Below are 57,671 nucleotides of genomic sequence, written 5' to 3'. Positions count from 1 at the left end.
TCGCGGGGATGACGGCCAAGAGACGTGCATGGTGTGTTCCAACGCATCGTGTCCCGAACTCTGGGCCTATCTCGACAAGGTCCCCATAAACTCACAACGGCTGACGGATGGCGGAGGCGGATGGGAATCGAACCCACCGTTCGCTTTCGGCGAACCACTGGTTTTGAAGACCAGGAGGGCCACCAGACCCTTATCGCCTCCAATCCTGAGATGGCGCGCCCGGTCCGGACGCGCCATTACCCGGATGGGCCGGGTGGTCGGCCCGGACGCGGCGGTCGCCGATGCGCCGGGTGACGCCGAGCCTGTCCAGATGTTCCAGCAGCGGAACGCTGAACTTGCGCGAGATGCCGAGCCGGCGGCCGAGCTCGCTCACCGTCAGGCCCACCGGGTCTTCCATCAGCGCGTCGGCCACCCGCCCGGCCGCGTCGGCGACGGTGTCGCGGTGGAAGACCACTTCGCGCTTCTGCACGCGGTCGAGGGCGCGCACCAGCACCCCGTTGCGCACCAGATAATGCAGCGCCTTGTGTCGGCCCGCATCGCGCCCCGCGACCTCAGCCACGTCCGGCGGCGACAGCCCGCCCTGCCGGAAGGCGGATTCCACCGCGTCAAGCACGGCGCGGTCGGCGGCGGACAGCAGGGCGGCGGCGTCCAGGCCGCGCCGGCGCAGCAGCCCACCGTCGCGCACCAGCGCCCCCTCCTCCACGAGGCGCGTCAGCAACGCGGCGGGCAGTTCGGCGGGCAGCCGGTCGGCCGGGACGCCGCGCTCGGTGGGCCGCTCGCGCTGCACGCGCTCCACCGCCGCCAGCGCGGCCTCCCGCAGGTCGCGGTAGACCGGGCCGGCGAGCAGCGTCCCGTCGGGCAGCCGCTCCGCGCCCCAGGCGCCGGGGTCCAGCCGGTCGGGCAGCAAGCCGAGCAGCCGGGCCAAATCCTCGATCCGCACGCCACGGCCGCCCGCTGCGGACAGACGCTCCGCCACCGCCTCCGCCGCGCGCCCCTCGGCCAGCGCCAGGATGGTGCGCGCCACGGCCGGGTCGAAGCGCCGCCGCCGCGCCGCCGCCGGATCGACGATGCGCCCACCTCCCACCGTCCGGGCGGGGGAGCCGAGGCGCAGGATGAAGGGCTCGCCCGCCGGCACGCTGACCGCTTCGGCGCAATGGAGCTGTGCCGGCGCGGCCTGTCCCGGCTCCAGCGCGTCGCGGTCGAGCAGGCGGACGCGCACGGCGGTGTCCGTGGTGCCGAACAGGAGCTGCGCCGCCTGCCCCGTGCGCAGCGGCCTGGGCGCGTCGCCCAGCAGCTCCAGCCGCACGTCCAGCCAGCGGGACGGCGCCAGCAGGCCGGGCGTCGCCAGCGCGCAGCCACGCGGCAGGTCGGCCAGCTCCACGCCGCGCAGGTTCACCGCGACCCGGCTCCCCGCGGCGGCCTCCGCGACCGGCGTGCCGTGAGCGTGGAGGCCGCGCACCTGGGCGGCCGTTCCGCCCGGCCACAGTTCCACTGCATCGCCGACGCGGATCGCGCCGCGCCGCAGCGTGCCCGTGACCACCGGGCCGAAGCCGGGCACCGCGAAGGCCCGGTCCACCGGCAGGTGGAAGACGCCCGCATCCGGGCGCTCCGCATCCTCGTCGAGCAATTTGGCCAGCGCGCCGGCCAGCGCGTCGAGCCCCTGCCCGGCGGCCGTCGAGGTGAAGACGACCGGAGCGTCCGCCAGCCCGGTTCCGGCCAGCAGGGCGCGCACCTCCGCCGCCGTGCGCCGGGCCTCGTCCGCCGTGACCAGATCGCATTTGCTGACCGCCACCACCCCGCGCCTCACGCCGATCAGCCGCGCGATGTCCAGATGCTCGACGGTCTGCGGCTTGACGCCTTCGTTGGAGGCGACCACCAGCAGCACGGCGTCGATCCCGGTGGCGCCGGCAATCATGGTGCGCACGAAGCGCTCGTGACCGGGCATGTCGACGAAGGCCAGCGTGCCGCGCTCCGCCGTCGCGTGCGCGAAGCCCAGGGCGATGGAGATGCCGCGCCGCTTCTCCTCCGCCAGCCGGTCGGTGTCGACGCCGGTGAGCGCGCCGACCAGCGCGGTCTTGCCGTGGTCCACATGGCCGACGACGCCGATGACCACCGTCCTCATGCCGGCCCTCCCCGGTCCAGCGCGGCGCGGCAGGCGGCGGCGATCTCCGGCACCTCGTCGTCCGTCACCGTGCGCAGGTCGAACAGCAGCCGCCCGTCCTTGATCCGCCCGACGACGGCGGGCCGGTGCCGCCGCAGGCGCCGCGCCAGTTCCTCGATGCCGGGTGAGACACAGCGCAGGGCAACGATCCGCGTCGGGATTGCCGCCGCCGGCAGCGCGCCGCCGCCGGCGAAGCCGGTTCCGGCCAGCACCGTGACCTCCACTCCCGGCAACTCGGCCATATCGGCGGCCAGGGCGGCCCGCAGCCGCTCCGCCCGCCGGTCCAGCGCCTCCACCGGAGCGCCCAGCATGGCGAGCACCGGAACCCCAGCCGCCGCCCGTTCCGGCGCGCGGTAGAGCTTCAGCGTCGCCTCCAGCGCCGCCAGCGTCAGCTTGTCCACCCGCAGGGCGCGCAGCAGCGGGTGCGCCTTCAGCCGCGCCACCACCTCTTTCCGGCCGAGGATCAGGCCGGCCTGCGGACCGCCCAGCAGCTTGTCGCCGCTGCACGTCACGAGGTCCATGCCGGCGGCGAGGCTTTCCTGCACGGTCGGCTCATGCGGCAGGCCGATGGGGCGCAGGTCGAGGAGGCTGCCGCTGCCCAGGTCCTCGACCGCGAGCACGCCCCTGGCGCGGGCCAGCGCCGCCAGTTCGGCCCGCTCCGGCGCGGCGGTGAAGCCCTGGATGCGGTAGTTGCTGGGGTGCACCTTGAGCAGCACGCGGGTGTCCGGCCCGATCGCCCTCTCGTAGTCGCCGACCCGCGTCTTGTTGGTGGTGCCGACCTCGACCAGACGCGCGCCGCTCTGGGCGATGACGTCGGGGACGCGGAAGGAGCCGCCGATCTCCACCAGTTCGCCGCGCGACACCACCGCCTCGCCCGGCACCGCCAGCGCCGCCAGGGCCAGCAGCACGGCGGCGGCGTTGTTGTTGACCACCAGCGCGGCCTCCGCCCCGGTCAGCTCGCACAGCAGACCGGAGACGCCCTGGTAACGCGAGCCGCGATTCCCCGCGTCGAGGTCGTATTCGAGATTCATGTAGCCGGAGGCCGCTTCCACCACCGCTGCCACCGCCTGCGGCGCCAGCGGCGCCCGTCCGAGATTCGTGTGCAGGACGATGCCGGTGGCGTTGATGACCCGGCGCAGGCGTGGGACGGCGTCCTCGTCCAGCCGTTCGCCAGCCGCGGCGAGGATGCCGGCCGCGCTGATGGCCGGGGCATCGCCGCGGCCCTCGCGCAGCCGCGCCCGCAGCTCCGCCAGATAAAGGCGGATCGCGCGCAGGACCGGGGGGCGGCCGTGCACGGCGATCAGCGCCGCGGCTTCGGCGCTGCCCATCAGCCGTTCGACTTGCGGCAAGGCCCGCAGGATCGCCGCCTGAGGGTGAGCCACCCCATGCACCTCCGGTTTCCTGTTCCATCCGATGGTCCGATGCCTTGCTAACACGCGAAGGCCCGGCTGGAGCCGCTTTCTTGGGATTACCCCGGTGGAGTTGGGAACCCGGCCCCCGCCGGCCGTGCAGGAAGGCCACCTACCGGCTTCGGGAGCAGTATGAACACGTAATGAGGGATAATTCTGAGAATCACGTCCTCTTCGGTAGATACATACGAATTCAATTATCGCTTTGGTTGATTTAGAACGCCGATGCGGGCACCATGCCCCTCCGACCGCGACGTTGGAGTGGACACAGGCTCATGAAACCGGCACCTGCCCCCATCGCGTTCCCTGCCTGGGGGCGCTGGACGATGCTGATCGCTGCGCTGGTTGCCGCCGTCGTCGTTCCCTTTCTCCTGTTCGCCGACCAGATGGATGCCCTGGCCGCCTCGGTCGCCGAGGGGGCCTTCGGCTGGGGCGGTGCGGCGGTCCTCGGCGGCCTTTTGGCGGGCGACATCCTGTTGCCGGTGCCGTCGAGCATGGTGAGCACCGCCTGCGGCGTGCTGTTCGGCTTTCCGGTCGGCATGGCCGTGTCCACGGCCGGGCTGACCGGCGGCTGTCTGATCGGCTATGGGATGGGACGCTTCCTCAGCGGCGAGCGTCTCGCCCGGCTGGTCAGCCCCGCCGGTGCCGCGCGCGTGTCCGCCGTCATGGACCGTCATGGGGTGTGGGCCCTGGTGATGCTGCGCGGGGTGCCGGTCCTGGCCGAGATCTCGGTGGTGATGGCCGGCATGCTCCGCCTGCCGCTGAACCGCTTCGTCGTTGCCACCCTGCTGTCGAACCTCGGGCTGTCGGCGGCCTACGCGGCGGCCGGCGCCTGGGCCTGGGACGGCGGCATGACCGCGCTTGCCCCCTTCATCGCCGCCATCGGCCTGCCGGCCGCAGCCCGCTTCGTGACCGCCGGGGTGGCCGCGCGATGACCGGGTGCGGCGCGGTCCCGCATCTCACCTACTGCACCAACGTGCATCCGGGCGAAGGCTGGCCGGACATCGCCGCGCAGATCCGCCGGCATGTCCCGGCGGTCAAGGCGCTGGTGGCGCCGGACGAGCGGTTCGGCATCGGGCTGCGCATGTCGGCGGACGCCGCCGCGGTGCTGCGCCCCGGCAGCGTCGAGTTCCACGACTTCCGCGCCTTCCTCGCCGCGCACGGCCTGTATGTCTTCACCATCAACGGCTTTCCCCAGGGCACCTTCCACGGCACGCGGGTCAAGGACACGGTGTACCGCCCGGACTGGCGGGAGCCCGAACGCCTCACCTACGCCGACGCGCTGGCCCGGCTGCTGGTCGCGCTGATGGAGGGCGAGCCCGCCGGCGTCGAGGGCAGCGTCAGCACGGTGCCCGGCGCTTACAAGGCTCATCTGGCCGGGGCGGCGGACCGGGCGCTCATCGCCGACAACCTGCTGCGGCACGCGGTGACGCTCGACCGGCTGGCGCGCGACCGGGGCCGCGTCGTCGCCCTGGCGCTGGAGCCGGAGCCGGGATGCCTGCTGGAAACCACGGCGGAGACGGTGGCCTTCTTCGAGGAGCATCTGTTCTCGGGGGCGGCGGTGGCGCGGTTCGCCGGGCTGGCCGGGCTGGGACGGGGCGAGGCGGAAGCGGCCCTGCGCCGGCATCTCGGCGTCTGCCTGGACACCTGCCACGCCGCCGTGATGTTCGAAAGCGCCGAGGGCGCGGTGGATTGCCTCCTCGCCGCCGGGATCCGCATCGCCAAGATCCAGCTCAGCTCCGGTCTGGTCCTGCCCTCCGCGACCGCCGAGGGGCGCGCCGCCCTCGCCCCCTTCGCCGAGGATGTCTACCTGCATCAGGTCGCGGCGCGCCAGGATGACGGTGAGCCGGTGACCTTCCCCGACCTGCCCGACGCCTTGGCCAGCGCGGGGGCGAGCCCGCAGGACGAAGCGGAGTGGCGCGTCCACTTCCACGTCCCGGTGTGGGCCGACCGCTGCGGTCCCTTCGCCACGACGCAGGACTTCCTGGCCGCGATTCTGGAGCGGCAGCGCCGCCAGCCGCTGTCCGCCCATCTGGAAGTCGAAACCTACACCTGGGACGTGCTGCCGCCGGCCGTGCGTCCCGGCACCCTCACCGACAGTCTTGCCCGCGAGTTGACATGGGTTCTGCAACATCTGCGATGACCGGGATCGGCATCGCGCTCCGCCTTGGGCGCGTGTCGAACCTGCCGACAGTCTGGAGCAACACGCTGGCCGGCGCCGTGCTGGCCGGGGCGGGGTTAAACGCCGGCGCGCGGCTGGGGCCGGCGATGCTGGCCTTCTCCCTGTTGGCCTTCTCGCTTTTTTACGTCGGCGGCATGTACCTGAACGATGCCTTCGACCGCGCCATCGACGCGCGGGAGCGTCCCAATCGCCCCATCCCCGCCGGGCTGGTCAGCGCCCGCACCGTGTTCGCCGCCGGCTTCGGCATGCTGGGGGCCGGGGTGCTGCTGCTGGCGCTGAACGGCGTCGCCGCCCTGGTCGCCGGCTTGGCTTTGGCGGCGGTCATCGTCGCCTACGACCGCAACCACAAGGGCAACCCACTGAGCCCGGTGGTCATGGCCGCGTGCCGGGCGCTGGTCTATGCCGGCGCCGCCGTCGCCCTGACCGGCGCCCTCACCCCCGCCTTGGCCGGGGGAGCGGCGGTGCTGCTCTGCTACGTCATCGGGCTGACCTACGTGGCGAAGAAGGAGCAGGTCAACGACCTGGGCGCCGTCTGGCCGCTGGCGGCCCTGGCCGTGCCGTTCCTGTACGCCCCGGTCGCGCTGGCGATCACCCCGCTGTCGGCGGCCCTGTTCGCCGCGCTGCTGGCCTGGGTACTGCACGCCCTGTCGCTGGTGCTGATCCCGGAGCGGCGCGACGTGAAGCGCGCGGTGGGCGCCTTCATCGCCGGAATCGCCCTGCTGGACGCGCTGCTGATCGCCGGCCACGGCCAGCCGGCGCTGGCGGGGGCGGCCGTCGTCGCCTTCGTCCTGACGCACCTGTTCCAACGCCATGTGCCGGGGACGTGAAAGGCTGTGATTTTATTGGCAAGGGATTTTCCCCGTCATCCCCGCGAAGGCGGGGATCCAGGAAACTCCGCACATAAGCGCTTGAAGCGGCTGGATCCCCGCCTTCGCGGGGATGACGGTCGAGAGACGTGCATCCTGTGTTCCAACGCGTTGCGTTCCGAACCTCGAACCTCTCTCAGCACGGTCCCTATAAACTCTGAGCACGCCATGCAACCGACTGAACTGCTGACCGCGCTCGTCGAGCAGCACACCCCGCCGGCGGCCCACGGCTGGCTGGCAACCGCCCGCGCGGCGGCGTGCGATCCGGCGCGGCTGCCCGCCGTCTTCACCGCCGCCCACCGGCGCCTCGCCGGGTCCCCGGTGCAGCCGTCCCCCGCGCAAGTCCAGGCGCTGGCGGCGGCCGGCTACCCCTCGGCGCCGGGCGCCCGGCCCGCCGCGCTGGGGCGCGCGCTGCTCCTGCTCGACGCGACGGGTGCGCTGCCGGCGGAGGAGCATGCGCCGCTGGTCACGCGCCTGTTCCGCAGCGGCGACACCGGCGAGCGCACCGCCCTGCTGCGCGCCCTGCCCCTGCTGCCGGATCCCGCGCGCTTCGCCGACCTCGCCGCCGAGGCCTGCCGCAGCAGCGTGCAGGACGTGTTCGAGGCGGTGGCCGTCGCCAACCCCTTCGCCGCCGCCCACCTGCCTGCCGACGCCTTCAACCGGATGGTGCTGAAGGCCGTCTTTCTGGGGGTGCCGCTGGCCGGTGTCGTCGCGCTGGACACGCGCCTGACCCCCGATCTGGCGCGCATGGCCGGCGCCTTCCGCAGCGAGCGGCAGGCGGCCGGGCGGCCGGTGCCGGCCGACCTTGACCTCCTTCACCCGACATCCGGAGCCCTGACGCCATGAAGCTGTTCGACCCGCACATCCACATGTCGGCCCGCACCACCGACGACTATGCGGCGATGCGTCGGGCGGGCATCGTCGCGGTGGTCGAGCCGGCCTTCTGGCTGGGGCAGCCGCGCATCCACGCCGGCAGCTTCGAGGATTACTTCCTGTCGCTGGTCGGCTGGGAGCGGTTCCGCGCCAGCCAGTTCGGCATCCGCCATTTCTGCACCATCGGCCTGAACCCCAAGGAGGCCAACACCCCGGAACTCGTGGACGGCGTCCTCGTCCTGGTGGACCGCTATCTGGAGAAGGAGGGCGTCGTCGCCGTGGGCGAGATCGGCTACGACGACATGAGCCCGGCGGAGGACGACGTGCTGGCCCGGCAGATCGCCCTGGCCGTCGATCACGACCTGCCGGTGCTGATCCACACCCCGCACCGCGACAAGAAGGCAGGGACGCTGCGCACCATCGCGCTGGTCCGGGAATCGGGCATCGCGCCGGAGCGGGTGCTGATCGACCACAACAACGAGGAAACCGTCGCCCTGGCGTTGGACGCGGGCTGCTGGGCCGGCCACACCATCTACCCCGGCAGCAAGATGGACGAGCCGCGCATGGTCGCCATCGTCCAGCGCTTCGGGGCGGAGCGGATCATGGTCAACAGCTCGGCCGACTGGGGCATCAGCGACCCGCTGAAGGTGCCCAAGACCGTGCAGGCCATGCGCGACGCCGGCATCGCCGGGGACACCATCGAAACCATCGTCTGGCGCAACCCGCTGGCCTTCTACGCCCAGAGCGGCCGCCTCGACCCGGCGGAGGTGGAACAGGTGCTGCCCGTGGACCAGCGCCTGCTGTTCGAGGGCAACACCGTGCTACGCGGCCAAAAGCCCACGGTAGAACTGGAAGCCGTGAAGGGCTGAGATGCGCCGCACACTGGTTCTCAACGTCGTCGGGCTGACCCCGGCGCTGCTGGCGCACGCGCCCAACCTGCGGCGGCTGGCGCAGCGGGGCGGGATGCGGGCGCTGTCCACCATCCTGCCGGCGGTGACCTGCAGCGTGCAGGCGACGCTGCTGACCGGCCGGCCGCCGGCCGAACACGGCATCGTCGGCAACGGCTGGTACGACCGCAGCCTTGCCGAAGTGATGTTCTGGAAGCAGAGCAACGCCCTGGTCGACGGCCCCAAGCTGTGGGACGAGGCGCGCCGCCGCGACCCCGGCTTCACCGTCGCCAAGCTGTTCTGGTGGTACAACATGCACGCCGCCGTGGACTGGGCGGTGACGCCTCGCCCGATCTACTGCGCCGACGGACGCAAGCTGCCGGACATCCACACCCACCCCGGCGAGCTGCGCGACGAGCTGACGGCGGCGCTGGGGCCGTTCCCGCTGTTCAAGTTCTGGGGACCGGCGGCGGACCTGACGTCCAGCCGCTGGATCGCCGACTGCGCGCGGCACACCCTGCGCACGCGCAAGCCGACGCTGACGCTGGTCTATCTGCCCCACCTCGACTACCCGCTGCAAAAGCTGGGTCCCGACGACCCGGCCATCCCGGCGGAGGTCGCCGCCATCGACGCCATCACCGGGGAGCTGATCGAGGAGGCGGAGCGCGAAGGCCTGGGCGTCGTTGTGCTGTCCGAATACGGCATCACCCGCGTCGACGGCGCCGTGGCGATCAACCGCGCCCTGCGGCAGGCGGGCTGGCTGCGCTGGCGCGAGGAGCTGGGACAGGAAAAGCTGGATCCTGGCGCCTCCGACGCCTTCGCCGTCGTGGACCACCAGATCGCGCACGTCCATGTCCGCCGGCCGGAGCTGCTGCCGAAAGTGAAAGCTCTACTGGAAGGGCTGGACGGCGTCGAAACGGTGCTGGATGCCGAGGGCAAGCGGGCCGCCGGCCTCGACCACCCGCGCGCCGGCGATCTGGTGGCGGTCAGCCGGGCGGACCGCTGGTTCAGCTATTACTGGTGGCTGGACGACGCCAAGGCGCCCGACTACGCCCGCACCGTGGACATTCACCGCAAGCCCGGCTACGACCCGGTGGAACTGTTCCTCGACCCGGCGCTGCGCGCGCCGAAGGCGGCGATCGCCTGGAGGCTGCTGAAGAAGGCGGCGGGGTTCCGCACGCTGATGGACGTGATCCCGCTGGACGCGTCGCTGGTCCGCGGCTCGCACGGGCGCCTCACGGACCGCGCCGAGGACGGGCCGCTGCTCATCACCTCCGACCCCGACCTGCTGCCGGAGGGCGATGCCCTGCCGGCGACGCAGGTCAAGGATCTGCTGCTGGCCCACATCTTCGCCGGCCAGCCGGGAGGAGCCTGACCGGCGACGGTCAGGCTCCCCTCCCCCGCTCCGCTCAGGGCTGGATGGGCTGGGGCGGATACTGGCGGCGGACCAGCGATCCCCACATCTCCAGCACCTTGCGCTTGCCGCGCGACAGGTCGCGGGTGATGGGCATGTAGATGGTGCTGGCCTGCTGGTACGGCTGCTGGACCAGCACCAGAAGCTGCCCGATCGCCGCCTCGACGCGGGCGCGCTCGCCCAGCGGCATGTAGTTGAGCATGATCGGGAACAGCATGTCGTAAACCCCGAGGATCTCGTTGTAGACATACTGCCACGCCTTGGCGGAATCGTAGCTTTCGTTCCACAGCTTGGCGAACTCGGCCGGCTTGTAGTCGTCGAACGGCATCACCCGGATGTCGACAAAGTGGCTGGTCTGGTAGTTCTCCTGTTCCGGGGCCTCGGTGCTGTAGCCGTTTTGGTTCGGCTGCGGATAGGGAGACGGCAGCGGCTCGCCGGGCTCCAGCGGACGGAAGAAGCAGGTGGCGAAGCCCTGGTGGTTGGCCTGGACCTGCAGCGTGGCGATGCCGGTGTCGTCGGTTTCGACGATGCAGGCCTGGGCGCACTGGCCGGGGTTGGTGGACTTCACCACGGTCACCTCGCCGTTGAGGAACCGGAGCGGCGCGTCGGTGTCGTCGGGGCCGACCAGATTGCTGTCCCAGTTCACGTAGCTGTACTGCACCACCATGACGCGGACGCCCTTTTCCACCGGCTTGCCCCGGCGGTAGACCGCGATGCGGATGGCCTCCTCGCAACCCTGGTCGATGTAGGTGTTGCGGTCGTCGGAGTCGGCGCTCAGCGTCCTTTCCGCCAGGATGTCGGTGTCCTGCTGGCGGACCACCAGCTGTCCCTGCTGGAGCAGTTCGGCGAACTTCGGGTCGAACGGCAGGTCGACGATACCGGCCGACGCCTCGTAGGCGGCCTTGTCGTAGCCGGGCGCGTCGGCGGTGGCGGCGTAGTTGATGGTGCCGATGGACGTGAAGGCCCCGTCCTTCACGACGCCGACGGTGAGCGGGCCGAAATCGTATTTGTCCTTGTTCAGGGTCGCTTCCGGAGTGGCGTCGGACAGGTCGATGGACAGCAGGTTCCGGCTGTAATCCTCCTGGGCGACCGCCGGCCCGAGCAGGGCGGTAATCGACGACGAGGACGACGACGCCTGGACGGCCAGGCCGCGCTCGACCCGCCGGATCCCGGCCGGCACTGTGGCAGCCAGGGCGGGAGCGGAGGCCGCGGTCGACAGCGGGGTGGCGGGCTTCACCGGAACCAGGTAGCGGCCGGTGGGGGCCGTCGCCAGTTCGCCGTCGTTCCACACGCCGATGGAGCCCACCACCGCGCTGTAGGCGGGGTTGGCGAACAGCGGGATCTGGTTGGCGAGCGCCTGCCGGTACCATTCCCCCAGCTGTTCGTAATAGGCTTTCGCTTCCGGGGAGTCCGGCGCCGCGTCAAGCGCCAGGCGGGGCTGCGGCGTGAAGTCGTTGAAGATGCCGTTCTGGTTGTACAGGGTGAAGTACGAGCAGAACCGCAGCATCAGGCCCTTGGCGCCCGGCGCGTCCATCGCCTCTGCCAGCGAGGCGAGCAGCGGCGAATTGCCGGTGTTGGTGATGGTCAGCGCCTCGCGCGGGATGCCGGTCTGCCAGATCACGCTGGCCACGCCGGCGCTGCGCAGGAGGACGTTGCGGTTGCCGTTGAACCAGCGGGAGTGCATCCGGTACCGGCAATCGCCGTTGATGGCGATGTCACCCTTGCCGACCGTCAGGCGCTTGAAGAAGATCTGCGACGTCCAGAAGGCGATGGGGTTGTTGTCGACCAGACGCGCCTCGCTCGGCGCGTCGCCAAAGACGTCGCCTTCGATCTGGATGGGGGCGTTGAGCAGCGGATCGGTGCTCGCCGCCGGCTGGCCGTTGGGGAGAACGCCGCCGGTGACCAGAGTCACCTTGTCGTTGTAGTCGACGAAGGACGTCGCGTGGCTGCCGAAATGATTCCACTCGCCGGGAACGTAAAAGGCGGGATTGGAAGTCTCCCTGTATTTGACGCGGGTCGCCCAGTCGCGGAAGGTGGTGCGGTAGTTCTCGGGCGTGATCGGCGGGTTCTGGGCTTCCAGAATGCTGTAATCCAGGGCCGCCGCGCCAGCGGCGTAGGTGTTGATGTAGTCGTTGTTGTTGCCGGTGGCCGGATCCCAGGAGATGTGGCCGCGCATGTAGATGCGGGGGAACGACAGGACGCTCATGGTCGGTTCCTCGTGATGAAGGGCGTCGGATCAGTTGGGAACGCGGGAGGCGCGCTTGAGCGACCACGCGTAGTCGAACTGCGTGTATCCGTTCAGGCTCTGAAGAATGGAATCCCCCACGGGATAGGTGATTCCGCCGGTTCCGGCCTGCAGAGCGTAGTTGAAATAGCCGTTCTGCGTGGAATAAGCCGACGTCGCGTGGCAGCTGATGCAGGATGAGGCGTGCTGGAAGGCCGATTCGATCTGCGAATTGGCGAGCACCAGCGGCGGACCGTTGAAGGTGGTCTGGGTGCCGTCGAGCTGGTAATTCGCCAGGACCGAGCCCGCCAGCTTCTGCTGGTATTCCTTGTTCAGCGCCTGCACGTTGTCCGGAATCGGCACGGTCAGCGACGTCTGGGTGTAGGCCGGGTTGTTGACGTTTTCGAAGGTCATCCACACCCACTCCGGCAGGGCCTTGCTCATGACGTGCATGCCGGTCATCGCGCCCCAGCCCACGTCGTAGGTGCCGGTCCGGTTGCCGTCGGCGTCGATGATTTCATAATAGGTGTTGGCGATGACGTATTTCGCCGCCAGTTCGTCGCGCAGCGCCTTGTCCTTGCCGATGAAGATCCACGAGGTCTTCACCTCGAAAGCCGGCGCGGGGAAGGCCGCGTTGACGCCCTTGGCCGCGAAGGCCTGCTGGCCGTTCACGTTGTACAGCGTGTTGTCGATGATGTAGTCCAGCGCGTACTGGCTCATCAGGATCTGATAGCGCGTGTACTTGTTCCACTTGTCCTTCAGCGGCAAGCCGTCGGCCTGGACCATGGAATCGAGGTTGTTGAACGGCTGGTTCATGTCCATGCCGATCGCCTGGGCCTGCTCCGTCACCGACGCGGGCGGCGGCGGGACCGGCTGGCCCCAGGCCGGCGGCTTCGCGCCGTTGGGCAGATAGACCGTGCTGGTCTGGCGCAGGTTTTCCCAGGGCAGCACTCCGTTGGGCGCCGTCGGCGTGTTCAGCGCCACGAAGACGTCCCAGGCGAACCGGTTGGCGTCGGACGCCACCTGTTTGCTCGCCTGGTCGCTGTTTTCCAGAATGGCGAAGGGATTGTCGGACGCCGCCAGCGTCGCCGTGGAAAACGCCAAGCCGACCGCGCAAAGCGGTCCGGCCAGCCACCAGCCTCTTCTCATGATTTCCCCCACGAAATGAATACATATGGATAGGGGAAGATATTACCACATTTTCTCTTTAAGATATATGTTTTGGTCGTGTCGATATAAGAAATTTACAAACACACGCAAATATATGCGTTTGCATTAAAAGTATTCATGGAATCATCGGCACGCCGATCACGCCGGCAGCACTGGACGGCGCCAACGGACGAATCTCGCCTGAACAATGATTCTTTGCTTTCAGCGGAAGCGGCCGCGCAAACTCACCCTTACTGTACTTGCAGGGTCAATCGCTTCCCTTTTCCGTCATGCCCGGCCTTGAGCCGGGCATCCACGGCGGTCCCGGCTCGAACCCACACCGGCGTGAACGGCCGGGCCTATCCCGTCCATGACGGGGAAAAGGTTGCGGGGCCGTATCAGACCGGCGCCTCGCCCAGGCGCCCGAGCCGTGCGTTGGCTTCGGCCACGCGCCGCTCCAGGTCTTCGTTGGCTTCCTGAAGCTTTTCGAACAGCACGGCGTTGCTGAAGCTGGAGGACAGGCTTTCCAGGAAAAGCCGCAAAATGTCGTGATCGCTTTCCGACAGTTCCCGCTCGGTCACCACCCAGGCCACGATCTCGTGGTCGTGGTCGGTGGGGATGTAGACCGTGACCGCCTCCTGGCCGAAGATGGTGCTCTTGCGCTCGAACGCCTCGCGCACGCCGGCCACGACGTCGCCATGCGACAGCAGGTCGTCGATGCAGCCGTCGGCGTCGACGGTGTAGCGCCCCACCCCGGCCAGAAGGACGATCTTGTCGTTCACGCCCTTCTGGGCACAGATGATTCCGTTGGGCTGGGCATCCAGCAGCGCGCTGATCTGGGTGAGGACGCCCGACGCGAATTCCCGCAGGGAGTTGCGTTCGACCAGCCGCGCCGACGAGGTGATGATCTTGCGCAGGCCCTCGCGGCTGGCCTCGATGGTCATGATGTCGTTGTAGGCCCGCAGCGCGGCGATGACGGTGGTGAACAGCTTCTGCGCGGTCAGCTCGGTCTTGGCCTTGTAGTCGTTGATGTCGTAATCGACGATGACCCGGTCTTCCGGAGCCTGACCGGGCTGGCCGGTCCGCAGGACGATGCGGACGGCGCGGTTCTTCATCTCCTCGCGGATGACCTGCACGAGCTGCAGGCCGGCGTCGCTGGTTTCCATCACCACGTCGAGCAGGATGAGCGCGATGTCGGTGCGCTCGCGCAGGATTTCGCGCGCCTCCTTGCCGGAATAGGCGCTCAGAAGCTCCAGCGAATGGCCGCGGAAGGTGACGTTGCGCAGGCTGAAGCGGGTGACGGCGTGCACCTCCGCGTCGTCGTCCACGATCAGGACGGTCCAGGTTCCCGACGGCGCGGCGGGCTCGGCCTCCGGCTCGTCCAGCAGGGAGTCGTCGTCGCAGAACAGGAAATCGTCGCTCATGGCCGTCCCTCGGGAGTTACGCCTTCCTCGCCGCCGCTTTCAGGACGCGAGGGAAAACAATGTGGAACGCGGTGCCTTCGCCCGGAACGCTCTCCAGTTCGACGTTGCCGCCCAGGCTGCCCGTGACGAGGTTGAAGAGGATGTGCAGCCCCAGCCCGCTGCCGCCGCCGCCCCGCTTGGTCGTGAAGAAGGGATCGAAGACCTTGTCCTGAATGTCCTTGGGGATGCCCTTCCCGTCGTCGCGGAAGACGATCTCGATCCGGTCGTCCGGCAACTGCCGGCCCCGGATGAGGATGTGCCCCGCCCGGCCGTCGTCGAAGGCGTGCAGCAGGGCGTTCATCACGAGGTTGGTGATGATCTGGGAGAAGGCTCCGGGATCGCCGTCGACCAGGATATCCGGCGGGCATTCCACCGCGACCGTGTGGGGCGTGTGCTTCAGGCGGGGCCGCAGGCTCAGCAGGATTTCGTCGAGATATTCGCGCAGGTCGAAAACGCGGCGCTCGCCGCCGGTCTGGTCCACGGCCACCTGCTTGAAGCTCTGCACCAGATGGGCGGCGCGCTGGCAGTTGGACAGGATCAGGTTGCACGCCTCCCCGGCGTCCCGGAGGAACTTCTGCAAATCCTGCGCGCGGAGCTTCTTCTCCTGGAACAGCCGTTCCAGTTCGGCGATTTCCTTGCCGAGCTGGGAGGCGCCGGTGGTGGCGTTGCCGACCGGCGTGTTGATCTCATGGGCCACCCCGGCGACCAGCGAGCCGAGCGCTGCCATCTTCTCGGTCCGGATCAGCGTCTGCTGGGCGTCGCGCAGGCGGCCCAGCGCCGTTTCGGCTTCCTCCTTGGCGGCGCGCAGTTCGCTTTCGGCCTTCTTGCGCTCCGTGATGTCGCGGAAGAACCAGATGCGGCCGAAGTTGGTGCCGTCCGGAGCGACCAGCGCCGTCGAATGGCGCTCGAACGTGCGCCCGTCCACCAGGGCGACCTCGTCCCGGTCGTCGACCAGCGGGTTGGCGTAGAGATAGTTGACGCGGGCGAGGAAGCCTTCCGGATCGCTCAGCAGGCCGATGACCGAGGCCCGCAGTTGCCCATCGTCGCGCGAATCGATGGCGGCCTGCGGGATCCGCCACATGGTGACGAACCGGTCGTTGTAGGACACGACCGCGCCTTTCTCGTCGATCACGAGAATGCCGTCGGGAGCGGCTTGCTGCTGCGTCTTGATGACCGTGTTCTGGTAGAGCAGGTCGCGCTGGACGGCCTTCAGTTGGCTGACGTCCACCAGCGAGCCGATGGTCCATCCGTCGGCTTCCTGGCCGTCGCTCCCGCCCTGGTGCAGCAGCACGTCGCGGACGTGTCCTTCAGCGTCGGTCAGGGTGCCGGCCCCCTTGGACAGAAGGTCCGCCGGCAGCACGTCGGTCAGCCGCCGCGCCTCCAGCGCGTCCGGCGCCAGACCAACCATCCGGCGGAACGCGTCGTTGGTCAGGTGCAGGCGGCCGTCCCGATCGGCGACGTAGAGCGGCAGCGGCAGCCGCTCCAAAAGGAATGGAGCCGCCGAGGAACTCGGACCGCCCTGCTGCCCGCCCCACTGGTTGCTTCGTTCCGCCATGGCTCCGCCTTTCCTGCCCAGGCATACCCATGAACGGTTCGCAACCCAGCCATGTCAAGCAATTTCTGGTACGTGGAGCGGGGCTTTTCCGAAACGAATTGGCGCATTTAACACAAGAAATACACTCTTAGATCGCGGATGGGCGTGAGGGTCATTCCCGGCCGTCATGTGTCAACGGCACGCAATGGCATGCTACTTTTGATAGCCTATCCTTTAACTGTAATCGCGTTTCAGCTAACTCCGTTACGATGCGTGTCCTTTTCGGCGTTGATCATGGAAAATTATCAATCATAGGCTTTGCCGCCTGAAGAAATCCGCAACGGAACAGGGCCCGGCACGACACGCTCAGGAGGACGTCCATGAATCACAGACTTGCGGCTGCGGGGCTCGTCGCCCTCCTGGCCGTCGGTGCCCAGCTGGCGCCGGGCACGGCGCGCGCCCAGACCGCACCGCCGCCCCCGGTCCTTTCCCCCAACATTCCGGACGACAGCAAGAAAACCGGCGGCTTCAATCTCCACGACCTCCAGCACGATTTCGACACGCTGGGCTGGCAGACCTTCGTCGGGCTGAACTGGCCGGCCAATCCGGACGGCTCCCCCGACACCAGCCGCACCATCGGCGCCGTGGACGCGCCCACGGTGTGGGAAGCGTGGCCGGAGTTCACCGACGTCTTCCTGCCGGACGGTTCCGCGCCGACCTGGCACGCCCCGCGCACGCTTCCCAAAGCCTGCCAGGGCCTGGCGGCGACGGGCACCAAGCTGCTGACCCAGACCTCCAAGACTCCCAACCTGCTGAACGCCTCCATCCAGCCGTTCAAGACCGGGCCGATCATCGATCAGCAGGGCCGGTACGCGCGGTTCCAGATCTCGGTCAACCGCGTGATGTTCGACTATGTCGTCAACAACACCCTGTACAACCAGCAGGGCCAGAAGGCCTTCGCCGCCGCCGGGAACAAGGTGAACTTCCCGTGCGCCACCCCGCAGACCCCCGGCGCCATCATGGTCAAGGCCGCCTGGAAGGTGCTGGAAAAGGGTGTGGACGACCCCGGCCAGTTCCACAGCACCCGCGCGCTGGTCTACACGCCGCCCTCGGACAACCCCAAGGTCGAGGAATCCTGCACCGTGGCCGACGTCGGTCTGGCAGGCTTCCACATCGGCTACAAGATCCACACCACGCCGCAATGGATCTGGGCGACCTTCGAGCATGTGAACAACGTGCCGACCAAGGGCCAGCCGATCGACCGGGCCAAGTACAACTTCTACAACCCCAATTGCACCGACTGCGCGGTCAACACCCCGCCGCCGCGCCCATGGAACCCCTCGACGGGCGGGCCGCCGTCGCAGATCGTCCGCGAGATCCCCATCGAGGACGTGACCCAGGGCGTCACCACCGACTGGCACGGGGCGCTGGCGGCGGTCAATCCGAAGTCGGTGTGGCTCAACTACATCCTCGTCGGCACGCAATGGCCGACCGGTCAGGTCGCGAACTGCGAACTGCCGCAAACGGGCGATCCGCTCCAGGCGCCGACGCCGATGTTCCTCGCCAACTCCACGCTGGAATCCTACACGCAGGGCACCGTGCCGAACGTGTCGTCGACCTGCATGGAATGCCACGCCAACGCCACCGACACCACCGGCGCCTTCTCCGACTTCACCTACACCCTGTCTTTCGCCCAGCCGGCCGCTTCCGCTGCGCCAGCCGCGGGCGCGGCGTCGAAATAAGCCCGGCCACAGAAAGCAGGAGGAAACGCCATGACCACCGCCACGGATGCGGTCGCCGACGCGACCGGCACCGCGCTCGACACCTTCGTCGCCCTGTCCGTCGCCCTGACCGGCATTTCGGCCGACTCGCTGGCGCCACGGCTCGACCCCATCAACCTGAAGCAGGCCTATTACGACACCCTCGTGGCCAACGCCGGCGCCGATGTGACGGCGCATCTGCTCCAGCAGTTCACGACGCTGACGGCGGGCGGCCTGCCCGCCAGCGCGGCGGCGGCGAGCATCCTGATGCAGCCCGTTCTGGGCAATCTGGCCCGCGCCGTCATCAAGATGTGGCTGCTGGGAAGCTGGATCCCGCCCCGGGACGCGCAAGACAACCCACTGGGCGAGGAGCACGTCATCTCCGACCAGGCCTACAAGGAAGGCTGGGCGTGGCGCGCGGCGCAGAGCCATCCCATGGGCTACAGCATGTTCTCCTACGGCTATTGGGCCAAGGAACCCCCGTCCCTGACCAACTTCGTGCCCCCGGTGACCCCATGACCAATCCGCTGATGACCAAATACGACGTGGTGATCGTGGGGGCCGGTGTCGCCGGAGCCATCGTCGCCTATGAACTCGGCCGCAAGGGCAAGAGCGTGCTGGTGCTGGAAGCCGGCCCGGCCGACCCGCCGAACCGCGCCGCCTACATGGAGCAATTCTATCTGGCCAACGCCAAGGTGCCGGAATCCCCCTACCCGCCCGACCCGGCCAAGCCCAACCCCGCCGGCCTGAACGCGCCGCGCCCGACCACGCTCGACCTCCAGTGGCCCGGCGACGCGACGAAGAGCTACCTGATCCAGAACCCGACCGGGACCGGCGGCACCCCCTTCGCCAGCACCTACGAGCGGCTGGCCGGCGGCACGATGTGGCACTGGCTGGGCACCTCGCTGCGCCTGCTGGAGACGGACTTCACCATGAAGTCCACCTACGAGGTGGGCGAGGACTGGCCCGTCGCCTACACCGACCTGCTGCCCTTCTACGCCAGGGCCGAGCAGGAGTTGGGCGTTTCCGGCGATCCGGCCGACCTCGACTATCTCGACCCCCATCGCCCGACCGGTTTCCCCATGCCGGGGATCCTGAAGTCGCTGGTCGATCAGGCGGTGGCCGGGGCGGTGGACGGCAAGACGCTGTTCGGCCGTCCGCTGAAGGTCTCCACGACCACGGCGGCGCGCAACTCGCAGCCGTTCGACGAGCGCCGCACCTGCGCCGGCAACACCAACTGCATCCCCATCTGCCCGGTCCAGGCCAAGTTCGACGCCACCGTGCTGCTGAACAAGGCGCTGGAGACCGGCAACGTCACGTTGCTGGCGCAGGCGGTGGCCTCGCGGGTGCTGGTCGACGGCGTCACCGGCCGGATCTCCGGCATCGAGTACATCACCTACAACGAGCCGGACGGCCCCGGCACCGTCCAGGAACCGGCCATCGGCGACGTCTACGTGCTGGCCGCCCACGCGATCGAAACGCCGAAGCTGCTGCTCAATTCGTACAGCAACGCGCTGCCCAAAGGGGTCGCCAACGGCAGCGATCAGGTCGGCCGCAACCTGATGGACCACCCGCTCTATCTCAGCTGGGCGATGGCGCCGACCCCGGTCTGGGGCATGCGCGGGCCGCTTTCCACCTCCGGCATCGAAACGCTGCGCGACGGCCCGTTCCGTCACGAGCGCGCGGCCTTCCGCATCGAGATCGGCAACGAGGGCTGGAACTTCCCGGGCAGCGATCCCTACACCACCGTCCAGGACCTGATCGACGGCACCAACAAGAACGGCCTCAACCCCGACCGCGTGAAGCTGTTCGGCCAATCCCTGATCCAGGCGATGAACGACCGCCTGACGCGCCAGTTCCGCATGGCCTGCCTTGTGGAGCAGCTGGGCGATCCGTCCAACCGGATCACCCTGTCGGACCAGCACACCGACCACCTCGGCCTGCGCCGCCCGGTGGTCCACTACCGCCTGGACGACTACACGCGGCGCGGCTTCCTGGCGGCAAAGGAAGCCAGCTCGCGGATCTACGCCTGGATGGGAGCCAAGGAGTACACCGCGACCGATCCCAAATCCCCCACCACCTTCACGGTCGAGGACGGGCTGGGCGACACGGCCGAGTTCAACTACTACGGCGCCGGCCACATCATGGGCACCTGCCGCATGGGCAATTCGAAGGCTACGTCGGTGGTGAATGCCGACCAGCGGTCCTGGGAGCACGACAACCTGTACATCGTCGGTTCCAGCGTCTTCCCGACCTCGGCCACCGGCAACCCCACCCTGACGATCGCCGCCACCACCTTCCGGGTGGCGGGGATCATCGGGCAGCGCCTGGGGGTGGCGCCCTGACCGGGCGCCCATCCCTTTTCTAAAGCGAACTGTCATTCGCTTTAGATTCAAATGGCTTCACACGCCAGCCGGGCTTCGGCCGCACGGGCGGCCGGGACCGCGGTCGCGGTCCAAAGCGGATTGAAATCCGCTTTAAACGCGGGACGCTACAACCGCGCGCGGGTGCTGCGCGGCGTGTTCAGGAGCAGGTTCGTCTCGCTGGTGGTGATGCCGGGGATCAGCCGGATTCGGCGCAGCACCGCGTCGAATTCCGGCAGGCTGGAGGAGGACAGCTCCACGATCAGGTCCCAGCGCCCGTTGGTGCTGTGGATCTCCAGCACCTCGGGCAGGCCGCTCAGCGTGCGCACCACACGATCGGCGGCGAGGCCCTCCACCTCGATCAGCATGATGCCGCGGACCGGCGCCTCCACCGTGTCCGCGCGCAGGATCACCGTGTAGCCGATGATGATGCCGGCGCTTTCCAGCCGCTCCATCCGCGAGCGCACCGTTGCCCGCGACACCCCCAGTTCCGCCGCGAGGTCGGAGATGCTGCGCCGCCCGTCGTGGCGCAGCAGGGTGATCAGCTTCTCGTCGAGCTGGTCCATCGCCGTGGTGGTCATCGTCGCCGGACTCCGCCGATTTGGAACGCTGAACTGTCCATTTCCGTAAGGCGGTTGAGCCGTTTTGTCAAATCGCCCCGGCCGCACACCGCCCTTGCCGCACACCGCCCTTGCCGCGCACCGAATGCCGCGCGATCCGGTTGAGAGGGCATCGCCCCCTTGCCGGAGACCGCCTGTGCCCGATGCCCACGATCCACGTCTCGACGAACGCGAGCGCGAGGAGATTCATGAGCGCTCGAACCCGCCCGCCCTGATCCTGCACGAGGCGATCCGCCTGGAGGGCGAGGAGGAGCTGAAGCGCCCGACCGCCTCCCTCCTGTGGTCGGGGCTGGCGGCAGGGCTGTCGATGGGCTTCTCGATGGTCGGGGAGGCGCTGCTGCAGACGCATCTGCCGGACGCGGAGTGGCGGCCCCTGCTGGCGAGCTTCGGCTACTCCTTCGGGTTCCTGATCGTCATCCTCGGCCGCCAGCAGCTGTTCACCGAGAACACGCTGACGGTCATCCTGCCGCTTTTGCATTGCTGGCGCAGGACGACGCTGCTGCGGGTGGTCCGGCTGTGGACGCTGGTGTTCGCGGCGAACGTCGCCGGCACGCTGCTGTTCGCGGCTTTCGCCGCCGGGACCCCGGCCTTCAGCCCGCCGCTTCACGCCGCCTTCGCGGATCTGGGCGTCAAGGCCGCGGACGGCGGCTTCTGGGAGACCACGCTGCACGGCGTGCTGGCCGGCTGGCTGATCGCCCTGCTGGTGTGGATCACGCCGTCGGTTGGGCAGGCGCGCTTCTTCGTCATCGTCGCCCTGACCTGGCTGATCGCTCTGGGCAAGTTCGCGCACGTCGTCGCCGGGTCGGTCGAGGTGTCCTTCGCCGCCATGACCGGGGCGGTGACCTGGGGCGCCTACGCCGTCGGCTTCCTGCTGCCGTCGCTGATCGGGAACGTGATCGGGGGCGTGGGGCTCGTGGCGCTCATCAACCACGCGCAGGTTCGGCAGGACCATTAGCCCCTCCCGATCAAAGCGAGGATGCGCCGCCGGGAGCCGGGCGGGGAACCAGCGTCGCGCGAAGGGGTTGGTGGACGCAACGGCCCGTCCGGGCCGCCGATCCCAAAGACAGTGTTCCCGAAAACAGGTTTGCACCCGCAATGACCGACAAACCCTTCGACAAGCACGCCCGCCAAGCCGACCGCACAGCCCCAGACCGAACCGTTGCCGAGCAGCGCCGCATCCAGGAGCAGGTCGACCAGCAGGACGCCCGGCAGCCGCAATCGGGCTCGCAAGAGGCCGTGCAGGCCGGCGCGCGGCCCCACCCGGCCCCACCCCTGCCCGAACAGCATCTGGAGAAGCCGGGCCTGGAATCCGACCTGAACCCGCGCCCGCAGTACAAGGCGCCGCAGTACAAAGGCTCCGAAAAGCTTCAGGACATGGCGGCGCTGATCACCGGCGGCGATTCCGGCATCGGGCGGGCCGTGGCGGTGCTGTTCGCCCGCGAGGGCGCGGACGTGGCGATCGTCTACCTGAACGAACATTCCGATGCCGAGGAGACCAAACGGGCGGTCGAGGCGGAAGGCCGGCGCTGCGTGCTGATCCCCGGCGACGTGACCGACGCGGCCTTCTGCCGCGACGCCGTCGGCCGCACGGTCAAAGAGTTCGGGAAGCTGGACATCCTGGTGAACAACGCCGCCTTCCAGGAGCATGTCTCCCGCTTCGAGGACCTGACCGAGGAGCATTTCGACCGCACCATCAAGACGAACCTCTACGGCTACTTCCACATGGCGAAGGCGGCCGTGCTCCACATGAAGGCCGGCGGGTCGATCGTCAATTCGGGCTCCGTCACCGGGCTGACGGGGAACAAGGATCTGCTGGACTATTCCATGACCAAGGGCGGCATTCACGCCTTCACCCGCTCCCTGTCGGAGCATCTGCTGCCGCGTGGCATCCGCGTCAACGCCGTGGCGCCGGGGCCGGTCTGGACGCCGCTGAACCCCGCCGACAAGCCGGCCGAGGGGGTGGCGCAGTTCGGCGGCGACACGCCGATGGGCCGCCCCGCCCAGCCGGAGGAGGTGGCGCCGGCCTACGTGTTCCTGGCCGCCCCCGTCTGCTCCAGCTACATCACCGGGGAGATCATTCCGGTGCTGGGCGGCCACATCAGCCGGTGAGCATCATCCGGTGAGTTGGTGGCCGGGACGCCGCGCCGCGCGGACTTCCGTGAAGACGCGGCGGATTTCGGGGTAGCGGTCCTTCACCGTCCGCTCGATCCGCTCCAGTGCCTCTTCCACACGGCCGACGGCAACGTCGTCGCGGAAGTCCAGGCTGACGTTGGCGATGACCACCTCGGGGCCGAGATGCAGGGCCAGCACCTCGTTGACCCGATCCACCGCGGGCTCGGCCTCCAGGATGGCGCGCACGCCGTCCACGAGGTCGCGCCGCGCCGATTCCCCGATCAGCAGGCTCTTGGTCTCGTAGGCGAGGAATGCGGCGGTCAGCGCCAGCACGCCGCCGATCAGCACCGACCCGATGCCGTCGTACACCGGCTGGTCCAGCATCACCTCCGCCGTGATGCCCGCCGCGGCGATCAGCAGCCCGATCAGCGCGGCGCTGTCCTCGAACAGCACGATGAAGACGGTGGGGTCCTTGCTGGCGCGCACCGCCTCGAACACGCCGGCGCCGCCCCGGCGGGCGTCGAACTCCCGCCAGGCGACGACCCAGCTCACCGCCTCCATGACGAAGGCGACGCCGAGCACGGCGTAGTTGATCCACACGGATTCGATGGGCCGGGGATGCAGGATCTTCTCCACCCCCTCGTAGACCGACACCACCGCGCCGCCGGCGAAGATGACCAGCGCCACCACGAAGGGCCAGAAATACAGCTCCCGCGCGTAGCCGAAGGGGTGCCGCTCGTCCGGCGGCTTGCGGGACCGCCGGATGCCGATCAGCATCAGCGCCTCGTTCCCGGTGTCCACGACGGAGTGCACCGCCTCGCTGAGCATGGACGAGCTGCCGGTCATCGCCGCCGCGACGAACTTCGTGACGGTGATGGCGAGGTTGGCCGCGATGGCGGCGTAGACCACCGCCGTCGATCCCTCCGTTTTCGATCCCTCAGCTTTCTGGCCCTCAGCTTTCTGGCCCTCCGTTTTCTGGCCGCCGGACTTGAATTCGGGTGCGTTGGGGGAGTCTTGGGTCATACGTTCCTGGGGCATGCGTCCGGTCAGCCGAGACGGATGCTGGTGTCGGTCAGGAAGGCGTAGGGCGGCACCACAAGGTTGGCCGGGGCCGGGCCGACGCGGATCCGGCCCGACGTGTCGTATTGCGAGCCGTGGCAGGGGCAGAACCAGCCGCCGAAATCGCCGCGCGGGTCGGTCGTCTTCTGCCCCAGCGGCACGCAGCCGAGATGCGTGCAGATGCCGATGATGACCAACCACTCCGGCTTCTTGACGCGGGAGGCGTCGGTGGCCGGGTCGCGCAGGTCCGATACGTTGACCGCCCGCGCCTCCTCGATCTCCTTGTCCGTGCGGTGGCGGATGAAGACCGGCTTGCCGCGCCAGGTGACGGTGATCGACTGGCCGACCTGCACCGGGGCAAGGTCCACGTCGATGGACGCCAGCGCCAGCGTGTCGGCGGCCGGGTTCATGCTGTCGATCATCGGCCAGATTGCGGCGGCGGTGCCAACCGCGGTGACCGTGATGGTCGTCAGATAAAGGAAGTCGCGGCGCGAACCCTGCGGTGTGCCGTGGCCGGGAGCGTGGGGCGTGGAAACCGTCTCGTTCATGGCAATCCTCCCGAATGCCGGACCGGCGGAAAGCCCCCCGCCGGTCGCCGATCCCTCATGGATCCCCCCTCATGGATCCTCTATGCAGCGAACACCGCAGCGTCCCGTGCGTTTCGGTGAGGGATCGGGGGTTCTGCCATTCCGTTTCCGGAACGGCCTTTTCCCGCAACGCGGGCAAGCCCCATGTTTGCAGCCGGGGGTGGCGGGTGGCGCTGACGACACCGAAAAACCACCTCACCCCCATCGCCGAAGGCGTCAGTCCGCCGGTGCCTCCCCGGTGCCGCCGCTCCATTCGCGGATAAGGCTGTAGGCGACGGCGAGCAGCGTCGGGCCGAGGAAGATGCCGATCAGGCCGAAGGCCACCAGACCGCCGACGATGCCCAGGAAGATGACGATGAAGGGAAGATCGCTGCTCCGCCCGATGAGGATGGGGCGCAGGATGTTGTCCAGGCTGCCGACCAGCAGGCCGACCCACGCCACCAGGAAGATCGCCATGCCCGTTTCGCCCCGGGCGCCCAGCCAGACCGCCGCCGGCACCCAGATGACGGCCGGCCCCATCGGGATCAGCGTCAGGAAAAAGGTCACGAATCCCAGGAAGAAGGCGCCGGGGAGTCCGGCGAACCAATAGCCGAAGGCGGCGGCGATGGCTTGCACCAGGGCGGTGCCGAGCACGCCATGCACGACGCCGTTGATCGTGTCGCCCGCCACATCCAGCGACTGCCGCGCCCGCGCGCCGGCGATCCGCCCCATGACGTTGCGCAGCCGGAGCACGCCGGCACGGCCGTCCCGGTACAGGAAGAAGGCGATCAGGACGCTGATCGCGATCAGCGACGTGCCGGACAGCAGGCCCCCACCGGCCTCCAGCACCCAGTCGCGGACGCGCCCGAAATAGGGCTGCAGGAGCGTGTACAGGGTGGCCTCCCCGCTCGCCAGCGCGCTCCAGCCCTCGTTCAGCCGGTCGCCGACCAGCGGCAGCCGGGCCGCCCAGTCGGGAAGCGGCGGCAGCCCCCGTTCCATGGCGGTGTGCGCGGTTTCGAAGACGCGGAGGACATTCTCCGACATCTTCACCCCCAGCACGACCAGCGGTCCGACCAGCAGCAGCATGACCAACAGCGTCATGATGGCCGCCGCCATCGTCGTGCGCCCGCCGAGCGCGCGTTCGAGGCGCCAATGCAGCGGCCATGTGCTGAAGGTCAGGATGACCGCCCACAGGATCGCCGCGATGAAGGGCCGAAGCACCACGAAGCAGCCGACCACCAGCACCAGCATCAGGGTCAGGACGAGCGCCTTGCGGACATAGCCCATCTCATGGCGTTTCTCATCGCGTTCCGGTGCGTCCGACAGGTCGCCGTGCGGCATCAGCCGGTCTTGCATGAAGTCCGCCATGGCTCTGCTCCTTATGGAATTCCAGGGCTTGGAGTTTCAGGGCGCGATCACCCAGTTGCCCTCATCCGTCTTGCAGAAGTTCATCCGGTACGGAACGCGCTCCTTGGCGCGCATGACGTTGAAGGCGACGTGGCGGCAGGGCAGTCCTTCCCGCTGGTACACGCGCTCCACACGCATGTCGCCGTGGAACCCGGATTGCTCGTTGCGCCAGTCGGCGCGGCTGCCGGCCTTGCCGCTGTCCAGAAGCTGGCGCATGGTGTCCTTGAAGATGGTCCAGTCCTCCGACGTGAAGGTCTTTCCCCCACGCCCGCCGAACAGCATGTTGAACTGCGCCGACGCCGGCGCGGACAGGGCCAGGGTGCCGGCAAGGACCCCGATAAGGACGGCGATAAGGACGGCGGCGGCCGTCAGGATGCGCGATGCGGGTGCCATGGGCTACGTCGCCTCCGTGAGGGTGGGAACGATGGCTTCCTTTCCTTCGTCGAGGAAATCCTGCGCCGTGTTCGTCGCGAAGATGTGCATCAGGCGGGCGACCAGCCCCGTCCAGCCGGTCTGGTGGCTGGCGCCGATGCCGGCCCCGTTGTCGCCGTGGAAATATTCGTAGAAGAGGATGCAGTCCCGCCAGTCGGGATCCTCCTGGAACGTCCGCGCGCCGCCGTAAACCGGACGCTGCCCGGCCTCGTTGCGCAGGAAGATGCTCGCCAGACGCCGGGAGATTTCCTCGGCGACCTGATAGAGCGTCATCATGCGCCCGGACCCCGTCGGGCATTCGACGCGGAAGTCGTCGCCGTAATACATGTAGTATTGCACCAGGGCGCGCACGATCAGCGCGTTGACCGGCATCCAGATCGGGCCGCGCCAGTTCGAATTGCCCCCGAACATGCCGCTGTCGGATTCCGCCGGCAGGTAGGGCACCCGGAATTCCTGACCGCCGACCGAGAACACGTAGGGATGGTCGGCGTGGTGCCGGGACAGGGAACGGATGCCGTAGGGGCTGAGGAACTCGCCCTCGTCCAGCATGCGCGCCAGCACCCGGCGCAGCCGGTCCTCGTTCAGGACGGCGCCCATCAGGCGGCCCTGCCGGCCGGGAACCCGCGGGTCGTGCATGGCGCCCACCATCTCCGGGCGGGCGGCCAGGAAGGCGCCGAAGCGTTCGGCCACGTCCGGGTGCTTCGCCAGGACCTCGCCGTCGAAGACGCAGACGGAGCAGAGCGGCAGCAGCCCCACCATGGAGCGGACCTTCAGCCGCTGCGCCCGTCCGTCCGGCAGGCGCAGCACGTCGTAGAAGAAGCCGTCCTCCTCGTCCCACATGCCCGTTTGTTCGCCCAACCGTGTCATGGCCGAGGCGATCCACAGGAAATGCTGCGCGAACTTCAGCGTCATGTCCGCGTAAACGGGGTTGTGCAGGGTCAGCTCGCCCGCGATCTCCAGCATGTTCAGGCTGAACAGCCCCATCCAGGCGGTTCCGTCCGCCTGCTCCAGATAGCCGCCGGTCGGCAGCGGCGCGCTGCGGTCGAACACGCCGATGTTGTCGAGCCCGAGGAAACCGCCTTCGAAGACGTTCCTGCCCTCGCGGTCCTTGCGGTTCAGCCACCAGGTGAAGTTCAGCAGGAGCTTTTGGAAGATCTGCTCCAGCCAGTGCCGGTCTTCCTCCCGGTCGCGCGACTTCACCATCCGGTAGGTGAAGATGGTGGACCAGGCGTGGACCGGCGGGTTGACGTCGCCGAAGTTCCATTCATAGGCGGGGATCTGTCCGTTGGGGTGCAGATAGCGTTCCCGCAGCATCAGGTCCAGCTGCCCCTTCCCGAAGTCGGGATCGACCAGCGTCAGGGCGATGACGTGGAAGGCCAGATCCCAGGCCGCGTACCAGGGATATTCCCACTTGTCCGGCATCGAAATGATGTCGGCGTTCGCCATGTGGTGCCAGTGGGCGTTGCGGGGGGCTGCCCCGTGCGCCCCCTTGTGGGGGCTGGCTCCGTGCTCCTCCAGCCAGGTGTCGACGTCGTACTGGTAGAACTGCTTGCTCCACAGCATGCCCGCGAGCGCCTGCCGGAACAGGTTGGCCCCGTCGGCGCCGAGGGAGGGCGGCGTGACGGCGGCGTAGAAGGCGTCGGCCTCGCCCCGGCGGGTGTCCATCAGGTCGGCGAAGGCCGGGCCGAAGACGTTGTCGCCGTCCCCCTCCGCCCCGTCGGCGTCAAGGCGCAGGCGGATGGTCCGGCTCTCCCCGGGGCCGAGCGTCAGGCGGTAGTGCGCGGCGGCCTTGGTTCCGGACTTCTCCGGGTTCACCGCCTCCGCTTTGCCATGGACGACGCAGGCGTCGATGCCGTCCTTGACGTAGGGGGACCGGTTCGGCACGCCGAACAGGCGCCACAGGTTGGTTTCGTTTTCCGTGAAGAGAAGCGCCGGATCGCCGTCGCAATGGAGGAACGCCTCCCCTCCCTCCGGATCCGCGGCGCGAACCGCGCGGTGCCCGGCACCGGCCGCCTCGACGAGGGACGGCTTCGGCACGGAGGCCCCTTCGGACTGGTCACCCCAGGACCACCAGTTGCGCCACCACAGCGTCGGCAGGACGTGCAGGTCGGCGGGCTCCGGCCCGCGGTTGTGCACGGTGATCTGGACGAGGATGCGTTCCGGCGCTGCCTTGGCGTATTCCACGAACACGTCGAAGTAACGATTCCCGTCGAACACGCCGGTGTCCAGCAGTTCGTACTCCAGTTCGCGCTGGCTGCGCCGGCGGTTCGTCTCGATCAGGTCGTTGTAGGGGAAAGCGGCCTGCGGATACTTGTAGAGATACTTCATGTACGAGTGGGTCGGCGTGCTGTCGAGGTAGAAGTAATATTCCTTCACGTCCTCGCCGTGATTGCCCTCGCTGTTGGTCAGCCCGAACAGGCGTTCCTTGAGGATCGGGTCGCGCCCGTTCCACAGCGCCAGCGCGAAGCACAGCCGCTGCCGGTCGTCGGAAATGCCGGCGAGCCCGTCCTCCCCCCAGCGGTAGGCGCGGGATCGCGCCTGGTCGTGCGGGAAGTAGTCCCAGGCGCTGCCGTGGGGGCTGTAATCCTCGCGCACCGTGCCCCACTGCCGCTCGCTGAGATAGGGTCCCCATTTTTTCCAGGGGACGCCCTGCTCGCGCGTCTGGTCGAGCCGGACCTGTTCGGCCGTCGCGCCGGTTCCCCGTCGATCACCCGCCTCTGGCATCGGAGCCTCCCACTTTGTCTTGTTGGTTTGCCGTCTTGTTGATTCACTCGGCGCTGACGGGGATGTCCCCCGGCCGCCGCAACGCTTCCTGCGCGGCGAAGCCGATCACGTTGGACGCGGCGTTGGGGTCTTCCACCCGCACCACCACACCGCGCCCGACCAGATGGATTCCATGCTCGTTGAAGGCGCGGATCAGGCGCTGGTAGGCCTCGCGCCGGATCACGAACTGCTCGTCGGGCTTGGCGGTGAACTTCACGCCGATGATCAGCGCATCGTCCTCCACCCGCCGCACGCCCTGGGACTTCAGGGGTTCGATGAAGTTCGGCCCCATCTCCGGATCGGCGGCCAGTTCCTTGCCGATGGTCTTCACCAGCGACTTCACCAGCTCCAGGTCGGTGTCCGGCGGCACGCGGAACTCCAGCCGCATCAGCGCCCAGTCGCGGCTGTAGTTGGTCAGCGCCTTGATCTGGCCGAAGGGCAAGGTGTGGACGGCCCCCCGGTGGTGCCGCAGCTTGAGGGAGCGCAGGGAGATGCCCTCCACCGTGCCGCGCAGCTGCCCGACCTCCACGTAGTCGCCCATGTGGAAGGCGTCCTCCAGCAGGAAGAAGACGCCGGCCAGGATGTCGGCGATGGTGGATTGCGCGCCAAGCCCGATGGCGATGCCGACCACGCCCGCGCCGGCCAGCAGCGGCCCGATCTCGATGCCCAGCGACGACAGCATGATCATCGCCACGACCGCCACCAGCACCACCTGCAGGAACTTGCGCAGCAGCGGCAGCAACGTCACCATGCGCTGCGCCCGCGTGGAGGGGCAGTTGCGTTTCGAGGCGCTCAAGGCCCGGTCGATGGCCCGGATCATCAGCACCCAGGCCACATAGCCCAGCAGCAGCACGACGGACACGTTGAACAGCAGCCGTATCAGCAGCGCGCCGGGTCCCTCGCTCCGTTCGGGGCCGTAGCCCCAGATCATCGCCGTGCCGACGACGCCCAGCACGATCATTCCCAGAAGGATGGCGCGCGTCAGCCGCACCACCTGCTTCCCGGCCTCTTCGGCCTCCGCTTCCTCCAGCCCCGCGCGGTAGAAGTGCGCGAGCGGCCGGGTCAGCAGCAGCGCCACCAGCGGCACGCCGATCGCCAGCAGCAGGCTGGCCATCAGGCGCAGGCCGATTCCATGCTCCAGCCGCAGCGCCGCCGCGACGACGATCATCCACAGCCCGATCAGGCAGAGCGTCGCCAGCGCCGGCCACGCCGCCAGGATCGGCAAGGAGTTTGCGTCCAGCTTCAACGGCTCGGCCAGGACCCGCATTACCGTTGCCCGGCCGCGCCAGACCACCCAGAGCAGGTACAGGAACGGCAGCGTCCCGAGCGGCATCCCCAGCGCGACGGCCGCCTCCCGCGGCATGCCCAGCGCCCGCAGCAGGTCGAGCAGCCCCAGCGCCGCCGCCGTCAGCACCACCACCGTCATCACCGTGCGCTGCAACCCACGCGCCGCAGCCCCGTCGAGCGGCAGCAGCCGGTGCTCCGGATCGTCGGGCGCGGTCAGGACGCGCAGAACACGGTCGATCAGCAGGACGGTCACGGAAAACTGCAGCAACGCCAGCAGGATCGCCGGGGCCGCCGGGTGCGGCGGGCGCAGCACGGCATAGGCGAGCAGAGCGCCCAGCGCGAAGGCCACCAGTTCGGCCAGCCCGGTGCCCAACCGCAGCAGCGGCGTGGCCGCATCCCGCACATGCAGCGCCCGCCGGGCCGCGAACATCGCCACGGCCCCGGCCGCGAGCAGGATCGCCAGCCCCCCCGCCAGCCGCTGCGGCGCCATGGTCGGCTGCGTGCCGTTCGGGTGGTGGAAGGTCTCGGCCAGGATGCCCGGCAGGCGGGGGTAGACGGCGGCGATCTCGTCCAGGCGGCGGGCGTATTCCTGCAAGCCCGTCTCGGCCGCCCTCGTCTCGACCACCGTCCCGACCACCGGGGCGGGCACCTGGACGGGCGCCGCCGTCTCGGCCGCGTGCAGCGGGCCGGTCATCGCCAGGAACAGGAAGAACCCGGCCAGGAGGATGGCTCGCCGATCACGCACCGCTGGGCACTCCCTTGGTCGGGGGCTGGTCCTGCGGGCGCGCGGTCCCGTCGTGCCGGGGCGGCCGGGCGGCTTCCGCCGCCTCCGGCGCCGGCTCCTTGATGCGGAACCAGGTGACGTAGAGCGCCGGCAGGAACAGCAGCGTCAGCACCGTCGCCACGATCAGGCCGCCGATGATGGCGTAGGCCATCGGCCCCCAGAAGACCTCCGGGGCGATGGGGATCATGCCCAGGCTGGCGGCGGCGGCGGTCAGCAGGATCGGGCGGACGCGGTGCATGGTGGCGTTGATGACGGCGTCCCAGGGATGCTCGCCCATCGCCAGATGCTCGTCGATCTGGGCGATCATGATGACCGAGTTGCGGACGATCATCCCGATCAGCGCGACCACGCCCAGGATGGCGACGAAGCCCAGCGGCGTGCCGGTCGGCAGCAGCGCCGCGACGACGCCGATCAGGCCCAGCGGCGCCACGCTGATGACCAGGAACAGCTTCTGGAAGCTCTGCAGCTGGATCATCAGCACGGTCAGCATGACGAAGACCATGATCGGGAAGACCGCCGTGATGGAGGCCATGCCCTTGGCGCTGTTCTCCACCGTGCCGCCGGCCTCGATCGTGTAGCCGGGCGGCAGACTGCGGCGCAGCTGGTTCACCGCCGGTTCCAGCTGCTGCACCACCGTCGCGGCCTGGAGCGGCGGGACCAGATCGGCCTGCACCGTGATCGTCGGCAGGCGGGAGCGCCGCCAGACCACGGGCTGCTCCAGCTCGTAGCGCAGGGTCGCCACCTCGCGCAGGGGCACGGTGCGCCCCTCGGGAATGGCGATCTGGAGGTTGCGCAGCGTCTCGATGGAGCTGCGCTCGGCGTTGCTCGCCTGGGCCACCACGTCGATCAGGTAGATGTTGTCGCGCAGCTGCGTGAAGGCGGCGCCCGACACCGTGGCGTTCAGCGCCTCGCCCAGCGACTTGGAGCTGATGCCGAGCAGGCGGGCCTTGTCCTGGTCCACGTCGACCCGCACCACCTTGGATGGCTCGTTCCAGTCGTAGTTGATCAGCAGCGTGTAGGGGTTGGTGCCGATGGTGTCGGCCATGCGGTTGGCGATGGAGCGCACCTCGTCCACCTCGGGGCCGGAGACGCGGTACTGGACCGGCCAGCCGACCGGCGGCCCCATCTCCAGCGGGCTGACGCGCGTGTTGAGGTCGGAGAAATTCTCGTTCAGCACCTTCTCCAGCCGCGCGCGGACGCCGTCGCGGACCTTGTAGCCCTTGGTCACCACCACGGCCTGGGCGAAGTAGTCGTTGGCGAGCTGCACGTCGAGCGGCAGGTAGAAGCGGATGGCGCCCTGCCCGACGTAGAAGCTCCAGTGCTCGACGTCCGGGTCGGCGGCCAGCACCTTCTCGAACCGCTCCACCACCTCGCGGGTCGCGTTGATCGAGGCGGTCTGGGGCAGCGTCAGGTTGACCAGCAGCTCCGGCCGGTCCGACGCGGGGAAGAACTGCTGCTGGACGAACTTCATGCCGAAAACCGACAGGGCGAACATCGCCACCGTCACCGCGATCACCAGATAGCGCGCCCGCATCGCCATGCGCAGGGCGCCCCGGAACATCCGCATCAGGCGGCCCGGCTCGTGCCCATGCCCCGGCCCGTGCGCCTGCGCCTTCGGGTTGGGCTTCAGCACGTTCACCCCGATCAGCGGGGCGAACAGGACGGCGACGATCCAGGAGAACAGCAACGCCATCGCCACCACGGCGAACAGCGAGAAGCAGTATTCCGCCGCCCCGCCCTGGGCGAAGCCGATGGGGATGAAGCCCGCCACCGTGACCAGCGTGCCGGTCAGCATCGGGAAGGCGGTGGAGGTGTAGGCGAAGGTCGCCGCCTTATCCAGGCTGAAGCCCTCCTCCAGCTTGGTGATCATCATCTCCACGGTGATCATGGCGTCGTCGACCAGCAGGCCGAGCGCGATGATCAAGGCGCCCAGCGAGATGCGCTGGAGTTCGATGCCGAAGAACTCCATGCCCATGAAGGTCATCGCCAGCACCAGCGGGATGGAGGTCGCCACCACCATGCCGGCGCGCAGCCCCAGGCTGACGAAGCTGACGGCCAGCACGATGATGACCGCTTCCTTCAGCGCCTTGGTGAAGCCGGCGATCGACTCCTCAACCACCACGGACTGGTTGGCGACGAGATGGACGTTGATGCCCACGGGCAGGTTCGCCTCGACCTGCCGCATCTTCTCGTGAATGCCCTCGCCGAAGGTCAGCATGTTGCCGCCCGCCGCCATGGAGATAATCATGCCGATGGCCGGCTGGCCGTTGTAGCGGAAGAGCGGGGTCGGCGGGTCGGCGTAGCCGCGCCGAACCTGCGCCACGTCGGCCAGCCGGTAGAACTTGTCGTTGGCGCGCAGGCTGATCGCGCGCAGGCTGTCTTCCGACGTGAAGGCGCCGCTGACCCGGATGCTGATCTTTTCGTCGCCGGCCTGGACCACGCCGGCCGGGGCGACGGCGTTCTGCGCCTGCAGCGCCGCCACCACCTCGTCGCGGTCGATGCCCATGGCGGCGAGCTGGCGCGTGGAGAAGTCCAGGTAAATCTTTTCGTTCTGGACGCCCACGAACTGCACCTTGCCGACGTCCGGCACGCGCATCATCTCGGCCCGCGCCGTTTCGGCGAAGTCCTTCAGCTCGCGATAGCTGAAGCCGTCGGCGGTGAAGGCGTAGACGGTGCCGAAGGTGTCGCCGAACTCGTCGTTGAAGCCCGGCCCCTGCACGCCCTGCGGCAGGGTGGACTTCATGTCGGCGATCTTCTTGCGGGTCTGGTACCACAGGTCGGGCACCGCCTCGGCCGGCGTGTAGTCCTTCAGGTTGACGTAGACGACCGAGACACCGGGCTTCGTGTAGCTCTTCACGTAGTCGAGGTAGGGGATCTCCTCCAGCTTCTTCTCGATCGGGTCGGTCACCAGATTCATGGTGTCCTCGATCGTGGCGCCGGGCCAGTTCGTCTGGACGACCATGGTCTTGATGGTGAAGGCCGGATCCTCCTCCCGCCCGAGGCGCATGTAGGCCAGCCCGCCCGCCAGCGTCAGCGAGAGGATCAGGTACCAGACGAAGGAGCGGTGCCGCAGCGCCCACTCCGAAAGATTGAAGCTGGTCATGGTGCCGCCGCCGCCGTTTCGATGTGTTTGCCGAGCCGGACGCGCTGGCCTTCGGAAAGGCTGTGCACCCCGGCGATGACCACGATGTCGCCCCGGGCAAGCCCATCGGTGACAATGACCGTGTTGCCGCCGGGGACCGTGTTGCCGGGCGGTGTTCTCTCGCCCTCGCTGGGCCGGATGGACACGACCCGGCGCCGGACCGTCTGCTCCTTCGGGTCGACGACCCAGACGAAGCTCTTGCCCTGCTCCTCGACCAGCGCCGTGTCCGGCAGCTCGATCACGGGGGTCGGGTCCTGCTTCAGGCGCCCGGTCACGGTGGCGCCCAGGCGCAGCGCGTCGGGCGGGTTCTGAAGCGCGATCCGCACGGTGTGGGTGCGGGTGACGGGATCGGCCTGGGGCGAGATTTCGCGCACGCGGCCCATCGCCGTGACGTCCGGCGCGCCGGCCAGCGCGACCTCGATCACCGGGTCCTTGGGGGCGGCCCGCAGGCCGGCCTCCGCAACGTTGAAGACGGCTTCCCGCTGTTCCGGCTGGGCGATCCGCACGACCATCTCGCCGGCCTCCACCACTTGCCCGGGCTCGGCCCCGACGGTGGTCACCACGCCGTCCCGGTCGGCCCGCAGCTCGGTGTAGCCGACCTTGTCGCGCGCCGACTGGAGCGCCGCCTGCGCCGCGACCACCTTGGCGTCCGCGGTGCGCATCGCCAGCAGGGCCGCGTCGTAGAGCGCCTGGGAGGTGTTGCCGTTGGCCAGCAGTTCGCGCTTACGGTTCTCCTCGTTGCGGGCCTGCACCTGCTCACCCTGCGCGGAGGCGAGGTTGGCCTCGGCGGTGCGCAGCTCGTTGCGCTGGTCCTGGTCGTCGAGGCGGGCGAGCAGGTGGCCGGCCTTGACTTGGTTGCCCACGTCCACCTTGCGCTCGATCAGCTTGCCGGCGATGCGGAAGCCCAGGTCGGCGTCGGCCCGCGCCTCGATGGACCCGGTCACCGAGTTGGCCAGCCGGAAGGTCACGGGCTCGACCGTGACGGTCCGCACGGGGCGGATCACGGGGGCGGTGTCGGCCCCATGCCCGGCCTCTTGCTTCGCCTGCTCCTGGCAGGCGGCAAGCGGGAGGGCCAGAATGGCGGCCAGGACGGCGGCCGAAAGCAGCTTTGTGCCTGTTGCGCGCGTCATGCCCCGCCCTCCTGCTTGACGGTGACCTTCTGTCCCGGCCGCAGCTTCTGCACGCCGCCGATCACCACGATGTCGCCGCTGGCGAGCCCGCTGGCGACGGTCACCGTGCCCGTGTCGTATTGCAGGACGGAGATCGGCCGCAGGCTGACCGTGGCGGCGGGCTGCGCCACCACCCAGACCGCCGTGCCGCCGTCGGCCGTCTGGAAGAGTGCGGAGGACGGCAGGTTGATGACCGGCCGCACCGGCAGCTTGGCCCGCCCGGTGACCGCCGCCCCCAGCAGGAAGGCCTGGGGCGCGTCGGGCAGCGAGACCTTGACCGTGTAGGTGCGGGTGACCGGGTCGACGCCCGGCGACACCTCCCGGATCGTGCCGTCGGCGACGATCTTGGGATCGCTGACGAGGCGGACCTCGACCGGAGGCAGCTCCTTTTCCCCCTCCAGCCGGGTGCTGGAGCCGGGGACCTGGAACACCGCCTCCCGCTCGCCCGGATCGGCCAGCCGCAGGACCATCTGCCCGGCGGCGACCACCTGCCCCGGCTCCGCGGCCTTCGCGGTGATGACGCCGTCGCGGTCGGCCCGCAGCTCCGTGTAGGACAGCGTGTCCTTGGCGGCGCTCAGCTTCGCCTGGGCGGAATTCAGTTCGGCCTGGGCCTGGGTGAAGCGGCGCAACGCGTTGTCGTACTGGACCCGCGTGGTGAAGCCCTGGGCGAGCAGCGAGCGCTGGCGCTCCTCCTGGGTGCGGCTCTGCTCGACGTAGGCCTGGGCGGCGGCGACGTCGGATTCGGCGGAGCGCACCGCGTTCTGCTGGTCCTGGCTGTCGAGCCGCGCCAGCAGGTCGCCGTTGGCGACGACCGCGCCGACATCCACGAGCCGTTCGACGACCTTTCCGCCGACGCGAAAGCCCAGGTTGCTTTCATGGCGGGCCTGGATTTCGCCGGTCAGGGCGGCGGTGCGGTCGAAGGTCGTTTCCTGCACCGGCACGGCGCGGATCAGCGTCGCCTCGGCCGGGGGCGGCGCCGGCTGCTCGCACCCCAGGAGAGTCAGGCTGGCAAGGAAAGCGGATTTCGAGGTCCATGACATGGTACCGTCATCCTTTCTGATGCCGCTTCCCGAGGATGTCGCGGGTGTGGGACGCGATCATCCGCTCCTCGTCGGTCGGGATGACGTAGGCCCTGACCCGGCTGTCCGGGGCGCTGATGCACGGCGCCCCCGCCGCGTTGGCGGCGGCGTCGAGGTCGAGGCCGAGCCAGCGGCACCGCTCCGCGATGCCCTGGCGGATGGCGGGCGCGCGCTCCCCGATGCCGGCGGTGAAGACCAGCGCGTCGATGCCGCCCATGGCCGCGGCGAGCGACGCGACGGAGAGGCTGGCCCGGTAGACGAAATACCGGAGCGCGAACCGGGCGCGCGGGTCGGCGCTCTCCAGCAGGTCGCGGACGTCGTTGCTGATGCCGGACAGGCCCTTCAGGCCGCAGTCGTGGTAGAGCAGCCGCTCGATGGCGCGGGCGTCCAGGCCCCGGTCCATCAGGTACAGGACCACGCCGGGGTCGAGTTGCCCCGGCCGGGTCCCCATCGGCAGCCCGTCCAGCGCCGTGAAGCCCATGGTGCTGTCCACGCTGCGCCCGTCCTGGATGGCGCACATGCTGGCGCCGCTGCCCAGATGGGCGACGACGACGCGGCCCGCCGCCACCTCCGGCGCCACGTCGGGCAGGCGCCGGACGATGTATTCGTAGCTGAGGCCGTGGAAGCCGTAGCGGCGCACGCCGTCGCGGTACAGCTCCTCCGGGATCGCGTAGCGGTCGGCCAGTTCGGGATGCCGGCGGTGAAAGGCCGTGTCGAAGCAGGCCACCTGCACCACGTCCGGCATGATCTTGCGGATCGCCCGGATCGGCGCGAGGTTGTTCGGCTGGTGCAGCGGGGCGAGCGGGACGTACGCCTCCAGCGCGGCGATCACCGCGTCGTCCACCACCACATGGGTGTCGTACAGCGGCCCGCCATGGACCACGCGGTGCCCGATCGCCACCGGCAGCGCCCCGCCGAGCCGTTCCCGCAGCCACGCCCCCAGAAAGGCGAGCGCGCCGGGCACGCCGTCGGCCGTGATTGGGTGCTCGCCACCCCCTCCCCCGGCCCCTTCCCCGCCGTCGCCGCGCACGACCAGCCGGGGACGGGTGCCGATCCCCTCGATCTGTCCTTTCAGGAGCGGCGGGAGCGTTCCGTCCGCCAGATCGAACAGCTGGAACTTGATGCTGGAGGAGCCGGCGTTGAGGACAAGGATTGTCCCGGCGGGGATGGTCTCGGCCATGGCGGTCACCCCTTCACCGGTTGGGCCAGCCGCGTGCGGTGCGCGTAGAGCGCCGCCACCGCGCAGGAGGCCATGCGGGTCATGACGCTGTCGGCCCGGCTGGTCAGCACGATGGGAACCCGCGCGCCGAGCACGATCCCCGCCGCATCGGCGTTCGCCAGGAAGGTCAGGTTCTTGGCGAGCATGTTGCCCGCCTCCAGATCCGGCACGACCAGGATGTCGGCCTGCCCGGCGACGGGTGAGTCGATGCCCTTGATGCGCGCCGCTTCCGGGCTGATGGCGTTGTCGAGCGCCAGCGGGCCGTCCAGAACGCCGCCGGTGATCTGCCCGCGGTCGGCCATCTTGCACAGCGCGCCGGCCTCCACCGTGGAGGCGATCTTCGGGTTGATCGTCTCCACCGCCGACAGGATCGCCACCTTGGGCAGCGGGTTGCCCAGCGCGTGCGCCAGCTCGATGGCGTTCTGTATGATGTCCCGCTTGTCCTCCAGCGTCGGGGCGATGTTCACCGCCGCGTCGGTGATGAACAGCGCCTTGGGGTAGGTCGGGACGTCCATGATGAAGACGTGGCTGATGCGCCGTTCCGTCCGCAGCCCCGTGTCCCGCCTTGCCACCTCGTGCAGCAGCTCGTCGGTGTGCAGGCTGCCCTTCATCAGAAGCTGGGCGCGGCCCTGGCGCACCAGCTCCACGGCCGCCGCGGCGGCGGCGTGGCTGTGCGGCACGTCGACGATCTCGTAGCCGGCGGACAGGTCGATGTGGCCCTCCTCGGCCACGGCGCGGATGCGCGCGGCCGGACCGACGAGGATCGGCGCGATGAAGCCCTGCTTCGCCGCGTCGATCGCCCCGCCGAGCGAGGTGGCGTCGCAGGGATGCACCACCGCGGTCGGCACCGGCGGGATCTCGTGGCAGGCGGTGACCAGCTGCTCGTACTTCTCATGCCGGCGCGCGGGCGGCGTGTCGGCAAGCGTTGGCCTGTCGGTCATGCCCGATCCCCCTCACCAGCGCAGGAAAAGCCCGACGTCCCCCGGCATGCCGCCGGGATATTCCAGGATCTGGGCGCGGAGCTTGTAGCCCTTCTGTTTCAGGTGCTTGTCGAAGATCTCGTAGGCTTCGCGGGCGTAGCCGGTCAGGGAGTTCGGCCAGTCCGGCTCGAAGCTGTTGATGGCGCGCCCGCCGTCCGACAGATAGCTGCTGGGGAAGCGGACGATCTGGATTTCGTTCACGCCGCGCTCCGCCGCCGCGCGCACGGCGCGGGTGAAGCGCTCCTTGGCGTCCGGACGGATGTGCTGGTTCATGAAGGCTTCGCGGATGGTCTCCTGCTCGTCATGGCGCTTCTTGTCCCGTTCCATCGCCTCGCGGAGCTTCGCCATCTCGCGCTCCTCGGCGATCTTGCGGAGTTCCGTCGGGCTGATCAGGTCATCACTGATGGAGGGGGCGGGTGTTCCGGCGGCGGTCTCCGGCGTGGGCCGATCGACGTTGCTCATGGTGCGTGTCTCCTCGTTCGAGGGTGGGATTCACGAGGTTGGGATTCACTTGGCTTTCGCGGGGGCACCCGCGCGGCGGCGACCGGCGGCCTTGCCGATTTCGGCGGCGGCCTTGGCGACCGATGACCCGCTGCTCAGCGGCACGATGCGCAGCGCGGTCTCGCCCTCCGCCCCTTCCTCTTCGGCCAGGATGGCCTGGACCTCGCGCAGGCGGGTGCGCTGCTCGTCGGTCAGCGGCCTGGAGGCCGCAAGAACCCGTTCGGCCAGCGCGACGACGTCCCGGCGGGATGCCTCGTCCGGCAGGAGGCGGGGCAGAGCCGCCATCGCCGCCGCCTCGTCGATCAGCATCAGAAGGAACTGATCGCGGAAGATCGCGCGCATCTGCTCAAGCGGCACATGCCCGGCCTCCGGGTACTCGTCGCGGATCTGGCGCAGCATGTGGAAGGAGCGCTCGTCGACGCTGCCCTCGGTCGGCCGTGCGTAGAGCAGGACGCGGAGCAGGGCCTCGCGCAGCCCGCCGTCCTCCACGCGCTCCATGATTTCGGCCTTCCTCTTCTCGACCAGCGCTTCGAAGGCCTCGTCGCGCAGGTGCGGGGGACGCGCCTCCTCGCCGGGTGCTGCCAGCCCGACCAGCGCCTGGAGCAGCGGGGAGTCGTAGGTGTTCAGAAACGCCCGCTCCACGGTGCTGTCGCGCAGGTCGCGGTAGCCGTTGAGCATCCGGACGATGCCTTCCGAAAACTGCTCCTGCGCCTTCAGGAAGGGGTTGTCCGGATGCATCGGCCGGCGGTTCTCCCGCACCATGTCGGCCAGCCGTTCGACCGGCGCCAGGAAGGGGTTGAGGTGCGAGAAGAGGTAGTATTGCGCCCGGTGGCTGTTCGTCAGGCGCAGCCATTGGGCCATGGGCTCCGTCACCATGGCGCGGATCCAGGGCCGGGCGAAGGTGACGTACAGCCCCTTGTTGATCTCCGAGATGCGGGCGACCGTGGCGAAGCGCCGGTCGTCTTCCGGCGTGTTGCGGCCCATGGCGCGGATGTCGTCCAGCGTGCGCGGCTCGAACCGGGTGACGTAGTTGCCGGCGATCAGGTCCGCCCCCGGAACGTCGGGGTCCTTGGGCTGGATGACCATCTCGTAGAGGCCGGGCGGCAGCAGGTCGATCAGGTCGATGTTCTCGACGAACTCCGCCGTCTCCTTGCGCGCGATGCGGCCGGACACGAAGATGCCCAGGTGCCCGATGTCCTGGTGCAGGTTGTAGACGATGGTCTGCTCGCGCGACCGGATCTCGTCCACGCTGTCGTACAGGTCGAGGATCCAGCCCAGCGCCTGTTGCGGCGGCGTGATGTTGTCGCCCCAGGACGCGAAGACCAGGATGGGGGAGCGGATGTTGCGCAGGTCCAGCCGCCGGCCGTCCTTGCCGATGATCTCGCCGGAGGTCAGCTTGTTGCCGACGAACAGTTCGTCGGTGATGGTCTCGATTTCCTCGCTGTTGAGCAGGAAGAAGCCGCTCCACCACTTCTCGAACTCAAGGTAGCGCGGGCCTTCCGTGTCGATGGAGGCGTACAGGTTGTACGCCTTCTTCCAGTAGGTGTTGGCGGGGTCGAGCTTTTCGAAGTTGTCCACCAGATGCGCGCCGTCGAATTGGCCGTTGCCGAGGTCGCCGGCCAGCGCCGCCATCCAGGCACCGCCGTACAGCCCGCCGAGGTAGCGCATCGGGTTCTGGCCCTTCACGCCCGACCAATAGGACAGCGGGGAACCCGCGATGATGAGCGGCCCCATCAGGTCGGGCCGCACGGCGCTCAGCGCCATCACCGCCCAGCCGGCCTGGCAGTTGCCGATGACGCAGGGCTTGCCGTCGGCCTTGGCGTGCATCTTCCCGATATGCTCGATGAAGGTCGCCTCGGCCGCGCCCACGTCCGCCAGCGTCTGGCCCGGCACCGGATCGGGGTAGAAGCCGATGAAGTAGCAGGGATGGCCGGCGCGCAGCGCCGTGCCGATCTGGCTGTCCGGCTTGAAGCCGCCGATCCCCGGGCCATGACCGGCCCTGGGGTCGACGATCACGAAGGCCCGCTTCGTCAGGTCCGTGCCGACACCGGGGTCCGGCAGGATGCGCAGCAGCATGTAGTTGCAGGGGCGCTTCAGCTTCCGCCCGTCCATCACGATCTCATGCGGGAAGCTGAGGACCGGCGGCTTTCCCTGCTGGGAATGCTCGATGAACTGGTCCCCGCGCCGGCGCAGGACGTCGAGAAACAGGATCCAGCGCTGCATGGCGTCGAAGCCGTAGTCGACGGCGTCCTGAACCGGGTTGGGAAACGCCGGCATCGGGGCGGCGGGGGCGGTTTTGCCGCTGCCGGAATGCCCTCCGCCGGAATGCCCGCCGAATTGGCTCAAGGCGGACAGAAAGGGAAACGCCGCGCTCCAGGCGGAAAGCCAGGTCGTCAGGGGCTGCTGCGTCGCCAGGGGCTGCTGCCGCTGCTCTTGCATCACGTTCGATCCCTCTTTGGTGGCCCTCTTTGGTGGGCCTTTTTCATGGTCGGCTTTGATGGTCGCCGGCCGGCTTTGATGGTCGCCTTCGGTTTCGGCCTGCCCGGCGAGTGCGGTTGCTAGGCTAGGGGAAAGCGGCCGGGGGAAGCTGTACGTAACCGTTACCGAAGCGGTGCTGCGGGCAGTGTTACCGTATCCCCCTTGACCACCCTTACCGCCACGGAAGCAATCGCACCAGAATTGCACTGAAATTCTGGCAATTTCTCTGTTCGTTGACTTCCGCTCAGCGCGCGCCGGCACGCCGGCGAGGCGCCGATTCAGGGCTATGTCTTTCGTTGAGTGGCGCCAGCATCGCGGAGCCGTTGCAGACCGGCCGCAAGGCACTGCCTTTACTTCAGAATCCCAACGCGGCGAGCATGCCGCAAATTGCCGCCGAGCCAAAGGGGGGAACAGTTGACAAGGTTACAGTAACGAAAGCGAAAGTTGCGCACCATCGCCAAAACGATGTGAGAGCTCCGCTCCAGAATGGGGTAGACCAAACCATGCAGACGGGTATGAGCACGTATATCTTCCGCGACAGTTTCGCCGAGAAGAGCCTTCTAATATAAGGTTATCAGTAAGGTCGTTTTTGCCAGACCGCGCTCTGGTATGCCACCAAGCCTTCCAGGGCAGTGATTTTTGAATTCTACGCTTTGTTCACGTTTGAATATCGTTGGTGTTGCTTTTCGAAGATCAGTATCTTCATTTGCGCTGTGGTTCACGCCGCCGGAATCCAAGATTTCGGAGATGATGCGCCGTCAATCATTCGAGTTGGGCATTCGAGTTGGGCATTCGAACCCGTTATTCGAACAATGAATGGCTGCGCGGAAACGGCATGCATTCAGCTTTCCCCGTCGGCTTTCCCTGGCTGACTGGGGAGAGGAGCCGAAGAGACGGGAAAGTCTCCGGGCGAGGCCATCGAATGCAAGGCCAAAAATGGAGGATTTGTCATGTCCCATGCCTCCGACGAAGCGATCCCGTCTGCGCTCATCGACGAGGCGCTGGAACGGGTTCTCGCCAGCCGGGGATTCCGTGGGTCCGCGCGGAAGCGACGCTTCCTTGAATTCATCGTGGAGCAAACCCTGGCCGGCCATGCCGACCGGATCAAGGCCTACACCATCGCCGTGGACGTGTTCGACCGCGACGCCAGCTTCGACCCGCTGCTCGATCCCGTCGTCCGCATCCAGGCGGGCCGCATCCGCCACTGTCTGGAGCAGTATTACGTAACCGAGGGGGCCGAGGATCCGGTCCGGATCACGATTCCGAAAGGCAGCTACGTTCCCCACTTCGACCTGTTGCGGCACCCCTCTTCGGACGCTCTCCCGGCAAGCGCCGGAGCCGTGCTGCCGGCTCTTGTGCGGGTGGCAGGACCGGGGGCGGAGGACCCGGCGTCGCCGGCGTCGCCGGCGCCGTCCGAACCGCCGGCGCGTGGATGGGGGCTGAGAGCCGTCAAGCCCCCGATCAAGGCCCTCATCGGCCTGACCGCCGGGGCGGTTCTCCTGCTCCTGGCCGCCCTGACGTTCCATCTCGTTCGGGGTGTTCCCCTCGCGCGGACGGAACCGCCGGCCCCGCCGCCGGCCGTCACGGCCACCGTGCGCGGACCGTCGCTGCTGGTGGTGCCCTTCGCCAACGGCACCGGGAACCCGTCGCAGGACATCTTCGCCGAAGGCTTTACCGAAGACCTGATCGGGGCGCTGATCCGCTTCAAGAACCTGCTGGTCTTCGGGGCCGACACCAGCTTCCGCTACCGTTCCGCTTCGGCGCTGCACGATGCCGAGCCGGCCGTCGACATCGACTATGTGCTGAAGGGCAGCGTCACCCAGATCGGCGAGCAGGTCCAGATCACCGTCACGCTGATGAGCGCCAAGGACCGCCGCTACATCTGGTCCGACAGCTTCCGCCGCGACGTCACGCCGGCCACGCTGATCGACCTGCGGCAGGACATCGCCGCCCAGATCGCCCGCGCGCTGGCCCAGCCGCACGGCGTGATCTATTCGGAAGAAGCGCGCGGCAGCGCCGGGCGGCCTCCGACCGCGCTGTCCTCTTACGAATGCATGCTGAGGACCCGGCAATACTGGCGCCAGTTGAACGCGGCCCTGCACGCCCAGGTGCGGACCTGCCTGGAACACGCGATCAAGGCCGACCCGCTGTACGCCGATGCCTGGGCGGCGCTGGCCATGGTCACCGTCGACGAGGCCCGGCTGGGCTTCAACCCGAGCCCCGCCCGCCCCGACCCGATCACGACCGGCCTGCAACTGGCCAAGCATGCGGCGGCGCTTGGCCCGGACACGCCCCTGCCGCTCCAGGCGCTCGGGATGGCCTATTGGCTCCACCGCGAACCGCAGGCCGGCATCGCCGCCTACGAACAGGCGCGCGCCCTCAATCCCAACGACAGCGACATCCTGGCCGACCTCGGGCGCTGCTACAGCCTTATCGGCGCCTGGGATCGGGGCATCCCCCTGATCCGCGAAGCCTATGCGCGCAACCCGGCGCAGCCGAGCTGGTACCGCATCGTGCTGGCCCTGCACCATTACATGAACGGCCGGTACGACGAGGCTCTGGTCGAGGCCAAGCGGGTCAACGTGCCGGAATCCGTTCTCCCGCACGTCGCCCTGGCGATGATCCACGCCGAGGCCGGCCACGGCGCCGAAGCCTCCGCCGAAGTTGGGGAAATCCTGCGGATCGACCCCAGGTTCGCAGAGAAGGCGATCGCCGAATTTGAACGGCGCAACATCGCGCCGGCCACCATCGCGCGGATCGTCGACGGCCTGCGCAAGGCCGGCCTGCCCATCGCCCCTCAATGGGCCTCCACCGAGGGACGGACCTCCCCCAAAGAGCGTTGAGGTCACCCCCTCCCATCGGTGCGGTTCCTGACCGTGATACGGTGGAAAGTTACCGTAGCAGGGGCCGGACCGCGCGCTTGCTACTTCTGAACATGCCCCCGAATGCGGCTGAATGACTCCGGGAGGCCATCGTCCCGGAAGCAATCGTCCCGGAAGCAATCGTCCCGGACGTCGCCCGGATGCCACCAGTGATGCCATCTGTCCGGACGGCACGCTCAGCATGGCGCTTCCCGACCGCGCAATGATCGAACACGACGAATGCCGGGAGCAGACCATGAACCATCGACTGATCCGTGCTCTCGCCGCCGCGACCGTCCTCACCGCGGCCACCGCGGCATCGGCGCAGACGGCAGCCCAAACGGCGGCCCCGACGATGCCGGCCCCGACCGAAAGCAATTTCCAGGTAAAGACCACCGGCGACCTCGTGCGGCTGTGCGAGGCCAAGCCGACCGACGCCACGGGAATCGCCGCGCTGCACTTCTGCCAGGGCTTCGCCGTCGGCGCCTATCAGTATCACCAGATCGTCGCGGCGGCCGAGAACAAGCGGCCCCTGTTCTGCGCGCCCAACCCACCGCCGACGCGCAACGAGGCCATCGCCAACTTCATCGTGTGGGCGCAGCAGAATCCCAACCAGATGAACACGCCGCCGGTGGAAGGGATGTTCCGCTATCTGGCCCAGCGCTACCCCTGTCGCGCGTGACCCCCGCCCTTCGCCAAGACCCGGAAAAGCAGACCCCATAAAATAGACAAGGTGGGCACCGCCATGATTCCCAAACAGCTTCTTTGCGTCGCGGCCGTGGCACTTCCCCTCGCCGCCTGCAGCGACATGACGCCGACCCAGCAGCGCGCGCTCACCGGCACGACCGGGGGTGCGGCCGGCGGCGCCATCATCGGCGCCATCGCCGGCAACGCCGGGATGGGTGCCGCCATCGGCGCCGGCGCGGGTCTGGCTGGCGGCATGCTCTACGACTACCACAAGCGGACCGAGGAATCGGCCTACCAGCGCGGCGTGCAGCAAGGGCAGAGCAGCCGCACGAGCCCCTGACCGGTCCCCCTGACCGGTTCCGCTGACCGGTCCTGCGCTTTACAACAGGAGACATCCGCCATGCCGCTGATCTCGCTCGAAGGCAAGCGCGGCCTCGTGGCCGGCATCGCCAACGACCAGAGCATCGCCTACGGCTGCGCCAAGGCCTTTCGCGAGCTGGGGGCGGAGCTTGCCGTCACCTACCTCAACGAAAAGGCCGAACCGCACGTCCGTCCGCTGGCCCAGCAGCTCGGCGCCGACCTGATCCTGCCCTGCGACGTGCGGCGCGACGGCGACCTGGAGCGCGTGTTCGAAGCCATCCGCGACCGCTGGGGCCGGCTGGACTTCCTGCTGCACTCCATCGCCTTCGCCCCGCGAGAGGACCTGCACGCGCGCGTGGTCGACTGCTCCAAGGAGGGCTTCTCGCTCGCCATGGAGGTGTCGTGCCACTCCTTCATCCGCATGGCGAAGCTGGCCGAGCCGCTGATGACGGGGGGGGGCTGCCTGATGACCGTCAGCTTCTACGGGGCGGAGCAGGTGGTGGAGCACTACAACATGATGGGGCCGGTGAAGGCCGCGCTGGAAAGCTCCGTCCGCTATCTGGCGGCGGAGCTCGGGGCACAGAAAATCCGGGTCAACACCCTGTCCCCCGGCGCCTTGGCGACCCGCGCGGCGTCGGGCATCGACCGCTTCGACGAGCTGCTGCAGCGGACGGCGGAGCGCGCGCCGACGCAACGGCTCGTGACCGTGGACGACATCGGGCCGACCGCCGCTTTCCTGGCGAGCGACGCGGCAAAGCAGATCACCGGCCAGACCGTCTACATCGACGGCGGCTACCACGTCATGGACTGACCACCCACTGTCGGGGGCCGCGATGGGGTGACAGCATGGAAGCGCCCGTGCGCGTTGAGAGCATCGACGGCCGGACCCTGGCGGTCACCGTCGCCGGGGACTGGACCGTGCGGCACGGCATGCCCTCCGTCGAGGAGGTCGCCGGACGCATGGCCACGCCCCCGACGCCGAGCCGGGTGACGGTCCACACCGCCGGCCTGGGGCATTGGGACGCCTCGCTGGTGTCCTTCGTCGCCGGTCTGGAGACCCTGTGCCGGTCCCGGACCATCCCCTTCGACAAGACCGGGCTGCCGCCCGGCGTGCGCCGTCTGGTGGATCTGGCGCTGGCCGTGCCGGAAAAGACGGGAACACGCCGCGCCGGCGCCGGCAAGTCGCTGCTGGTCCTGGTGGGCGAGGCGGCGCTGTCCTCCTGGAAGGGGTTCCAGGACACACTCGCCTTCCTGGGGGAGGCCACCCTGTCCTTCCTGCGGCTGCCCGCCGGGAAGGCGCGCTTCCGCCGTTCCGACCTGATGCAGACGATCCAGGAATGCGGGGCGCAGGCGCTGGGCATTGCCTTCGTCATCTCCCTGCTGGTCGGGCTGATCCTCGCCTTCGTGGGCGCGGTGCAGCTGCGCACCTTCGGGGCGGAGATCTACGTGGCGAACCTCGTCACCGTGGCGATGACGCGGGAAATGGCGGCGATCATGACCGCCATCGTGCTGGCCGGACGCACGGGGGCGGCCTTCGCCGCGCAGCTCGGCACCATGCAGGCGAACGAGGAGATCGACGCGCTGACCACGCTGGGCGTCTCGCCCATGGATTTCCTGGTGCTGCCGCGCATGCTGGCGCTGATGCTGATGATGCCCCTGCTGTACCTCTATTCGGCCTTCGCGGGCATGCTCGGCGGTTTTCTGGTCAGTGTCGGCATGCTCGACCTGACCGGCACCACCTATCTGGCGCAGACGCAGGCCAGCTTCTCCTTCACCGACTTCTTCGTCGGCTGGGGCAAGAGCGTCCTGTTCGGCGCGCTGGTCGCCATCGCCGGCTGCATGCGCGGCATCCAGTCGGGGCGCAGCGCCGCCGCCGTCGGCAACGCCGCGACCTCCGCCGTGGTCACCGCACTCGTCTACATCATCATCAGCGACGCCGTGCTGGCCGTGCTGCTGAACATCGTCGGGCTGTGAGGGGAGGCCGGCATGAACCCCACGGTCGACACCCCCCGCATCGAGGTCCGGCATCTCGACATGGCCTTCGGCGGCTTCGTGGTGCAGCGGGACGTCAGCTTCACCGTCGCGCCCGGCGAGATCTTCGTCATCATGGGCGACAGCGGCTGCGGCAAGAGCACCATGCTCAAGCACATGATCGGGTTGATCCACCCCGCGCGCGGCGACGTGTTCTACGACGGCGAAAGCTTCTGGGGCGAAAGCTTCAGCGGCGAAGGGTCCGACCGCCGCATGGCGATCAGCCGGCGCTTCGGCGTGCTGTTCCAGAGCGGTGCCTTGTGGAGTTCCATGACGCTGGCCGAGAACGTCGCGCTGCCGCTGACGCTCTACACCGAACTGAACGCGCCCGAGGTCGCGGAGATGGTGGCGCTGAAGCTGGCGCTGGTCGGCCTGCGCGGCTTCGAGGAGTACTACCCGTCGGAGATCAGCGGCGGCATGCGCAAGCGCGCCGGCCTGGCGCGGGCGATGGCGCTCGACCCCGACATCCTGTTCCTGGACGAGCCCTCGGCCGGGCTGGACCCGCTCAGCTCCCGCCGGCTGGACGATCTGATCCTGGAGCTGCGGGACAATCTCGGCAGCACGGTGGTCATCGTCACCCACGAGCTCGCCAGCATCTTCGCGATCGCCGACAACGCGGTCTTCCTGGACGCGGAGACCCGGACGGCCATCGCGCACGGCAACCCGCGCGCCCTCGTCGATCAGGCGGAAAGCCCGAAGGTGCGGGAATTCCTGCGCCGCGGCGAAGCCGGCGCCGCGGCCGCGTGACGGACCGGGAAGGAGACAGCCCATGGCAGCCAAAGCCAATCCCAAGCTGGTCGGCGCCTTCGTCCTCGGCGCCGTGGCCCTGCTGGTCGCGGCGGTCGCCCTGTTCGGCGGCGGCAACATCTTCGTCAAGCACCCGCTCGCCGGCACCTATTTCCAGGGATCGGTCGCCGGGCTGGAGGTCGGCGCGCCGGTCACCTACCAGGGGGTCCGGGTCGGCGAGGTCAAGTCGATCCGCCTGGAGGTCGACAGCCAGACCCTGATGACGCGGATGCCGGTGGAGTTCGAGTTCATTCCCGGCTCCGTCCAATGGAGCGACCATCCGCTGCGTCCGGAGGAATTCCGCCGGCTGATCGACAAGGGGCTGCGGGCCAAGCTGGTGTCGCAGAGCCTCGTCACCGGCCTGCTGGCCATCGAACTCGGCTACTACCCGGACACGCCGGCGCGGCTGGTCGGCGGGCTGCCCGGCACGGTGACCGAGATCCCGTCGGTGCAGTCCGACCTGGAAACGCTGAAGGCCACGCTGAGCAGCCTGCCGCTCGACAAGATCGCCGCCTCCACGGTGCAGGTGCTGACCCGCCTCGACACGCTGCTGGCGGAGCCGGAATGGCGCGACGCCGTGGTGGCGCTGGCCGGGGGGCTGCAACAGTTCCAGGCCCTCATGGGCACGGCGAACGAAGAGACGCGCCCGCTGCTGGGCAATGTGGAGCGCGTGGCGCTGGAAACGCAGGCCGCCATCACCGCGCTTCAGACCGACATCCACGAGGCCATCGGCGACGCGCGCGCCGTGCTCGGCAAGGTCGATGGCGAGGTGAAGCCCCTCAGCGCCCGCGTGCAGGCGGCGGCGCTGGCGGCGGAAAAGGCCATGCAGCAGGCGGACGGCACGCTGCGGACGGTCAACACCGCCTTGGACCCGCGCTCGCCGCTTCGCAACAACCTGGAACAGACGCTCAGCAATCTGTCCATGGCGTCGAAGTCCTTGCGCTCCTTTGCCGACCAGCTCGACCGAAGTCCGAACACCCTGATAACGGGACGGTGACCCCATGCGCGCACCCGCGATTCCGCGCCGGAGACTGTTGTGGACCCTGGTGGCCGTCGCCGCCCTGCCGGGCTGCTCCAGCACGCCGCCGCGCCTCTATGTGCTGAGCCCGCTTCCGCAATCGGCGACCAATGGCGCCGCGACCAGCGGCACCACGGGCGGCACCACGAGCCCCATCGGCGGCCGGACGGTCGGCGTGCAGCTCGTCACCTTGCCCGAGTATCTCGACCGGCCGGAAATCGTGTCCTACACCGGCCCTTACGAACTGTCGGCCAACCGTGACGACCGCTGGGCGGAGCGTCTGCCGTCCAACATCACGCGCGTGCTGGCGGAAAACCTGTCCGTCCTTCTGGGAACGGACCGCGTCCACACCGCGCCCTCGCGCGTCAGCGACCGCTTCGACTACGAGGTCTCCGTCGAGTTCGACCGCTTCGAGCGGACCGCGGCGGGCGACAGCGCGCTGGACGCGCACTGGGCGGTCCGCGACGGCGTGACCCAGAAGGTCCTCGCCCGCGACCAGACCCATTTGGCCACCCGCGTGCCGGACAACGGCTACCCGACGCTGGTGGCGGCGATGAACGACAACCTGACGGCGCTGAGCCGCGACATCGCGGCGGCCATCGCGAAACTGCCGCGCAAGGGCGGCACCCGCGCGGGGGCCTGAGGGCCGTTCGGATCAGGAGGATGCGTCGATGAAGAGGCTGTTGTGGCTGTCATGCCCGGTGATCTGTCTGCCCCTGCTGCTTGGCCCGCCCATGGGTGCGGCGTTGGCCGCCGGGGAGTCGCCGCCCGACAGCGCCGCGCCGGCGGCGGGGCCGTCCGCCGACGCCCCCTCCCCCGAGGACGAGGATCCGATCGACGGGCAAGCCCTGGACGCCCTGATGCGCATGGCCGACACGCTGGCCCAGGCCAAGGGCTTCAGCGTCACCATCCGGTCCAACTACGACGTGGTGCAGGACACCGGCGAGAAGATCGAGTTCGGGGAGCGCCGCACCGTCACGCTGAACCGTCCCGACGGGCTGCGCGTCGAATCGCAGCAGAGCGACGGCAAGAAGACGCAGGTGACCTACGACGGCAAGGCGATCACCGTCTTCAACCCGGACCAGAACGTCTATGGGCAGGTGGAGAAGCCGGGCAGCGTGGACGACGCCGTGCGCTATGTGGTGCAGGATCTCCAGGTGCGGCTGCCGCTGGCGCTGATGCTGGTCACCACGCTCCCGGCGGAGCTGGACCAGCGGCTGCTGGCCCTGGACTATGTGGAGCGCGACACGCTCACGCCCGTGCCGACGGACCATCTGGCCGGACAGACCGACGAGGTGGACTTCCAGGTCTGGATCGCCGCCGAGGGCACGCCGCTGCCGCAGCGGATCACCATCACCTACAAGAACGACGAGGGCGAGCCGCAGTTTCGCGCCGACCTGAACGACTGGACGCTCAATCCCCAGGTTCCGGCCGCGCAGATTGCCTTCACCCCGCCGCAAGGGGCGGAACGCATCCCGTTCCTGGTCAGGGTCCCCCGGACCCCGACCGGCCAGCCGCCCGCAACCTCCACCCCGCCGGGGACCTCTGGCAGTACGGCCGGCAGCACGGCCGGCAGCACGGAAGGAGCCGCGAAATGAACACCCGTTCGGCTCAAATCACCCTCTCGATCATCACCTCCCTTCTGCTGGTCGCCGGATCCGTCGCCGACGGCTATGCGGCGCGCGGCGGCGGCGGCCGTGGCGGTGGCGGCGGTGGTGGTGGTGGCGCCCGCATGGCAGGAGGTGGCGGCGGAGGGGGAGGTTTCTCCCGCTCCGGCCCCGCGGCGGGCGGCGGCTTCTCCGCGTCGAAATCCGGCGGCGGGGGCGGGGGACTCTCGTCCCAACGCGCCTCGGCGGGAGGTGGCAACTTTGCCGCGCAGAGGCCCGCGGGCGGTGGCGCCGCGAGCACCGGCGCCCGGCAGGCCGGCGCGACCGAGCGGTCGGGCCAGCGGACGGCGGCGGCGCAGACCGCCTCCCGGCAGAGCGGCGCCACGGAGCGCTCCGCCCAGCGCAACGAGACGCAGCAGACCCGCGCCGGGGAGCGGACCGAGCGGGAGGGTCAGCGCCAGCAAGGGCAGACGGAGCGCACGGAGGCCCGCCAGCAAGGCCAGACCGAACGGACGCAAGCCCGCTCCGGCGCCGCGCAGAACATCGCCGGCGATTGGGACGGCCATTACGACCACGGCTACGACGACGACTGGGGATGGGGGGTCGCCGGGCTGGCGGTCGGGGCGACCGTCGGCTACATGGCGGGGGCCGCCACGGCCGCTCCGACCTACGTGACGGTGCTTCCCTGCTCCCCGACGGTCGTGACGGCGGCGGGGGTCAGCTACTACGGCTGCGGCGGCACCTGGTACAACCGCAGCTATGTGAACGGGGCCGTCTCCTACGTGACGGTCGCGCCGCCTCCGGGCTATTGAGCCCCGGAGGCATCCGGCCGTGGGGATACCGTATCCCCGGCCATGCAGCGATACCGTAGCAGGATACGGTAGACGCGGTGACCCCGACTTTCGCCCGGCGTACCGTAAAGAAAAGGCAGAGAAATCCGATTGTTCATCGTCAAGCCCGGCCATGACGGTTTGGGGAGATGGGCTTGGGGTGTGTCGGGACTTCCGTTCGGCGGTGTCAGCCAAACCAGAACATGTCAGCCGGGCCAACACAGGAGGACGCCATGAAATCTTGCGCAGCCTTTCCGACGGTTTCCGCCGTGGCGGCGCTTTTCTTCAGCGTCGCGCTGCTGGCCCCCGCGGCCCTGCCGCAACCGGCGGCAGCCCAGACCAAGCCCGGACTGACCAACACCATCCCGGAAAACGCCGCCGTCACGATCCACGCCAAGATCAAGTCGATCGACCCGGTGAAGCGGCAGGTGACGCTGGTCGGGCGGTCGGGAACGCCCGTCACCCTGACGGCCGGCCCCAACGTCCGGTTGGAGATGCTGAAGGTGGGCGACACCGTCGACGCGCAGTATTACCGCTCCGTGGCCTTCGTGCTGTCCCAGCCCGGCACCACCGTGCCCGAGGACGAGATCCGCCAGGCGATCGCGCGGCCGGTCGAAGCGCCGGGCGGCGTGGGCATGCAGGTGACGCGGGTCAGCGGGCTGGTGGTCGGGATCGACCTGGAAGCCCACAGCGTCGATCTCGTCAACCCGCAGGGTGGCGAGGTCGTCACCGTCAACGTCACCGATCCTGCCCGCCAAGCCAAGCTTCCCCTGCTGAAGGTCGGCGACACGATCACCGCCGTCATCAGCGAAGCCCTTGCCGTGTCGATCCAGCCCGCGCCCAAGAGCTGGTTTTGACGAGATCTGGTTTTGCCGGGCCGCTGGCTCCGGAACCCGCACCGATGGGGTTGAAGCATGACCGCCGACGCTCAAAACACCCTGCCGCTCGACCATCTGGTATCGACGATGGAGGCTCGCCTGGACGCCTGGCGCGATCTGAACGCCGCCGTCCGCGCGTGGTCCGAATCCGGGGCCGCGTCCGGGACCGGGCCGGACAATAAGGCTCCGGACAAGCAGGCTGTCGACCGCGCTCTGGGCTGCCTGCGCTCGCTTGAGGAATTCTACGCCTTCCCCGGCCGATCCTTCATGGCGACCCTGTCGGGTATGGTCGCGGAAGGGGATGCCGCCGGCGCCGCCCGGCTGACCGCAAGGCTCAGCGCCGCCCTTCTGTCGAAGTCCTACCACAACCATCCCGGCGAATGGGACGGGGACGAAGCGTCGCTGGACAACGCCGACCGCCTGCCGTCCGCCCTGAACGGCGGCCCCGCCGAGACGCACCGGCCCTATTTCGAAGTGCTGATCGTCACCCCCTCGTCGCCGGCCAAGTGGCCCCATGCGGCGCAGGAACTGCGCCGCATGCGCCGCCGCCAGGATCCGTTCGTCTACGAGCCGGTCTTCGTCGGCAGCTTCGAGGACGCGGCGCTCGGCGCCGTGCTGAACCCCGCGATCCAGGCCGTGGTCATCTATGACGGTTTCCACTTCGCCTCCGCCCACGACGTGCCGCTTCTGCACCGCTTCCTGGAGACCCACATCCCGCCCGGCACCGCCGATCTGTCGGGCGAGGCGATGACCCCGGCGCTCGTCCGCATGCTGAAGAACCTGCGGCCGGAACTGGACCTCTACCTGCTCAGCGACCGGAAGGTGGAGGAGATGGCCGGCCGCCCCGATCTGGCCGCCGTACGCCGCGTCTTCTACGAGGTGGAGGAGCCGCTGGAAATCCACCTCAGCATCCTCAAGGGCATCAACGAGCGGTTCGAGACGCCCTACTTCGACAATCTGAAGAAATATTCGCAGCGCCCCATGGGCACCTTCCACGCCCTGCCGGTCGCCCGCGGCAAGTCGATCTTCAAGTCGAACTGGATCCGGGACATGGGAGAGTTCTACGGGCTCAACCTGTTCCTGGCGGAATCCTCGGCCACCACCGGCGGGCTGGACAGCCTGCTGGAGCCCACGGGCAACATCAAGGACGCCCAGGACAAGGCTGCGCGCGCCTTCGGCGCCGACCACGCCTATTTCGTGACCAACGGCACCTCGACCTCGAACAAGATCGTCGAGCAGGCCTTGCTGCGCCCCGGCGACATCGTGCTGGTGGATCGCAACTGCCACAAGTCGCACCACTACGGCATGGTGCTGGCTGGGGCGCGACCGGTCTATCTCGAAGCCTACCCGATGATGGAATACTCCATGTACGGGGGCGTGCCGTTGCGCTCCATCAAGAAGGCGCTGCTGGACCTGAAGGCGGAAGGCAAGCTGGACCGGGTCCGCATGCTTCTGCTGACCAACTGCACCTTCGACGGCCACGTCTACAACGTGCGCCGCGTGATGGAGGAATGTCTGGCGATCAAGCCGGACCTGATCTTCCTGTGGGACGAGGCGTGGTTCGGCTTCGCCCGCTTCTCCCCCTTCTTCCGCCAGCGCACGGCCATGGGTGCTGCGGCCCTCATCAAGGGCGGCATCGCGGGCGGCGAATACCGCATGCGGCTTGAGGAGCAGCGGCGCGAACTGGGCGATACGCTGGATCCCGCCGACGCGCGCCTGCTCGACCGCCGTCTGGTGCCCGATCCGGACAAGGTGAGGGTGCGCGTCTACCAGACCAACTCGACGCACAAGTCCATGTCGGCCTTGCGCCAGGGTTCCATGATCCTGGTCTGCGACCAGGACTTCCACCATGTGGAGGAGTCCTTCCACGAGGCGATCTTCACCCACACCTCGACCTCGCCCAACCTTCAGATCATCGCGTCGCTGGACGTGGCCCGGCGCCAGATGGAGCTGGAAGGCTACGAGATGGTGATGAAGGCGACGCAGCTCGCCCTCAGCATCCGGCAGCAGGTCAACGGCCACCCGCTGGTGTCCAAGTACTTCCGCGTCCTCGACCTGGACGAGATGGTGCCGGCGGAGTTCCGCGAGACCGGCATGTCCAGCCTGACCAAAACGAACTGGACCGAGGCGATCCGGTCGATCTGGGACGACGAATTCGTGATCGACCCCACGCGGCTGACGCTGGTCTGCGGCTCCGCCGGGTTCGACGGCACGGCCTTCAAGGGGCTGCTGGCGGAGAAGTACGACATCCAGATCAACAAGACCTCGCGCAACAGCATCCTGCTGCAGACCAACATCAACAACACGCGCAGCGACGTCGCCCACCTGATGAAGGTGCTGGTGGACATCGCCCGCGGCATCGAGGAACGGCTGTCCACCGGCGGCGACGCGGAGGCCGAGGCCTTCAAGGCGCGCGTCGCGTCCCTGATGAAGGACGTGCCCGACATGCCGGACTTCAGCCGCTTCCACGACCATTTCCGCGAGGATCCGGACAGCGCCACGACGGAAGGGGACATGCGGTCGGCCTTCTACCTCGCCTACGACGAGGCGGCGTGCGAGCACGTCAAGCTGAACAGCGAGGAGATCGACCGGCGCCTGAAGGACGGGCCGGAGCTGGTGTCCGCCAACTTCGTCATCCCCTACCCGCCGGGCTTCCCGATCATGGTGCCCGGACAGGTCATCACCGCCGAGACGATCGAGTTCATGCGCAAGCTCGACGTCAAGGAAATCCACGGATATCAGGCGTCGCTCGGGCTGAAACTGCTGAACCCGCGGGCGCTGCAAGCGAAGGCGATGCTGCGGAGCGAGGCGGCCTGACGGCCGCCTGCCATTCCCCTGGCGTCCGATATTTGGCCCCGAAACGGGACATGGACGGAAGAGGTGTGCGATGGACGCGTTCTTTCAGTTCCTTCAGGCCAACCCGTACATCCTGCTGTTCTTCACCGTCGGCGCCGCCGTCGGGATCGGACGGCTGAGCATCAAGGGATACGGGCTCGGCATGGTCGCCGCGGCCATCATCGTCGGGGCCGGGCTGGCGATCTGGGCGTCCGCCTACGGCGTGAAGCTTCAGCTCAACGACTGGGTCAAGTCGCTGTTCTACTACCTGTTCATGTACGGCGTCGGCCTGCGGGTCGGCCCCAGCTTTGTGAACAGCCTGAAGGGCGACGGGCTGAAGTTCGTCGTCCTGGCCTTCGTCTCCTGCTTCATCGGGCTGGGCATCGTCGTGGGCGGCGCCCGCCTGTTCGACCTGCCCATGGGGGCGGCCGGCGGCATGCTGGCCGGGTCGCAGACCATGTCGGCGGCCATCGGCTCGGCGGAGCAGGCGGTGACCTCCGGCACGCTGACCCTGCCGGACGGCACCACGCCGGATCAGGTCAGCGCCATGATCGCGCTGTCCTACGGCATCACCTACATCTGGGGCACGGTCGGCATCATCCTGATCTGCAAGTATCTGCCGCGCTGGTGGGGCGTGGACGCCAAGGCGGCCGCCCTGGATTACGAGCGGGCGCACGGCGTGCAGAATGTGGACGACACCGGCCTGACCGGCTACCGGCCCTTCGGCCTGCGCGCCTACCGCGTGGAGGGTGCGGACACCGTCGGGCACACCATCGCGGAGTTCCGCAGCAAATACCCGATGTACCGCGTCGGCAACGTCGTGCGCGGCGGGCGGTCGCTGGGGGCCGGGGCCGACGTGGCGCTGGAGCGCGGCGATGTGGTGGCGCTGGGCGGACGGCTGGAGGATCTGACGGAGCACATGGGCGTGATCGGTCCCGAGGTTCCCGACGCCACGGCGCTGAACATCCCGCTCGATCAGGCCGAGATCCTGGTGACCCGCAAGGAGGTGGAGGGCAAGCCGCTGATCGACTTCCGCAGCACCGACCTCGCCGGCCAAATCCAGCTGGGCGGTATCGAGCGGGGCGGCGTGCCGATCCCCATCGGCACCGACACCCGGCTCCAGAAGCTGGACGTGCTGAAGGTGGTCGGGCTGAAGTCAGCCGTGGAGCGCGCCGCCGCCATCATGGGACGGGTCGCCCGGCCCAGCACGGCGACCGACCTGCTGACCCTGTCGGGCGGCATGATCCTGGGCTTCCTGATCGGCCTGATCCAGTTCCCGGCCTTCGGCGCGTCGGTCGGCCTGGGCAACGCCGGCGGCCTGCTGGTGTCGGGGGTCATCGTGTCGTCCGTGGTGTCGCGGCTGCGCTTCTTCGGCAACACGCCGAACGCCGCCCGCAACATCCTGGAGGACATGGGGCTGGTGGTGTTCGTCTCCATCGTCGGCATCAACGCCGGCGCCGCGCTGCTGTCGCAGCTCACCGGGGCGATCGCCGCCAAGATCTTCCTGGTCGGCTTCATCGCCTGCACGGTGCCGCCCTTCGTGGTGTGGGCCATCGGCTATCACGTCTTCAAGATCAACCCGGCCGTGCTGATGGGCGGGGTGGCCGGTGCCCGCAGCCATTCCGGCCCGGCCCGCGAGGCCGCCAAGGAGATCAACAGCTCCGTCCCCTGGATCGGCTTCCCGGTCGGCTACGCGATCTCCGGCATCCTTCTGACGGTGATGGGCTACTTCGCGATGATGCTGGCGGGATAGCACTCTTCTGCCCGCTCCATCCATCGAGAGGAGATTGGCCGAGAGGAGATTGGCCGAGAGGAGATTGGCGGTTGTCAAAAGCCCCTCTCCCCTTGTGAGTTACGGCATTCACAGATTTCGCTGGTGCGGTAAGTCATTGATG

The 57,671-nt window shown here is 68.7% G+C and carries 43 protein-coding genes, 1 tRNA gene and 1 pseudogene; 24 read left to right on the top strand and 21 right to left on the bottom strand.

Annotated features, from left to right (window positions below; genetic code table 11):
- Positions 1–108 precede the first annotated feature (108 nt).
- From ACSVC7_RS13875 to selA, 3 genes are all read right to left on the bottom strand, one after another.
- Positions 109–201 (bottom strand) — tRNA-Sec (locus tag ACSVC7_RS13875).
- On the bottom strand, positions 191–2,122 hold the full coding sequence (gene selB / locus ACSVC7_RS13870) for a selenocysteine-specific translation elongation factor (protein ID WP_448204891.1): 1,932 nt from the start codon (positions 2,120–2,122) through the stop codon (positions 191–193). The genes ACSVC7_RS13875 and selB overlap by 11 nt, the downstream gene beginning before the upstream one ends.
- The gene (selA, locus tag ACSVC7_RS13865; RefSeq protein ID WP_448204892.1) at positions 2,119–3,543 is read right to left on the bottom strand and encodes an L-seryl-tRNA(Sec) selenium transferase; all 1,425 of its coding nucleotides are present in this window, start codon (positions 3,541–3,543) and stop codon (positions 2,119–2,121) included. Before selA ends, selB begins: the two co-directional genes overlap by 4 nt.
- Before the next feature lie 302 nt (positions 3,544–3,845).
- Between selA and ACSVC7_RS13860 the strand changes: the two genes are divergently transcribed.
- The 6 genes from ACSVC7_RS13860 to ACSVC7_RS13835 all read left to right on the top strand — a co-directional run bounded on the left by ACSVC7_RS13860 (position 3,846) and on the right by ACSVC7_RS13835 (position 9,753).
- Positions 3,846–4,505 carry a TVP38/TMEM64 family protein gene (locus ACSVC7_RS13860; protein ID WP_448204893.1) on the top strand — a complete coding sequence of 220 codons (660 nt, stop codon included), beginning with the start codon at positions 3,846–3,848 and terminating at the stop codon, positions 4,503–4,505.
- Positions 4,502–5,713 (top strand): metabolite traffic protein EboE, encoded by a 1,212-nt coding sequence (eboE, locus tag ACSVC7_RS13855; RefSeq protein ID WP_448204894.1) that lies wholly within the window; start codon positions 4,502–4,504, stop codon positions 5,711–5,713. Before ACSVC7_RS13860 ends, eboE begins: the two co-directional genes overlap by 4 nt.
- A complete protein-coding gene (locus ACSVC7_RS13850) occupies positions 5,710–6,579 on the top strand; it encodes a UbiA family prenyltransferase (protein WP_448204895.1) in 870 nt (289 codons plus the stop codon). Before eboE ends, ACSVC7_RS13850 begins: the two co-directional genes overlap by 4 nt.
- Before the next feature lie 207 nt (positions 6,580–6,786).
- Positions 6,787–7,464, top strand: coding sequence for an EboA domain-containing protein (locus tag ACSVC7_RS13845; protein ID WP_448204896.1), 678 nt, complete (start codon positions 6,787–6,789; stop codon positions 7,462–7,464).
- Entirely contained in the window at positions 7,461–8,360 is a 900-nt protein-coding gene (locus ACSVC7_RS13840) for a TatD family hydrolase (protein WP_448204897.1), read from the top strand. The genes ACSVC7_RS13845 and ACSVC7_RS13840 overlap by 4 nt, the downstream gene beginning before the upstream one ends.
- A gap of 1 nt (position 8,361) precedes the next feature.
- The gene (locus ACSVC7_RS13835; protein ID WP_448204898.1) at positions 8,362–9,753 is read left to right on the top strand and encodes an alkaline phosphatase family protein; all 1,392 of its coding nucleotides are present in this window, start codon (positions 8,362–8,364) and stop codon (positions 9,751–9,753) included.
- 34 nt (positions 9,754–9,787) lie between these two features.
- Here the strand turns inward: ACSVC7_RS13835 and ACSVC7_RS13830 are convergent, their stop codons facing one another.
- From ACSVC7_RS13830 to ACSVC7_RS13815, 4 genes are all read right to left on the bottom strand, one after another.
- A complete protein-coding gene (locus ACSVC7_RS13830) occupies positions 9,788–11,998 on the bottom strand; it encodes a hypothetical protein (RefSeq protein WP_448204899.1) in 2,211 nt (736 codons plus the stop codon).
- Between the two features lie 30 nt (positions 11,999–12,028).
- On the bottom strand, positions 12,029–13,165 hold the full coding sequence (locus ACSVC7_RS13825) for a hypothetical protein (RefSeq protein WP_448204900.1): 1,137 nt from the start codon (positions 13,163–13,165) through the stop codon (positions 12,029–12,031).
- 398 nt (positions 13,166–13,563) lie between these two features.
- A complete protein-coding gene (locus tag ACSVC7_RS13820) occupies positions 13,564–14,589 on the bottom strand; it encodes a DUF3369 domain-containing protein (protein ID WP_448204901.1) in 1,026 nt (341 codons plus the stop codon).
- A 16-nt stretch (positions 14,590–14,605) separates the two neighbouring features.
- Positions 14,606–16,183, bottom strand: a complete 1,578-nt coding sequence (locus ACSVC7_RS13815) for a PAS domain-containing sensor histidine kinase (protein ID WP_448204902.1) — start codon at positions 16,181–16,183, stop codon at positions 14,606–14,608.
- 359 nt (positions 16,184–16,542) lie between these two features.
- Here ACSVC7_RS13815 and ACSVC7_RS13810 point away from each other — a divergent pair, with 359 nt between their 5' ends.
- From ACSVC7_RS13810 to ACSVC7_RS13800, 3 genes are read left to right on the top strand one after another with little or no spacing between them, the layout of a single operon-like run.
- Entirely contained in the window at positions 16,543–17,904 is a 1,362-nt protein-coding gene (locus ACSVC7_RS13810) for a hypothetical protein (RefSeq protein WP_448204903.1), read from the top strand.
- A gap of 30 nt (positions 17,905–17,934) precedes the next feature.
- Positions 17,935–18,441 (top strand): hypothetical protein, encoded by a 507-nt coding sequence (locus tag ACSVC7_RS13805; protein ID WP_448204904.1) that lies wholly within the window; start codon positions 17,935–17,937, stop codon positions 18,439–18,441.
- The gene (locus tag ACSVC7_RS13800; RefSeq protein WP_448204905.1) at positions 18,438–20,267 is read left to right on the top strand and encodes a GMC family oxidoreductase; all 1,830 of its coding nucleotides are present in this window, start codon (positions 18,438–18,440) and stop codon (positions 20,265–20,267) included. Before ACSVC7_RS13805 ends, ACSVC7_RS13800 begins: the two co-directional genes overlap by 4 nt.
- Before the next feature lie 146 nt (positions 20,268–20,413).
- Here ACSVC7_RS13800 and ACSVC7_RS13795 read toward each other — a convergent pair whose 3' ends face one another.
- Entirely contained in the window at positions 20,414–20,866 is a 453-nt protein-coding gene (locus ACSVC7_RS13795) for an Lrp/AsnC family transcriptional regulator (RefSeq protein ID WP_448204906.1), read from the bottom strand.
- Positions 20,867–21,041: 175 nt separating this feature from the next.
- Between ACSVC7_RS13795 and ACSVC7_RS13790 the strand changes: the two genes are divergently transcribed.
- Together ACSVC7_RS13790 and ACSVC7_RS13785 are read left to right on the top strand one after the other, a co-directional pair.
- Entirely contained in the window at positions 21,042–21,860 is an 819-nt protein-coding gene (locus ACSVC7_RS13790) for a formate/nitrite transporter family protein (protein ID WP_448204907.1), read from the top strand.
- A gap of 140 nt (positions 21,861–22,000) precedes the next feature.
- Positions 22,001–23,014, top strand: a complete 1,014-nt coding sequence (locus ACSVC7_RS13785) for an SDR family oxidoreductase (RefSeq protein WP_448204908.1) — start codon at positions 22,001–22,003, stop codon at positions 23,012–23,014.
- Positions 23,015–23,017: 3 nt separating this feature from the next.
- Here ACSVC7_RS13785 and ACSVC7_RS13780 read toward each other — a convergent pair whose 3' ends face one another.
- The 13 genes and pseudogenes from ACSVC7_RS13780 to ACSVC7_RS13720 form a co-directional block, all read right to left on the bottom strand.
- The gene (locus ACSVC7_RS13780) at positions 23,018–24,040 is read right to left on the bottom strand and encodes a cation diffusion facilitator family transporter (RefSeq protein WP_448204909.1); all 1,023 of its coding nucleotides are present in this window, start codon (positions 24,038–24,040) and stop codon (positions 23,018–23,020) included.
- 23 nt (positions 24,041–24,063) lie between these two features.
- Complete coding sequence (petA, locus tag ACSVC7_RS13775; protein ID WP_448204910.1) at positions 24,064–24,624, bottom strand: ubiquinol-cytochrome c reductase iron-sulfur subunit; 561 nt, start codon at positions 24,622–24,624, stop codon at positions 24,064–24,066.
- A 255-nt stretch (positions 24,625–24,879) separates the two neighbouring features.
- The gene (locus ACSVC7_RS13770; protein WP_448204911.1) at positions 24,880–26,010 is read right to left on the bottom strand and encodes an AI-2E family transporter; all 1,131 of its coding nucleotides are present in this window, start codon (positions 26,008–26,010) and stop codon (positions 24,880–24,882) included.
- Between the two features lie 36 nt (positions 26,011–26,046).
- Positions 26,047–26,442, bottom strand: coding sequence for a hypothetical protein (locus ACSVC7_RS13765; protein WP_448204912.1), 396 nt, complete (start codon positions 26,440–26,442; stop codon positions 26,047–26,049).
- 3 nt (positions 26,443–26,445) lie between these two features.
- On the bottom strand, positions 26,446–29,205 hold the full coding sequence (locus ACSVC7_RS13760; protein ID WP_448204913.1) for an MGH1-like glycoside hydrolase domain-containing protein: 2,760 nt from the start codon (positions 29,203–29,205) through the stop codon (positions 26,446–26,448).
- 43 nt (positions 29,206–29,248) lie between these two features.
- Positions 29,249–31,276 carry a mechanosensitive ion channel family protein gene (locus tag ACSVC7_RS13755; RefSeq protein WP_448204914.1) on the bottom strand — a complete coding sequence of 676 codons (2,028 nt, stop codon included), beginning with the start codon at positions 31,274–31,276 and terminating at the stop codon, positions 29,249–29,251.
- Positions 31,269–34,418, bottom strand: coding sequence for an efflux RND transporter permease subunit (locus tag ACSVC7_RS13750; RefSeq protein ID WP_448204915.1), 3,150 nt, complete (start codon positions 34,416–34,418; stop codon positions 31,269–31,271). Before ACSVC7_RS13750 ends, ACSVC7_RS13755 begins: the two co-directional genes overlap by 8 nt.
- Complete coding sequence (locus ACSVC7_RS13745) at positions 34,415–35,587, bottom strand: efflux RND transporter periplasmic adaptor subunit (RefSeq protein WP_448204916.1); 1,173 nt, start codon at positions 35,585–35,587, stop codon at positions 34,415–34,417. Before ACSVC7_RS13745 ends, ACSVC7_RS13750 begins: the two co-directional genes overlap by 4 nt.
- Positions 35,584–36,666 carry an efflux RND transporter periplasmic adaptor subunit gene (locus ACSVC7_RS13740; protein ID WP_448204917.1) on the bottom strand — a complete coding sequence of 361 codons (1,083 nt, stop codon included), beginning with the start codon at positions 36,664–36,666 and terminating at the stop codon, positions 35,584–35,586. Before ACSVC7_RS13740 ends, ACSVC7_RS13745 begins: the two co-directional genes overlap by 4 nt.
- 7 nt (positions 36,667–36,673) lie before the next feature.
- On the bottom strand, positions 36,674–37,885 hold the full coding sequence (locus ACSVC7_RS13735; RefSeq protein WP_448204918.1) for an acetate/propionate family kinase: 1,212 nt from the start codon (positions 37,883–37,885) through the stop codon (positions 36,674–36,676).
- A 5-nt stretch (positions 37,886–37,890) separates the two neighbouring features.
- Positions 37,891–38,826: pseudogene (locus tag ACSVC7_RS13730) on the bottom strand (bifunctional enoyl-CoA hydratase/phosphate acetyltransferase); the annotation flags it as partial.
- Between the two features lie 51 nt (positions 38,827–38,877).
- Positions 38,878–39,366 (bottom strand): hypothetical protein, encoded by a 489-nt coding sequence (locus tag ACSVC7_RS13725; protein ID WP_448204919.1) that lies wholly within the window; start codon positions 39,364–39,366, stop codon positions 38,878–38,880.
- A 45-nt stretch (positions 39,367–39,411) separates the two neighbouring features.
- Positions 39,412–41,844 (bottom strand): DUF3141 domain-containing protein, encoded by a 2,433-nt coding sequence (locus tag ACSVC7_RS13720; RefSeq protein WP_448204920.1) that lies wholly within the window; start codon positions 41,842–41,844, stop codon positions 39,412–39,414.
- Positions 41,845–42,833: 989 nt separating this feature from the next.
- Between ACSVC7_RS13720 and ACSVC7_RS13715 the strand changes: the two genes are divergently transcribed.
- The 13 genes from ACSVC7_RS13715 (at position 42,834) to ACSVC7_RS13655 (ending at position 57,529) form a co-directional block, all read left to right on the top strand.
- Positions 42,834–44,726, top strand: coding sequence for a hypothetical protein (locus ACSVC7_RS13715; RefSeq protein ID WP_448204921.1), 1,893 nt, complete (start codon positions 42,834–42,836; stop codon positions 44,724–44,726).
- Positions 44,727–45,000: 274 nt separating this feature from the next.
- A complete protein-coding gene (locus ACSVC7_RS13710) occupies positions 45,001–45,426 on the top strand; it encodes a Rap1a/Tai family immunity protein (RefSeq protein ID WP_448204922.1) in 426 nt (141 codons plus the stop codon).
- 63 nt (positions 45,427–45,489) lie between these two features.
- Positions 45,490–45,771 (top strand): YMGG-like glycine zipper-containing protein, encoded by a 282-nt coding sequence (locus ACSVC7_RS13705; protein ID WP_448204923.1) that lies wholly within the window; start codon positions 45,490–45,492, stop codon positions 45,769–45,771.
- Positions 45,772–45,831: 60 nt separating this feature from the next.
- Entirely contained in the window at positions 45,832–46,602 is a 771-nt protein-coding gene (fabI, locus tag ACSVC7_RS13700; protein ID WP_448204924.1) for an enoyl-ACP reductase FabI, read from the top strand.
- A 35-nt stretch (positions 46,603–46,637) separates the two neighbouring features.
- Positions 46,638–47,765 carry an MlaE family ABC transporter permease gene (locus ACSVC7_RS13695; protein ID WP_448204925.1) on the top strand — a complete coding sequence of 376 codons (1,128 nt, stop codon included), beginning with the start codon at positions 46,638–46,640 and terminating at the stop codon, positions 47,763–47,765.
- A gap of 12 nt (positions 47,766–47,777) precedes the next feature.
- Positions 47,778–48,569, top strand: coding sequence for an ABC transporter ATP-binding protein (locus tag ACSVC7_RS13690; protein ID WP_448204926.1), 792 nt, complete (start codon positions 47,778–47,780; stop codon positions 48,567–48,569).
- A gap of 22 nt (positions 48,570–48,591) precedes the next feature.
- Positions 48,592–49,605 carry an MlaD family protein gene (locus tag ACSVC7_RS13685; RefSeq protein ID WP_448204927.1) on the top strand — a complete coding sequence of 338 codons (1,014 nt, stop codon included), beginning with the start codon at positions 48,592–48,594 and terminating at the stop codon, positions 49,603–49,605.
- A gap of 4 nt (positions 49,606–49,609) precedes the next feature.
- Positions 49,610–50,269: a PqiC family protein gene (locus tag ACSVC7_RS13680; RefSeq protein WP_448204928.1), complete on the top strand. Its 660-nt coding sequence runs from the start codon at positions 49,610–49,612 to the stop codon at positions 50,267–50,269.
- A gap of 28 nt (positions 50,270–50,297) precedes the next feature.
- Entirely contained in the window at positions 50,298–51,224 is a 927-nt protein-coding gene (locus ACSVC7_RS13675; RefSeq protein WP_448204929.1) for a DUF2092 domain-containing protein, read from the top strand.
- Positions 51,221–52,045, top strand: coding sequence for a hypothetical protein (locus ACSVC7_RS13670; protein WP_448204930.1), 825 nt, complete (start codon positions 51,221–51,223; stop codon positions 52,043–52,045). Before ACSVC7_RS13675 ends, ACSVC7_RS13670 begins: the two co-directional genes overlap by 4 nt.
- A 251-nt stretch (positions 52,046–52,296) precedes the next feature.
- Positions 52,297–52,920: a hypothetical protein gene (locus tag ACSVC7_RS13665; RefSeq protein ID WP_448204931.1), complete on the top strand. Its 624-nt coding sequence runs from the start codon at positions 52,297–52,299 to the stop codon at positions 52,918–52,920.
- Between the two features lie 57 nt (positions 52,921–52,977).
- Positions 52,978–55,758 (top strand): Orn/Lys/Arg family decarboxylase, encoded by a 2,781-nt coding sequence (locus ACSVC7_RS13660; protein ID WP_448204932.1) that lies wholly within the window; start codon positions 52,978–52,980, stop codon positions 55,756–55,758.
- 70 nt (positions 55,759–55,828) lie between these two features.
- Positions 55,829–57,529 (top strand): aspartate:alanine exchanger family transporter, encoded by a 1,701-nt coding sequence (locus ACSVC7_RS13655; protein ID WP_448204933.1) that lies wholly within the window; start codon positions 55,829–55,831, stop codon positions 57,527–57,529.
- Positions 57,530–57,671: the final 142 nt, after the last annotated feature.

The organism is Azospirillum mesophilum (assembly GCF_053470405.2).
The sequence above is the reverse complement of the archived record's forward strand: the minus strand, read 5'-3'. Positions and strand labels throughout refer to the sequence as shown.

Excerpts from the sequence above, each read along its gene's own strand:
- ACSVC7_RS13695 (WP_448204925.1), top strand. The coding sequence starts at position 46,638 with ATGGAAGCGCCCGTGCGCGTTGAGAGCATCGACGGCCGGACCCTGGCG.
- fabI (WP_448204924.1), top strand. The coding sequence starts at position 45,832 with ATGCCGCTGATCTCGCTCGAAGGCAAGCGCGGCCTCGTGGCCGGCATC.
- eboE (WP_448204894.1), top strand. The coding sequence starts at position 4,502 with ATGACCGGGTGCGGCGCGGTCCCGCATCTCACCTACTGCACCAACGTG.
- ACSVC7_RS13785 (WP_448204908.1), top strand. The coding sequence starts at position 22,001 with ATGACCGACAAACCCTTCGACAAGCACGCCCGCCAAGCCGACCGCACA.
- ACSVC7_RS13780 (WP_448204909.1), bottom strand. The coding sequence starts at position 24,040 with ATGACCCAAGACTCCCCCAACGCACCCGAATTCAAGTCCGGCGGCCAG.
- ACSVC7_RS13675 (WP_448204929.1), top strand. The coding sequence starts at position 50,298 with ATGAAGAGGCTGTTGTGGCTGTCATGCCCGGTGATCTGTCTGCCCCTG.
- ACSVC7_RS13685 (WP_448204927.1), top strand. The coding sequence starts at position 48,592 with ATGGCAGCCAAAGCCAATCCCAAGCTGGTCGGCGCCTTCGTCCTCGGC.
- ACSVC7_RS13860 (WP_448204893.1), top strand. The coding sequence starts at position 3,846 with ATGAAACCGGCACCTGCCCCCATCGCGTTCCCTGCCTGGGGGCGCTGG.
- ACSVC7_RS13665 (WP_448204931.1), top strand. The coding sequence starts at position 52,297 with ATGAAATCTTGCGCAGCCTTTCCGACGGTTTCCGCCGTGGCGGCGCTT.
- ACSVC7_RS13835 (WP_448204898.1), top strand. The coding sequence starts at position 8,362 with ATGCGCCGCACACTGGTTCTCAACGTCGTCGGGCTGACCCCGGCGCTG.
- ACSVC7_RS13795 (WP_448204906.1), bottom strand. The coding sequence starts at position 20,866 with ATGACCACCACGGCGATGGACCAGCTCGACGAGAAGCTGATCACCCTG.
- ACSVC7_RS13735 (WP_448204918.1), bottom strand. The coding sequence starts at position 37,885 with ATGGCCGAGACCATCCCCGCCGGGACAATCCTTGTCCTCAACGCCGGC.
- ACSVC7_RS13660 (WP_448204932.1), top strand. The coding sequence starts at position 52,978 with ATGACCGCCGACGCTCAAAACACCCTGCCGCTCGACCATCTGGTATCG.
- ACSVC7_RS13655 (WP_448204933.1), top strand. The coding sequence starts at position 55,829 with ATGGACGCGTTCTTTCAGTTCCTTCAGGCCAACCCGTACATCCTGCTG.
- petA (WP_448204910.1), bottom strand. The coding sequence starts at position 24,624 with ATGAACGAGACGGTTTCCACGCCCCACGCTCCCGGCCACGGCACACCG.
- ACSVC7_RS13690 (WP_448204926.1), top strand. The coding sequence starts at position 47,778 with ATGAACCCCACGGTCGACACCCCCCGCATCGAGGTCCGGCATCTCGAC.
- ACSVC7_RS13740 (WP_448204917.1), bottom strand. The coding sequence starts at position 36,666 with ATGTCATGGACCTCGAAATCCGCTTTCCTTGCCAGCCTGACTCTCCTG.
- selB (WP_448204891.1), bottom strand. The coding sequence starts at position 2,122 with ATGAGGACGGTGGTCATCGGCGTCGTCGGCCATGTGGACCACGGCAAG.
- ACSVC7_RS13840 (WP_448204897.1), top strand. The coding sequence starts at position 7,461 with ATGAAGCTGTTCGACCCGCACATCCACATGTCGGCCCGCACCACCGAC.
- ACSVC7_RS13830 (WP_448204899.1), bottom strand. The coding sequence starts at position 11,998 with ATGAGCGTCCTGTCGTTCCCCCGCATCTACATGCGCGGCCACATCTCC.
- ACSVC7_RS13710 (WP_448204922.1), top strand. The coding sequence starts at position 45,001 with ATGAACCATCGACTGATCCGTGCTCTCGCCGCCGCGACCGTCCTCACC.
- ACSVC7_RS13720 (WP_448204920.1), bottom strand. The coding sequence starts at position 41,844 with ATGCAAGAGCAGCGGCAGCAGCCCCTGGCGACGCAGCAGCCCCTGACG.
- ACSVC7_RS13725 (WP_448204919.1), bottom strand. The coding sequence starts at position 39,366 with ATGAGCAACGTCGATCGGCCCACGCCGGAGACCGCCGCCGGAACACCC.
- ACSVC7_RS13680 (WP_448204928.1), top strand. The coding sequence starts at position 49,610 with ATGCGCGCACCCGCGATTCCGCGCCGGAGACTGTTGTGGACCCTGGTG.
- ACSVC7_RS13815 (WP_448204902.1), bottom strand. The coding sequence starts at position 16,183 with ATGGCGGAACGAAGCAACCAGTGGGGCGGGCAGCAGGGCGGTCCGAGT.
- ACSVC7_RS13715 (WP_448204921.1), top strand. The coding sequence starts at position 42,834 with ATGTCCCATGCCTCCGACGAAGCGATCCCGTCTGCGCTCATCGACGAG.
- ACSVC7_RS13705 (WP_448204923.1), top strand. The coding sequence starts at position 45,490 with ATGATTCCCAAACAGCTTCTTTGCGTCGCGGCCGTGGCACTTCCCCTC.
- ACSVC7_RS13800 (WP_448204905.1), top strand. The coding sequence starts at position 18,438 with ATGACCAATCCGCTGATGACCAAATACGACGTGGTGATCGTGGGGGCC.
- ACSVC7_RS13810 (WP_448204903.1), top strand. The coding sequence starts at position 16,543 with ATGAATCACAGACTTGCGGCTGCGGGGCTCGTCGCCCTCCTGGCCGTC.
- ACSVC7_RS13820 (WP_448204901.1), bottom strand. The coding sequence starts at position 14,589 with ATGAGCGACGATTTCCTGTTCTGCGACGACGACTCCCTGCTGGACGAG.
- ACSVC7_RS13745 (WP_448204916.1), bottom strand. The coding sequence starts at position 35,587 with ATGACGCGCGCAACAGGCACAAAGCTGCTTTCGGCCGCCGTCCTGGCC.
- ACSVC7_RS13850 (WP_448204895.1), top strand. The coding sequence starts at position 5,710 with ATGACCGGGATCGGCATCGCGCTCCGCCTTGGGCGCGTGTCGAACCTG.
- ACSVC7_RS13770 (WP_448204911.1), bottom strand. The coding sequence starts at position 26,010 with ATGGCGGACTTCATGCAAGACCGGCTGATGCCGCACGGCGACCTGTCG.
- ACSVC7_RS13750 (WP_448204915.1), bottom strand. The coding sequence starts at position 34,418 with ATGACCAGCTTCAATCTTTCGGAGTGGGCGCTGCGGCACCGCTCCTTC.
- ACSVC7_RS13845 (WP_448204896.1), top strand. The coding sequence starts at position 6,787 with ATGCAACCGACTGAACTGCTGACCGCGCTCGTCGAGCAGCACACCCCG.
- ACSVC7_RS13760 (WP_448204913.1), bottom strand. The coding sequence starts at position 29,205 with ATGCCAGAGGCGGGTGATCGACGGGGAACCGGCGCGACGGCCGAACAG.
- ACSVC7_RS13765 (WP_448204912.1), bottom strand. The coding sequence starts at position 26,442 with ATGGCACCCGCATCGCGCATCCTGACGGCCGCCGCCGTCCTTATCGCC.
- ACSVC7_RS13805 (WP_448204904.1), top strand. The coding sequence starts at position 17,935 with ATGACCACCGCCACGGATGCGGTCGCCGACGCGACCGGCACCGCGCTC.
- ACSVC7_RS13825 (WP_448204900.1), bottom strand. The coding sequence starts at position 13,165 with ATGAGAAGAGGCTGGTGGCTGGCCGGACCGCTTTGCGCGGTCGGCTTG.
- ACSVC7_RS13670 (WP_448204930.1), top strand. The coding sequence starts at position 51,221 with ATGAACACCCGTTCGGCTCAAATCACCCTCTCGATCATCACCTCCCTT.